General features: G+C 74.4%; 46 protein-coding genes (2 of these 46 only partly in view). 23 read left to right on the forward strand and 23 right to left on the reverse strand.

The annotated features are described in order from the left end of the window. The 6 genes from ACIP64_RS14170 to ACIP64_RS14195 form a co-directional block, all read right to left on the reverse strand. On the reverse strand, positions 1–74 hold the 5' end (the start) of the coding sequence (locus ACIP64_RS14170; RefSeq protein WP_401585474.1) for a hydrolase. Its footprint begins 1,348 nt before the window's first position; the window shows 74 of its 1,422 coding nt (coding positions 1–74); its start codon is at positions 72–74; its stop codon lies beyond the left edge, outside the window. Positions 75–249: 175 nt separating this feature from the next. Further along, positions 250–1,272 carry a saccharopine dehydrogenase family protein gene (locus ACIP64_RS14175; protein ID WP_401585646.1) on the reverse strand — a complete coding sequence of 341 codons (1,023 nt, stop codon included), beginning with the start codon at positions 1,270–1,272 and terminating at the stop codon, positions 250–252. 430 nt (positions 1,273–1,702) lie between these two features. Further along, entirely contained in the window at positions 1,703–2,164 is a 462-nt protein-coding gene (locus tag ACIP64_RS14180; protein WP_360899476.1) for a hypothetical protein, read from the reverse strand. 225 nt (positions 2,165–2,389) lie between these two features. Beyond that, complete coding sequence (locus tag ACIP64_RS14185; RefSeq protein WP_401585477.1) at positions 2,390–3,469, reverse strand: maleylacetate reductase; 1,080 nt, start codon at positions 3,467–3,469, stop codon at positions 2,390–2,392. Then, entirely contained in the window at positions 3,466–4,341 is an 876-nt protein-coding gene (locus tag ACIP64_RS14190) for an intradiol ring-cleavage dioxygenase (RefSeq protein ID WP_401585479.1), read from the reverse strand. Before ACIP64_RS14190 ends, ACIP64_RS14185 begins: the two co-directional genes overlap by 4 nt. 12 nt (positions 4,342–4,353) lie before the next feature. Continuing rightward, positions 4,354–6,111, reverse strand: coding sequence for an FAD-dependent oxidoreductase (locus ACIP64_RS14195; RefSeq protein ID WP_401585482.1), 1,758 nt, complete (start codon positions 6,109–6,111; stop codon positions 4,354–4,356). 70 nt (positions 6,112–6,181) lie between these two features. On the opposite strand from ACIP64_RS14195, the gene ACIP64_RS14200 reads away from it, so the two are divergent. Genes ACIP64_RS14200 through aroQ form a run of 3 tightly spaced genes read left to right on the forward strand, consistent with a single transcriptional unit; the run spans position 6,182 to position 8,634 of the window. Continuing rightward, positions 6,182–7,330 (forward strand): helix-turn-helix domain-containing protein, encoded by a 1,149-nt coding sequence (locus tag ACIP64_RS14200; RefSeq protein WP_401585485.1) that lies wholly within the window; start codon positions 6,182–6,184, stop codon positions 7,328–7,330. 58 nt (positions 7,331–7,388) lie between these two features. Beyond that, complete coding sequence (locus tag ACIP64_RS14205) at positions 7,389–8,150, forward strand: pirin family protein (RefSeq protein ID WP_401585487.1); 762 nt, start codon at positions 7,389–7,391, stop codon at positions 8,148–8,150. Positions 8,151–8,172: 22 nt separating this feature from the next. Then, positions 8,173–8,634 (forward strand): type II 3-dehydroquinate dehydratase, encoded by a 462-nt coding sequence (gene aroQ, locus ACIP64_RS14210; RefSeq protein WP_401585489.1) that lies wholly within the window; start codon positions 8,173–8,175, stop codon positions 8,632–8,634. Between the two features lie 11 nt (positions 8,635–8,645). Here aroQ and grpE read toward each other — a convergent pair whose 3' ends face one another. Both grpE and dnaK read right to left on the reverse strand, forming a co-directional pair. Then, entirely contained in the window at positions 8,646–9,344 is a 699-nt protein-coding gene (gene grpE / locus ACIP64_RS14215; protein ID WP_401585492.1) for a nucleotide exchange factor GrpE, read from the reverse strand. After that, entirely contained in the window at positions 9,341–11,221 is a 1,881-nt protein-coding gene (gene dnaK / locus ACIP64_RS14220; RefSeq protein ID WP_401585494.1) for a molecular chaperone DnaK, read from the reverse strand. The genes grpE and dnaK overlap by 4 nt, the downstream gene beginning before the upstream one ends. Positions 11,222–11,355: 134 nt before the next feature. Here dnaK and ACIP64_RS14225 point away from each other — a divergent pair, with 134 nt between their 5' ends. Together ACIP64_RS14225 and ACIP64_RS14230 are read left to right on the forward strand one after the other, a co-directional pair. Continuing rightward, positions 11,356–12,201 (forward strand): NUDIX domain-containing protein, encoded by an 846-nt coding sequence (locus tag ACIP64_RS14225; protein ID WP_401585497.1) that lies wholly within the window; start codon positions 11,356–11,358, stop codon positions 12,199–12,201. 55 nt (positions 12,202–12,256) lie between these two features. After that, a complete protein-coding gene (locus ACIP64_RS14230; protein WP_401585500.1) occupies positions 12,257–12,781 on the forward strand; it encodes an O-acetyl-ADP-ribose deacetylase in 525 nt (174 codons plus the stop codon). A gap of 525 nt (positions 12,782–13,306) precedes the next feature. Here the strand turns inward: ACIP64_RS14230 and ACIP64_RS14235 are convergent. Genes ACIP64_RS14235 through ACIP64_RS14245 form a run of 3 tightly spaced genes read right to left on the reverse strand, consistent with a single transcriptional unit; the run spans position 13,307 to position 17,012 of the window. Then, a complete protein-coding gene (locus ACIP64_RS14235) occupies positions 13,307–14,839 on the reverse strand; it encodes an ATP-dependent DNA ligase (RefSeq protein WP_401585503.1) in 1,533 nt (510 codons plus the stop codon). Positions 14,840–14,897: 58 nt separating this feature from the next. Continuing rightward, the gene (locus ACIP64_RS14240) at positions 14,898–16,034 is read right to left on the reverse strand and encodes a site-2 protease family protein (protein ID WP_401585506.1); all 1,137 of its coding nucleotides are present in this window, start codon (positions 16,032–16,034) and stop codon (positions 14,898–14,900) included. A gap of 33 nt (positions 16,035–16,067) precedes the next feature. Continuing rightward, on the reverse strand, positions 16,068–17,012 hold the full coding sequence (locus tag ACIP64_RS14245) for an AraC family transcriptional regulator (RefSeq protein ID WP_401585508.1): 945 nt from the start codon (positions 17,010–17,012) through the stop codon (positions 16,068–16,070). 82 nt (positions 17,013–17,094) lie between these two features. Between ACIP64_RS14245 and ACIP64_RS14250 the strand changes: the two genes are divergently transcribed. After that, positions 17,095–17,940 carry an NmrA family transcriptional regulator gene (locus ACIP64_RS14250; protein ID WP_401585510.1) on the forward strand — a complete coding sequence of 282 codons (846 nt, stop codon included), beginning with the start codon at positions 17,095–17,097 and terminating at the stop codon, positions 17,938–17,940. Between the two features lie 389 nt (positions 17,941–18,329). Beyond that, positions 18,330–18,980, forward strand: a complete 651-nt coding sequence (locus ACIP64_RS14255) for a DUF4360 domain-containing protein (RefSeq protein ID WP_401585512.1) — start codon at positions 18,330–18,332, stop codon at positions 18,978–18,980. Between the two features lie 58 nt (positions 18,981–19,038). Here the strand turns inward: ACIP64_RS14255 and ACIP64_RS14260 are convergent, their stop codons facing one another. Next, on the reverse strand, positions 19,039–20,022 hold the full coding sequence (locus ACIP64_RS14260; RefSeq protein ID WP_401585514.1) for a tetratricopeptide repeat protein: 984 nt from the start codon (positions 20,020–20,022) through the stop codon (positions 19,039–19,041). Positions 20,023–20,121: 99 nt separating this feature from the next. On the opposite strand from ACIP64_RS14260, the gene ACIP64_RS14265 reads away from it, so the two are divergent. Further along, a complete protein-coding gene (locus ACIP64_RS14265; protein WP_401585517.1) occupies positions 20,122–20,523 on the forward strand; it encodes a hypothetical protein in 402 nt (133 codons plus the stop codon). A 10-nt stretch (positions 20,524–20,533) separates the two neighbouring features. On the opposite strand, the gene ACIP64_RS14270 is transcribed toward ACIP64_RS14265, so the two are convergent. Beyond that, the gene (locus ACIP64_RS14270; RefSeq protein WP_401585520.1) at positions 20,534–21,388 is read right to left on the reverse strand and encodes an alpha/beta fold hydrolase; all 855 of its coding nucleotides are present in this window, start codon (positions 21,386–21,388) and stop codon (positions 20,534–20,536) included. A gap of 99 nt (positions 21,389–21,487) precedes the next feature. Between ACIP64_RS14270 and ACIP64_RS14275 the strand changes: the two genes are divergently transcribed. The 4 genes from ACIP64_RS14275 to ACIP64_RS14290 all read left to right on the forward strand — a co-directional run bounded on the left by ACIP64_RS14275 (position 21,488) and on the right by ACIP64_RS14290 (position 25,827). Next, the gene (locus ACIP64_RS14275) at positions 21,488–22,114 is read left to right on the forward strand and encodes a GNAT family N-acetyltransferase (protein WP_401585523.1); all 627 of its coding nucleotides are present in this window, start codon (positions 21,488–21,490) and stop codon (positions 22,112–22,114) included. 94 nt (positions 22,115–22,208) lie between these two features. Next, the gene (locus tag ACIP64_RS14280) at positions 22,209–24,065 is read left to right on the forward strand and encodes a DUF2264 domain-containing protein (protein WP_401585526.1); all 1,857 of its coding nucleotides are present in this window, start codon (positions 22,209–22,211) and stop codon (positions 24,063–24,065) included. 7 nt (positions 24,066–24,072) lie between these two features. Next, positions 24,073–24,504, forward strand: coding sequence for a PPOX class F420-dependent oxidoreductase (locus tag ACIP64_RS14285; protein WP_401585529.1), 432 nt, complete (start codon positions 24,073–24,075; stop codon positions 24,502–24,504). A 156-nt stretch (positions 24,505–24,660) separates the two neighbouring features. Further along, the gene (locus ACIP64_RS14290) at positions 24,661–25,827 is read left to right on the forward strand and encodes an MBL fold metallo-hydrolase (RefSeq protein ID WP_401585532.1); all 1,167 of its coding nucleotides are present in this window, start codon (positions 24,661–24,663) and stop codon (positions 25,825–25,827) included. Between the two features lie 75 nt (positions 25,828–25,902). Here ACIP64_RS14290 and merB read toward each other — a convergent pair whose 3' ends face one another. From merB to ACIP64_RS14305, 3 genes are all read right to left on the reverse strand, one after another. Beyond that, a complete protein-coding gene (merB, locus tag ACIP64_RS14295) occupies positions 25,903–26,604 on the reverse strand; it encodes an organomercurial lyase (protein ID WP_401585535.1) in 702 nt (233 codons plus the stop codon). Between the two features lie 97 nt (positions 26,605–26,701). Further along, positions 26,702–29,665: a glycoside hydrolase family 2 TIM barrel-domain containing protein gene (locus ACIP64_RS14300; RefSeq protein WP_401585537.1), complete on the reverse strand. Its 2,964-nt coding sequence runs from the start codon at positions 29,663–29,665 to the stop codon at positions 26,702–26,704. Between the two features lie 430 nt (positions 29,666–30,095). Next, on the reverse strand, positions 30,096–30,635 hold the full coding sequence (locus tag ACIP64_RS14305) for an AAA family ATPase (protein WP_401585540.1): 540 nt from the start codon (positions 30,633–30,635) through the stop codon (positions 30,096–30,098). A 138-nt stretch (positions 30,636–30,773) separates the two neighbouring features. Here ACIP64_RS14305 and ACIP64_RS14310 point away from each other — a divergent pair, with 138 nt between their 5' ends. Both ACIP64_RS14310 and ACIP64_RS14315 read left to right on the forward strand, forming a co-directional pair. Continuing rightward, positions 30,774–31,373 (forward strand): TetR/AcrR family transcriptional regulator, encoded by a 600-nt coding sequence (locus tag ACIP64_RS14310; RefSeq protein WP_401585543.1) that lies wholly within the window; start codon positions 30,774–30,776, stop codon positions 31,371–31,373. Position 31,374: 1 nt separating this feature from the next. Continuing rightward, positions 31,375–32,472, forward strand: a complete 1,098-nt coding sequence (locus ACIP64_RS14315; protein ID WP_401585545.1) for a glycosyltransferase — start codon at positions 31,375–31,377, stop codon at positions 32,470–32,472. Between the two features lie 74 nt (positions 32,473–32,546). On the opposite strand, the gene ACIP64_RS14320 is transcribed toward ACIP64_RS14315, so the two are convergent. Next, entirely contained in the window at positions 32,547–33,269 is a 723-nt protein-coding gene (locus ACIP64_RS14320; protein WP_401585548.1) for a transporter substrate-binding domain-containing protein, read from the reverse strand. A 191-nt stretch (positions 33,270–33,460) separates the two neighbouring features. On the opposite strand from ACIP64_RS14320, the gene ACIP64_RS14325 reads away from it, so the two are divergent. Beyond that, entirely contained in the window at positions 33,461–34,315 is an 855-nt protein-coding gene (locus ACIP64_RS14325) for a DUF4132 domain-containing protein (RefSeq protein ID WP_401585550.1), read from the forward strand. On the opposite strand, the gene ACIP64_RS14330 is transcribed toward ACIP64_RS14325, so the two are convergent. Together ACIP64_RS14330 and ACIP64_RS14335 are read right to left on the reverse strand one after the other, a co-directional pair. Next, on the reverse strand, positions 34,222–37,176 hold the full coding sequence (locus tag ACIP64_RS14330; RefSeq protein ID WP_401585552.1) for a hypothetical protein: 2,955 nt from the start codon (positions 37,174–37,176) through the stop codon (positions 34,222–34,224). The two genes, ACIP64_RS14325 and ACIP64_RS14330, sit on opposite strands and share 94 nt — an antisense overlap. Before the next feature lie 219 nt (positions 37,177–37,395). Beyond that, positions 37,396–38,844 carry a hypothetical protein gene (locus ACIP64_RS14335; RefSeq protein WP_401585555.1) on the reverse strand — a complete coding sequence of 483 codons (1,449 nt, stop codon included), beginning with the start codon at positions 38,842–38,844 and terminating at the stop codon, positions 37,396–37,398. Positions 38,845–38,864: 20 nt separating this feature from the next. On the opposite strand from ACIP64_RS14335, the gene ACIP64_RS14340 reads away from it, so the two are divergent. The 6 genes from ACIP64_RS14340 to ACIP64_RS14365 all read left to right on the forward strand — a co-directional run bounded on the left by ACIP64_RS14340 (position 38,865) and on the right by ACIP64_RS14365 (position 50,849). Then, positions 38,865–39,296 carry a hypothetical protein gene (locus ACIP64_RS14340; protein ID WP_401585558.1) on the forward strand — a complete coding sequence of 144 codons (432 nt, stop codon included), beginning with the start codon at positions 38,865–38,867 and terminating at the stop codon, positions 39,294–39,296. After that, positions 39,293–40,480 (forward strand): AAA family ATPase, encoded by a 1,188-nt coding sequence (locus ACIP64_RS14345; protein ID WP_401585560.1) that lies wholly within the window; start codon positions 39,293–39,295, stop codon positions 40,478–40,480. Before ACIP64_RS14340 ends, ACIP64_RS14345 begins: the two co-directional genes overlap by 4 nt. A 5-nt stretch (positions 40,481–40,485) precedes the next feature. Beyond that, positions 40,486–44,031: a DUF5682 family protein gene (locus tag ACIP64_RS14350; RefSeq protein ID WP_401585563.1), complete on the forward strand. Its 3,546-nt coding sequence runs from the start codon at positions 40,486–40,488 to the stop codon at positions 44,029–44,031. Continuing rightward, positions 44,028–45,797: a hypothetical protein gene (locus ACIP64_RS14355; RefSeq protein WP_401585566.1), complete on the forward strand. Its 1,770-nt coding sequence runs from the start codon at positions 44,028–44,030 to the stop codon at positions 45,795–45,797. Before ACIP64_RS14350 ends, ACIP64_RS14355 begins: the two co-directional genes overlap by 4 nt. Before the next feature lie 25 nt (positions 45,798–45,822). Beyond that, positions 45,823–47,181, forward strand: a complete 1,359-nt coding sequence (locus ACIP64_RS14360; protein WP_401585568.1) for a hypothetical protein — start codon at positions 45,823–45,825, stop codon at positions 47,179–47,181. Between the two features lie 239 nt (positions 47,182–47,420). Beyond that, positions 47,421–50,849, forward strand: coding sequence for a GH92 family glycosyl hydrolase (locus ACIP64_RS14365; RefSeq protein WP_401585571.1), 3,429 nt, complete (start codon positions 47,421–47,423; stop codon positions 50,847–50,849). Between the two features lie 61 nt (positions 50,850–50,910). Here the strand turns inward: ACIP64_RS14365 and ACIP64_RS14370 are convergent, their stop codons facing one another. Further along, a complete protein-coding gene (locus ACIP64_RS14370; protein WP_401585573.1) occupies positions 50,911–51,801 on the reverse strand; it encodes an ABC transporter permease in 891 nt (296 codons plus the stop codon). After that, entirely contained in the window at positions 51,798–54,473 is a 2,676-nt protein-coding gene (locus ACIP64_RS14375; protein ID WP_401585576.1) for an alpha/beta fold hydrolase, read from the reverse strand. Before ACIP64_RS14375 ends, ACIP64_RS14370 begins: the two co-directional genes overlap by 4 nt. Before the next feature lie 135 nt (positions 54,474–54,608). Here ACIP64_RS14375 and ACIP64_RS14380 point away from each other — a divergent pair, with 135 nt between their 5' ends. Then, entirely contained in the window at positions 54,609–55,574 is a 966-nt protein-coding gene (locus ACIP64_RS14380) for an aldo/keto reductase (protein ID WP_401585579.1), read from the forward strand. Positions 55,575–55,590: 16 nt separating this feature from the next. On the opposite strand, the gene ACIP64_RS14385 is transcribed toward ACIP64_RS14380, so the two are convergent. Together ACIP64_RS14385 and ACIP64_RS14390 are read right to left on the reverse strand one after the other, a co-directional pair. Then, on the reverse strand, positions 55,591–56,526 hold the full coding sequence (locus ACIP64_RS14385) for a transketolase family protein (RefSeq protein ID WP_401585582.1): 936 nt from the start codon (positions 56,524–56,526) through the stop codon (positions 55,591–55,593). A gap of 66 nt (positions 56,527–56,592) precedes the next feature. Next, positions 56,593–57,294 (reverse strand): transketolase, encoded by a 702-nt coding sequence (locus ACIP64_RS14390; RefSeq protein ID WP_401585585.1) that lies wholly within the window; start codon positions 57,292–57,294, stop codon positions 56,593–56,595. Positions 57,295–57,348: 54 nt separating this feature from the next. Here ACIP64_RS14390 and soxR point away from each other — a divergent pair, with 54 nt between their 5' ends. Then, positions 57,349–57,671 carry the 5' portion of a redox-sensitive transcriptional activator SoxR gene (gene soxR / locus ACIP64_RS14395; protein ID WP_401585588.1) on the forward strand. Its footprint extends 208 nt past the window's final position, so 323 of the gene's 531 nt are visible here — the first part of the coding sequence; the start codon lies at positions 57,349–57,351; the stop codon falls past the right edge of the window.

Genomic DNA, 57,671 nt, shown 5'->3' on the forward strand with positions numbered 1-57,671 from the left:
GCGGTGGCCGTGAGCAGCGCGCCGAGGACCGCGGCGGACGCGGTGAGCCGGCGGGTGGGGGCAGATCGGGGCATCCTGCAGAACCTCCTGTGTGGGGGTGTTCAGAGAGGCGGTGCGGACTGATTCTGCGCGCGTAGATCAAGGGGGGACGTGCGTCGCACATGACGAACTATTGAACGGTACATGGCAAGTTCGCCGCCGGGGTGGCGGACGGCAGGACGTTCGCCCGGCGGCGGAACCGGCTGTCGTTCAACCGATGTGCGGCCCGTTGCGCCGCACACCGTCCAGTTCCAGGACGAAATCGGCGCCCAGGGCGGAGGAGGGGGTGTGCGTGCCGCGCGGCAGATCCGGCAGCCGCGGCACGATCCGCAGCACCGAATCCACCGTCAGGGCATAACCGTTGGGCGTGGACAGCGCCGCCTGGGCCTCGCCGCCGCGCGGATCGCGGGCGCGCGCCCACACCTGAGAGCGGGTACGGGCCAGCGCCCGTTCGCCCGGGCCGCGCACGAAGCGGTCGATCCCGGCGCGGGCAGCACGCCGCACCGGCCCGACCGCCAGCAGCCGGTCCACCAGCGGAGCGGCCGGCAGCCACGTGTAGGTCGAGATGTTCGGGATGCCCGTCGAGTGGTACGCCGTGCTCACATCGCCCCACGCGACACTCGCCACCGGACGGTCGCCGGTGCGGAAGGAGGCCGTGACGCGGTGCCGGCCCAGCGGTACGTCGCGGATCACGCCGTCGATCCTGGCCCGGCCGCCCGCCCCGTTGTCCAGCGCCTCCAGTGCGGAGCGGGCGGTGCCGGGACTGGCCCCACCCCCGGCGAGGAACGCCAGGTCCAGGTGGGTCGCACCGGGCAGCGCGGCCGCCACGGTCGCCGCCAGGCAGTCGGTCGGCACGACGTCGAAGCCCGCGCCGGGCAGCAGCGTCACCCCGGCCGCGCGGGCGCGGTCGCCGAGCGCGTGCAGCCGCTCCAGCACGTCGATCTCGCCGGTGATGTCGAGATAGTGCGTCCCGGTGACCAGGCACGCCTCCACCATCGGCAGCGCCGTCGCCGAGAAGGGGCCGGCGCAGTGTGCGACCGATGCCATCCCGGTCAGGGCCTCGCGGAGACCGGCGGCGTCACCGAGGCCCACCACCCGGTACGGCAGCCCGAGTTCCGACGCCAGGGGCTCCAGCGCGGTGGCGCTGCGTCCGGCCAGCACCGGGCGTTCCCCCCGGGCCACGGCTTCCCGCGCGATCAGGCGTCCGGTGTACCCGGTGGCTCCGTACAGCATCCACGTCACGCGAGCGGCTCCCCTCGAATCGGTGGTCCGGAGCCGATGTTACCCGCCGGTCACCACGGGGCGCAGCGAGTGGCGCGGTGCCGGGGGAGGCGACGGAAGGGCGATCATCCGACCAGCCGCTGAAACGACAATGACACGCCCTCGAACGAGGGGGGCGTGCTCACCCGATCCAGTGGCGCGGCGGGGCTGGGACGTACCACCGGCGTATGCGCTGCGTTGCATGGGGACATGGAGAGCACATCCATCGCTGCCCGCGGGTGCCTGATCGCCGGCCACGCCGACCATCACCTCACCTACGCCGAACTCACCGGCGCGTACTGGCTGGACCCGCCGATCTACTCCGAACTCGTCGCCGACTGGCGGGGCGCGGGGCGGACGGTCCCGCGCCGCACGGGCGCGGACGAGCCGGAGCCGGACCCGCTCAGCGGTGACAGTCGGCCGCGACCGCGGCCTGGAACAGAGCCAGTTCCACCACGGTAGGGGTGTGCAGCGTCCCGTTGCCGTCCGGTGGCACGAGCCACCGCAGCGCCCCCGCCCCCGCCGCCCGGTACGGCGGCGGGACCGCGATCCACGCGCCCGCGCCGGCGTACCGGATGCCCGAGCCCACCCATCTGCTCACCGGATCCGGGGGCAGGAAGAAGCCCACCCGATGGGACGCCGCGTCCGCGAGCGTCGGGCCCGGCTCCGCCCCCGGCATGCGCAAGAGGGCGTCGAGGGCGAGCAGTCCGAGATCCTCGGGGACGCTCAGCACGTCCCAGAACCGTCCCGCGGGCAGCAGTGCGGTGCCGCTCTCCCCGTGCTCCCACTCGCGTTTGCACGCCCGCGGATCCGCCGCGGCGGCCGCCAGCCATTCCGTTGCCTGCTTCGGTGCCGTATTCCTCATGGGCCTTACCATGGTAGATATTTCTACCTGGCGGAAGGGGTGGCGGGGCATGGCGTTTGAGGGTCGAAAACACTTGTTTTCCGAATGCGCGTACGCCCCTGTGAGCTGCGGCGCATGGAGTGACGGCCCTTCCCAAGGGTGATTTCTCGCCAGCAATTCCGAATGGCCCCGACAGGCCCCGGCGGCTTTTGTTTCCGGATTCGCGGAGGGCCGCCGGGGCCGGGGTCAGAGGGCGGCGGGCGGGGCTCCCTCGAAGGCGGCGGTGAGGACCGCGCGGACGTCGTCCGCGAGGGCGGGGCGGGGGTTGGCGTACGGAGCGGCGGTGGCGATCTCCGCGGCGCGGTTGATGTCCGCCCGGCCGAGGCCGAGTTCGGCCAGGGAGCGGGGGGCGCCGAGCCGGCCGCCGAGGGAGTGCAGGGCGGCGGCCGGGTCGTCGGTGGCCATGGCGCGACCGAGCGCCGCCGAAGCCGCGGGCGCGGCGGGGGCGTTGAAGGCCAGCACGTACGGCAGCAGCACGGTGTGGGTCTCCGAGTGCGGGAGGCCGAAGGTGCCGCCGAGCACGTGGGCCAGCTTGTGATGCAGGCCCATGGTCGTCGCGCCGAGGCACGCGCCGCACAGCCACGCCCCGTACAGGGCGTCGCCGCGGGCCCCGGGACCGGCCGGGTCGGCGACGACACGGGGGAGCGCGCCGGCCAGGGCCCGCACCCCCTCCTCGGCCATCAGCGAGACGATGGGCGTGGAATCGGGCGCGTACAGTGCCTCGACGGCGTGGGCCATCGCGTTGACGCCGCTGGTGACGGAGAGCGCGGGCGGCATCGACACCGTCAGTTCCGGGTCGTAGACGACGCTGCGCGGCAGGACGCGGGGGTCGCGACCGGTGCGCTTGACGGCGTCCTCGGTCAGTCCCCACACCGACGTCATCTCCGAGCCGGAGTACGTCGTCGGCACGGCGATCAGCGGCAGTCCCGTACGCAGCGCGACCGCCTTGCCGAGGCCGACCGCCGAGCCGCCGCCGACCGCGACCAGGCCGTCCGCGTCCACGTCCCGGGCGGCCTCGACGGCCTCGTCGGCCGCCTTCACCGGGACGTGCATCACCGCGCCCGGGTGGACACCCGCGCAGGCCGCGCCGAGCGAGTCGGCGACGGCCCGCGCGGTGTCCAGGCCGTGCCGCCCGGACACCACCAGCACACGGGTCAGCCCGAGCCGGTCCGCCTCGCCGGCGACGGCGGTGGTGGCGGACCCGGCGCGGAAGACGACCCGCATCGGCAGGGACTCGTGGACGAAGTCCAGGCCGTCGGCGCTCATGACGGCCGCAGCACGATGTCGAAGCCGGCCAGCCGGAACGGGGCCTTCACCCCGTACTCCGCCGCGAGCGCGGCGTCGTCGACCTCGGTGAACGTCTGCACCAGGCTCTTCTTCACCGCGAACACCGCGTCCGAGTCCAGGTACGCGCTGTCCTCGACGAAGATGTGCGTGGTCACCGGCTGGAAGCCGGTGTGCGCCGCGATGAAGTGGATGTGCGCCGGCCGGTACGGATGGCGCTCGGTGGCGCCGAGCAGTTCGCCGACCGGGCCGTCCGTCGGGATCGGGTAGTGCGCCGGGACGACCGTGCTGAAGCGGAAGCGCCCCTCCTCGTCGGTGGTGAACAGCCCGCGCCCGTTGCCTTGCGGCTGCGCCCCCGGCTGCTGCACGTCGTAGAAGCCGTTGCCGTCGGCCTGCCACACGTCCACCATCGCGCCCGCCAGCGGGGTGCCGTCCACCGACAGCACCCGCCCGGTCACCACGCACGGCTGCCCGGTGCCCATCATGTCGATCGAGTCGCCGAAGCCGCGCTCGGGCGAGTCGACCATGTGGAACGGGCCGAGCACGGTGGAGTCGGTGACCGGCTCACCGGCCGTGCCCGCGGCCTTGCGCTGGTTGATCGTCTCGACCAGCATCGACACGCCGAGGACGTCGGAGAGCAGGATGAACTCCTGCCGTGTGTCGTCGCACTTCTGCCCGGTGCGGGTCAGGAAGTCGACTCCCCACTCCCACTCCTCCATCGTGGGCTCGACCTCGCGGATGAAGTCGTGCAGATGGCGTGTCAGGCTGCCCAGGATCTCGCGCAGCCGCGGATCGGGCGTGCCGGCGAAGCTCTCCACGACCGCCGGGGTCGCGCTCTCTTCGGTGAAGTCCATCGTGGCTCCTTGTCAGTCCCGTCCCAGGATGCGCCGCAGCGCCCCGCCGAGCACGGACCGTGCCTCGGCCTCGTCGCCCGCCCCGCCCGTCTGCCGGAAGGCGACGTACAGGTCCGGGCGGACCAGCAGCACGCCGGTGTCGCCGGTCTCGCGCAGCCGCGCCCAGTCGCCGTAGGGGTCCTCGTAGTCCTGCCCGGGGCCGATCACGGCGGTTCCGATGTCCAGCCCCAGCTCGGCGCCGACGGCGCGGGCGGCCGCCACCCAGGTTTCGCCGCCGATGCCCGTGAGCAGCGTGAAGCGTCCGCGGCCGCCCAGGTCCAGGGTGGACAGGGCGCGGGTGCCCGCGGTCAGCCAGGCGTGCGGCAGCTTGGCGCCGGGGCGGCTGCTGGGCTGGTGGTGGAGTTCGGGGTCCCGGTCGAAACCGGGGTCCGCGGTGCCGTCGGGGACGACCGCCGCCGAGGAGTAGCGCTGGTTGAGCTCGACGCCGTGGGCGTTGAACTCGTAGCGCTTGAAGTCGATCGCCTCGCGCAGCCGCTGCCGGCGCTTCTCGCCGGCGGGCGAGGCCTCCTTGCGCGCCTCCATGTTGGCGACGAGCTGCTCCGGGCTCTGCGGGGCGAGCAGGTCCAGCGCCTCGAAGACCGGGGCGGTCTCGCCGATGGACTTGTTGGCGCGGGTGACGATCTGCTTGCCGACCGGGGCGCGTTCGGCGGTGTAGCTGTCGAGCAGCGACGGCGCCGCGGTGCCGTCGAGCACCAGCTTCAGCTTCCACGCCAGGTTGTAGGAGTCCTGGACGGAGGTGTTGGATCCCAGTCCGTTGGACGGCGGGTGCCGGTGAGTGGCGTCGCCCGCGCAGAAGACCCGGCCGCTGGAGTACGTCGTGGCGTACATCTCGTTGACCGTCCAGGACGAGCTGGAGCGGATCGTCACCGGCAGGTCGTCGTCGCCGATCAGCCGGCGGACCACCGACAGGGCGTACTCCTCGGTGAGGTCCGGCGGGGCGGCCTCGACGTCGTAGCCCCACACGATCAGCCACTCGTTCCACGGCTTGACGTTGCGCACCAGGCCCGCGCCGATGCCGCCGACCGTCGCCCCGGGGGTCAGGACCCAGTAGAGGGTGCCCGGCCGGTGGGCGGTCCAGCGGGACAGGTCGGCGTCGAAGAGGATGTTGATGCTCCCCGCCACCCCCATCCTGCCGTCCATCGGCAGGCCCGCGTCCTCGGCGACCTGGCTGCGGCCGCCGTCGGCGCCGATGAGGTACTTGGCGCGGATGGTGTACTCGTCGCCGCGCAGGGTGTCCTGCACGGTCACGGTCACGCCGTCCGCGTCCTGCACGAAGGACTTGTAGACGGTGCCGTAGCGCAGCTTGGTCCCGCGGGCGACGGCGGCGTCGACGAGCACCGGCTCCATGAGATGCTGCGGCATGTCGCACATGCGGGTCGGGCTGGCGAGTTCGTGCGCGGCCTGGACCAGCGGGTCGTTGCCCCAGGAGCGCAGGCGGCCCAGCTCCTCGCCCGCGATGCTGGTGCAGAAGACCGTGTTGTCCATCAGCGGCTGGGGTGTCGCCTTGGCGATCACCTCCTGCTCGACGCCCAGGTCGCGCAGGACCTCCATGGTGCGCTGATTGGTGATGTGCGCCCGGGGGGTCGCCGACAGGCGGTCGTACCGGGTCACGACGACGTTGGGGACTCCGTACGTGCTGAGGGCGAGCGCGGCGGTCGCCCCGGCGGGCCCGCTCCCCACGATCAGCACATCGGTTTCGATGCTCTCCATCAAAGCGGCTCCCTGACGGATAATTGAAATGGCAACGAAACGAATGGTGATCCCGCGGGAGGTTTTCGGCGTGTCTCAATCCGATACACCGCACGAGGCACTGCTGCTCGGTGCCTACCTGCGCGAGCGGCCGGAGGCGCGTGCGGTCGTCGCCGCCGACGGCAGGTCGCGGCTCGTGAGTGCCGAGGCCGCCAGAAGGCTCTCCGAAGAAGCCCTGGACCTGCTGGAACGGCGGGCCGGGGGCATGGTGAGGGACGGCCGCGCGGAGGGCTGCGAGCTGCCTCTGCCGGGCGGCGGCTGGTCCGCCCGGCTGCGCGCCGTGCAGGACGCCGGCGAGGTCATCGGCGCCGTGGCGGTCCTCACGCCCACCGGCGACGCGGGCACCCCGCCGCCCGTCGTGCCGGACCCGCGGCTGCCGGGGCTCGTCGGCGCCTCGGGGTCCTGGCGCTCCGCGGCGGCCCGTGCCGTGCAGCTCGGGCACTCACCCGGCACGCTGCTGATCGCGGGTGAGCCCGGCACCGGCAAGACCGGCGTGGCCCGCGCCGTGCGCCCGGACGCCGTCGAGCTCGACGCGGCCCAGGCCACCGCGGGGGCCGCGCACGAGTGGGTGGAGCGGCTGGCCGCCATGGACGCCCCGGTGCCGGTGCTCGTCCGGCACCTGGAGGCGCTGGACGCGGGCGCCGCCGCACTGCTGGTGGCACTGCTGGACCGCTTCCCCCGGATGCCGCTGACCGCCACCTCCACGCCGGGGGACCCGGTGGGCGGCGCGTGCGTGGACCGGCTCCTGGGACGGCTGGCGGCCCGCTCCGTGACACTGCCGCCGCTGCGTGAGCGCCCCGAGGACCTGCCGGGCCTGCTGGCCGCGCTGAGCCCGCGCCCCGCGCCCGGTTATCCGCCGCTGACCTGGACGGTGGAGGCCAGGCGGGTCCTGGAGCGGCACAGCTGGCCGGGGAACGTGGCGGAGCTGCGGCTGGTCGTGCGCGAGCTGGCCGACCGGCGCCGGCTGACGGCGCCGGTCCGCCCCGACGAACTGCCGGACGCCGTGCGCGGCGCGGCCGGCGGGCGCCGGCTGGGCAGTCTGGAGCGGGCCGAGCGCGACGCGATCCTGGACGCGCTGCGCACCCACGGCGGCAACAAGGCGCGCGCCGCGCAGGCGCTCGGTATCGCCCGTGCGACGGTCTACCGCAAACTGCGGAGCTACGGCATCCAGGGAATATAGTTTAGAATTCAACATGTTAGCCCGGCTGTACGCACGCCCCCCGCAGGAGGAGACCCCCATGACCACCCAGCTGGATGTCCGCCGCGCAGGACAGCGGTTCCACACCCGTGCGGGCTGGCTCGACTCGCACCACTGCTTCTCCTTCAGCCACCACTACGACCCGAAGAACACCCACTTCGGCCTGCTGCTGGTCTCCAACGACGACGTCGTCGCGCCCGGCACCGGCTTCGACACCCACCCGCACCGCGACATGGAGATCGTCACCTGGGTGCTCGACGGCGGCCTCGTCCACCAGGACTCCGAGGGCCACAACGGCGTGATCTACCCGGGCCTCGCCCAGCGCATGAGCGCCGGCACCGGCATCCTGCACAGCGAGAAGAACGACTCCTGGAAGATCACCGGCGGCGCCGAGCACAAGGACCCCGTCCACTTCGTGCAGATGTGGGTCTTCCCCGACGAACAGGGCATCAAGCCCGGCTACGAGCAGCTGGACATCAACGACGAACTCGCCCGCGGCGGCTGGGTCACCGTCGCCTCCGGCATGGACCGCGACCGCGACCAGCGCGCCATCTCCATCGCGCAGAAGCACGCCGCCCTGCGGGCCTCCCGCATGACCGCGGACCAGAGCCTCGCGCTGCCGACCGCGCCCTTCGTCCACGTGTACGTCGCCAAGGGCGAGGTCGCGCTGGAAGGCGCCGGCCTGCTGTCGAAGGGCGACGCCGTACGCGTCACCGGGTCCGAGGGCCAGCGGCTGACCGCCGGCGCCGAGGGCGCGGAAGTCCTGGTGTGGGAAATGGACGCCGCCGTCACCTTCGGGTGACGACGTGGTAGACCTGAGGGCCATGACCCGCACTCTCGCCCACGCGCCGATCATGGTCCTCAACGGTCCCAACCTCAACCTGCTCGGGCAACGGCAGCCGGAGATCTACGGCCCCGAGACGCTCGCCGACGTCGAGGCCCTCTGCGCGACGACGGCCGCGCGCCACGGCGGCTCCGTCGACTGCCGCCAGAGCAACCACGAGGGGCAGCTCGTGGACTGGATCCACGAGGCGCGCGAAGGGCACTGCGGGATCGTCATCAACGGGGCCGCCTATACGCACACCTCGATCGCGCTGCTCGACGCGCTGAACGTCTGCGAAGGACTGCCGGTGGTGGAGGTGCACATCTCCAACATCCACCGGCGCGAGTCCTTCCGGCACCACAGCTACCTCTCGCAGCGCGCCGACGGTGTCATCGTCGGCTGCGGCATCCAGGGCTACGCCTTCGCCGTGGAACGCGTGGTGTCGCTGCTCGCGGCGGCCTGAGCCCCCGGCGGTCAGGCCTCGCCCGGCCGCCAGTCCGGCCACTCGCCCGGGTGGTCGGCCCAGTGCACCTGCTGGGGATCGGACACATCGATGTCCGGGAACGCGTCGCGCACCCGCAGCTCGAACTCCTCGCGCTCCAGCTGCTGCCAGCCACGGCCGCGGAGGTGCACCCGCCGGTAGCGGTGGTCCTCCGCGAGCGGGGCGACGTCCACCTTGTGGGTTGTCTCCATGCCTCCAGGGTGCACCTGAGCGCGCCGGGCCGCAGGTCTGGCCACCACCACCTCGGCCGGGCGCAGCAGATGCCCGCCGACCCGGTAACCCGGGCGCACGACCTCCGCGCACACCGGGCCCTCCCCCTCCGCCCCGCCCGCGGTGCCCACCGCCTCGTGCCGCACCGGGTCGAAGGGGTCGCCCGGCGTGCCGAAGGACCGCAGGCCCAGCTCGCCGAGCCGGGTCTCCAGCACCTCCACGACCGCACCGAACCCCTGCGTCACCTCGCCCAGCTCCCTGGCCCGGTCCACCGCGTCCAGGACCGGCAGCAGGCCGCGCAGCACATTGGCGACGGCGATCTCGCGCACCGCCAGGCGGTCCCGGTGCACGCGCTTGCGGTAGTTGTCGTACTCCGCCTTCAGCCGCTTGAGGTCCGCCGTGCGCTCGGCCAGGCGCGCACGCAGCTCACCCGTCCCCTCCGGCGGGGCGGCGCCGTTCATCCCGTGCCCCCCTCCCGCTTGTCGTCGTCGACGATCTCGGCGTCCACCACGTCGCCGTCGCCGTCGTCGCCCGCGGCGGACGGCGGGGGTTCGGCCCCCTGGCCGGCGCCCGCGGACTCGGCCTGGGCCCGGGCGTACATCGCCGTGCCGATCTTCTGCGCCGTCGCGCTCAGCCGCTCGGTCGAGGTGCGGATGGCCGCCGTGTCGTCGCCCTCGGCCGCGAGCTTCTCCTTCAGGTCCGCGACCGCCGCCTCCGTCTCGGACCGCAGATCGGCCGGGACCTTGTCGGGGTTGTCGCGCAGCAGCTTCTCGGTCGAGTAGACCAGGCCCTCCGCGGTGTTGCGGGTCTCGGCGGCCTCGCGGCGCCTGTGGTCCTCCTCGGCGTACTGCTCGGCCTCGCGCATCATGCGGTCGATGTCGGTCTTCGGCAGCCCGGAGCCGCCCGTGACCGTCATCTTCTGCGTGGTGCCGGTCCCCAGGTCCTTCGCCGCCACGTGCATGATGCCGTTCGCGTCGATGTCGAAGGAGACCTCGACCTGCGGCACCCCGCGCGGCGCGGGGGGCAGCCCGGTCAGCTCGAACACGCCCAGCTTCTTGTTGTACGCCGCGATCTCGCGCTCGCCCTGGAACACCTGGATCTGCACCGACGGCTGGTTGTCCTCGGCCGTGGTGAAGATCTCCGAGCGCTTGGTCGGGATGGTCGTGTTGCGCTCGATCAGCTTGGTCATAATGCCGCCCTTGGTCTCGATGCCCAGGGACAGCGGGGTGACGTCGAGCAGCAGCACGTCCTTGACCTCGCCCTTGAGGACACCGGCCTGGAGACTCGCGCCGATGGCCACGACCTCGTCCGGGTTCACGCCCTTGTGCGGGTCCTTGCCCGTCAGCGACTTGACCAGGTCCGTCACCGCCGGCATCCGGGTGGAACCGCCGACGAGGATCACGTGGTCCACGTCGGAGACGTCGATCCGGGCGTCCTGCACCGCCTGGTGGAAGGGCGACTTGCAGCGCTCCAGCAGATCCGCGGTCAGCTGCTGGAACTGGGCGCGGGTCAGCTTCTCGTCCAGGTGCAGCGGACCCTCGGCGGACGCCGTGATGTAGGGCAGGTTGACGGTCGTCTCGGTCGACGACGACAGCTCGATCTTCGCTCGCTCTGCGGCCTCGCGCAGGCGCTGCAACGCCATTTTGTCCTGGGACAGGTCCAGCCCGTAGCCGCTCTTGAAGCGCTCGACGAGATGGTCCACGATGCGCTGGTCCCAGTCGTCGCCGCCCAGCTGTGTGTCGCCGTTGGTGGCCTTGACCTCCACCACGCCCTCGCCGATGTCGAGCAGGGACACGTCGAAGGTGCCGCCGCCCAGGTCGAAGACGAGGATCGTCTGGTCGTTCTCCTTGTCCAGGCCGTAGGCCAGCGCCGCGGCGGTGGGCTCGTTGATGATGCGCAGGACCTTGAGCCCGGCGATCTCGCCGGCCTCCTTGGTCGCGGTGCGCTGCACGTCGTCGAAGTACGCCGGGACGGTGATCACCGCGTCCGTCACGTCCTCGCCGAGGTACGACTCCGCGTCCCGCTTCAGCTTCTGCAGCACCCGCGCCGAGATCTCCTGGGCGGTGAAGCGCTTGCCGTCGATCTCGCCGGAGTCCGGGAACCGCCAGTCGGGGTCACCCATGTGCCGCTTGGCCGAGCGCGCCGTGCGCTCCACATTGGTCACGGCCTGGCGCTTGGCGATCTCGCCGACGAGGACCTCGCCGCCCTTGCCGAAGGCCACCACGGAAGGCGTGGTCCGCGCTCCCTCGGTGTTGGTGATGACGGTGGGCTCACCGCCCTCCAGCGCGCAGACCACCGAATTGGTGGTGCCGAGGTCAATACCGACCGGACGTGTCATGTCAGTCGCCTCCTCCCCTCCAGGGTGCGACGACGCGGGGCCGATCACCAGACGGCGGGGCCGGGCGGAGGAGGCCGCCCCCTTCCGGAATATTCGCGCTGTCGGTGACGGCGGGCGCTGCTAGCGTCGGCCAGATGTCCTCACTGAGTGCAGGAGTGATCCTCTTCCACGACCAACACCTCGCCGTGCACGACGACTTGACCCTGCCCCTGGCACCCGTCCCGCCGCGCGGCAACCCCGCGGCGGCAGCCCGGGAGGCGGCCCGCAGCGCCCTCGGCGTGGACGCCCGCATCGACGCCTCACCCTGCCTGGAGGTGCGCGCGACCGCGGGCACCGAGCTGTACTTCCGCGCCGCGGCACCGCCCCTGCCCGCCCCCGCCCCGCCCCGGCTGCTCACCCGGCAGGAGGCACTGCACCTGCCGCTCGCGCCGTGGACCGCGTGGGAGGCCATCCTGCGCTCCTGGGACGGGCCGCCCTGGTGGCGGGGCCGGCTCGTCCTGGAGGAGCCCGTCGGCCGGCCGCCCAAGCGGACCCGCGCCGGGGCAGTGATCATCCGCGACGGGCACATGCTGCTGATCCGTTACCGGCACCGCCGCGGCGACTACTACGAGATACCCGGCGGCGGCGTCGAGCCCGGGGAGACCCCGCAGGCCGCGGTCGTGCGCGAGCTCGCCGAGGAGACCGGGCTCACCGGCACCGTCGGCCGCGAGATCGCCCGTGTCGACCGGGTCCACCGCGGCTCGCACCCGGGCCACTACTTCCTCGTCGAGGTCGCCGGCACCATCGGCCCGCGGTCCTCCCTCGACCTGGAGAAGGGCGCCGCCCCGGTCTGGGTCCCCGTCGCGGACCTGCGGCACCTGCCCCTGTGGCCCAAACGGCTCGGCTGGCGCATCGCCCACTGGCACGACGCGGGCTGGCCGCAGCAACCCGCCGAGTTCTGCGACTCGCTGCTCGACCTCGAGGTGCCCTGCGACTGGTGATCGCCCGGCGGAAAACGCGGGGCGCGGGGCCGCGCGCGGTGGCAGGATCACCGGCATGACACACATCGTCCTGGTCCAGGGGGACATCACCGAACAGGCTGTGGACGCCGTCGTCAATGCCGCCAACTCCTCGCTCCTGGGCGGTGGCGGCGTCGACGGCGCGATCCACCGCCGCGGCGGTCCGCAGATCCTGGAGGAGTGCCGCGCACTGCGCGCCTCCCACTACGGTCGCGGACTGCCGACCGGGCAGGCCGTCGCCACCACCGCGGGGCGGCTGCCCGCCCGCTGGGTCATCCACACCGTCGGCCCGGTGTGGTCGGCCACGGAGGACCGCTCGGCGCAGCTGGCCTCGTGCTACCGGGAGTCGCTGCGCGTGGCGGACGAGCTGGGCGCCCGTACGGTGGCGTTCCCGGCGGTCTCCACGGGGGTGTACGGCTGGCCGCTGGAGGGTGGGGCGCGGATTGCGCTGGAGACTGTGCGGGGGGTGCGGGGGGCGCGGGGCGCCCTGGAGGAGGTGCGGTTCGTGCTCTTCGACGAGCGTGCCTACGCGGTCTTCGAGGCCGTCCTCTCGGCAGGCTGATCCTGCCAGGTTTTTCCCCCGCCCTCCCGCCCGTGTGCCCTGTGAAGTCTGGGCGCCCCGACGCGCGTTGTTGGGGGGCCGGGTTCGGGGCCTCCGGGGCTGCCATTCTGGACAGCACATTTAGGTGCCTCAGGCACTCGGATTGATCGCTCCGGGTTGTGCACCCAAATATGCTCCACAGTCCAGAACGCCACCCCTACGACCCCGCCCCCTCCGTAGTTGCATGCGCCTGATCCCCGGTGGGTGGGCGAGGAGGCGGTCCGGGGTCGCTGCAAGTGCTCATTTGAACCCCCACCGGCCGAAAGTCGCCCCAACGACCCCGGGAGGGGGTGCGCCGGGGTCCGCCCGCAGGGGACGAGCGGAGACCGCGGTGCGCAACACGTTGGCGTAGACCGCGAGCCCCGAGGACGGACTCCGGAGCGGCGCCGACCTCCACAACGCACGCAGCGCAGGGCCCGCACTTACCGCGCCGGGCACACGGGCGGGAGGGCGGGGAAAAACCCAGGCAGCCAGCGCAGCGCGGCGTTACCGGAGGGCCAGGACGGAGTCCACCGTGTCCGCCTCCGCGGCGGACTTGTCCTCGCGATACCGCAGCACACGGGCGAACCGGAGCGTGACCCCCGCGGGATAGCGGGAGGACCGCTGCAGCCCGTCGAAGGCGATCTCGACGACGAGCTCGGGGCGGACGCGGACGATCCAGCCGTCGTCGCTGACGGCGAGCTCCTGCAGGCGTTCGGTCTGCCACGCGAGCATCGCGTCCGTGAGGCCCTTGAAGGTCTTGCCGAGCATCGCGAACGTGCCGTTGGGGCGCCGGGCGCCGAGGTGGAGGTTGGAGAGCTTGCCGGTGCGGCGGCCGTGGCCCCATTCGGCGGCGAGGACCACCAGGTCCAGGGTGTGCACAGGTTTCACCTTGAGCCACGCGGCGCCGCGCCGCCCCGCGCTGTAGGGGGCGTCGAGGGCTTTGACGACGACGCCTTCGTGGCCGCGTTCCAGGACCTGCGTGGCGAACTCCCGTGCCGCCTCGCGGGTGGCGGGGTCGGCCGGGTCGGCCGCGACCAGGCGCCGGACGCGGCGGGGGCCGGGGGCGATGCGGGCCAGTTCGGCGTGGCGTTCCGCGGTGGTCAGGTCCAGCAGGTCGCGGCCGTCGACGGACAGGAGGTCGAAGAAGACGGGTGCCACCGGCAGGGCGGCCCGGGCGGTGGCGACGTCGAGGCGTGAGCCGACGCGGGAGGAGGTCTCCTGGAAGGGGCGCGGGCGGCCGTCGTCGCCGAAGGAGATGACCTCGCCGTCGAGGACGGCCTCGTCCACCGCCAATTCCAGGGCGGCGGTGACGACTTCGGGCAGCCGGTCGGTGATCTCGTCCAGGGTGCGGGTGTAGACGCGGACGCCGGGGCCGGTGCGGTGCACCTGGACGCGGATCCCGTCGAGTTTCTCCTCCAGCGCGCAGGGGCCGAGGCGGTCCAGGGCCTCGTCCACGTCCTTGGCGGTCTGGGCGAGCATCGGCTGCACCGGGCGCCCGACCTCCAGACGGAACGCGGCCAGGGCGTCCGGCCCGTCCGCCAGGACCGAGCGCGCGACCGCGCCCAGCGAGCCGCCGAGCATGACCGCCCGCCGTACGTCCTCCGCGGGTGCTCCGGCGGCGGCCGCGAGCCCTTCGACGGCCAGGGCGTCGAGTGCCCCCTGCCGCAGTTCCCCGCCGATCAGCCCGAGCAGGAACGCCTGCTCCTCGCGCGTGGCCGCGCCCATCAGCTCCGCCACGAGGCGTTTGCGCTCCGCGGTGGCGCCCTTGCCGGTCACCGCGGCGATCCGGTCCAGGGTGCCGTGCACCTCGGCGACGGTCAGACGGGGCTCGGCGGCCGGCTCGTGGCGTTCGCGCAGGGTGCTCCAGCCGACGCCCGTGCGGCGCTGCGGAAGCCGCCCCGCGATGTACGTGATGACCACGGGCGCCTCGTCGGGGTCGGCGGCCGTCAGCAGGCGGGCGAGCGCCGCGACCTTCTCCGACCGGGCGGACGTGGCCGCGATCTCCTGGGACGTACGCGCGATCTCCGCGAGCAGCATGGCTCCATGGTCGCCCAGAGGCGGCCCCGGCGCAGCGGTCCCCGCGGTTCCCGCGCGGTCACGCGGCCCGGCTGCCGTCCGCCATCTGCCGGCGCTGCACCAGCCGTGAGATGTCGCCGCCGGTGACGATGCCGACCGGGCGGCCGCCGTCCACGACCACCACGCGCACGCCCGCGGCGCCGGACCGCAGGTGCTCCAGGGCGTCGCTGACGAGCTCGTCCGGGGAGCCGGTGGTGACCTGGGACAGCGGGACGGCGACGTCGCGGACCCGCACCTCGGCGCGGCGCTCGGCCGGCACGGAGGTCAGGCGCCGCACCGAGACCAGCCCGGACAGCCGGCCGTCGAAGTCGAGCAGCGGCAGCACCGAGTGCCGGGAGCGCAGGGCGACCTCGTCGATGAAGCGGTCCACGGCCAGCCAGTCGGAGCCGGTGGCCACCGGGGAGGACATCGCGTCCCCGAGGCGTACGCCGCGCAGGGCGGAGCCGATGACGGCGCGCTGCCGTTCGGCGCCCGCGGTGAGGGCCATGAACAGCCCGACGAGCGCCAGCCACAGGCCGCCGGGGACGCCGCGGGCGAACGCCAGCCAGCCGCCGAGGACCAGCAGCACCCCGACGACCTGCCCGCCGCGGCCCGCGGCGCGGTCGGCGCGGTCGCGGTCCCCGGTCCGCCACCACAGCAGTGCCTGGAACACCCGTCCGCCGTCCAGCGGCGCCGCGGGCAGCAGGTTGAAGACGCCGAGGAGCAGGTTGGCCCAGCCCAGCCAGACCAGCAGCGCCCCGGGGACGGAGCGGTGGGTCGCCTCCGCCACGCCGATGCCCGCGCCGAGCGCGACGCCTCCGATGACGAGACTGGCCAGCGGCCCGCTGACCGCGACCAGGAAGGCCGTGCCCGCCGAGGTGGGCCGGTCCATGCGCGTCATGCCGCCCATCGCCCACAAGGTGACGTCCTGCACGGAGATGTGCTTGCGCAGGGCCGTCCTCGCGTGCGCGATCTCGTGCACGAGCAGGCTCGCCATCAGCAGGACCGCGCCCACGGCGGCCGCCAGGGTGTAGACGCCGGCGGACAGCCCGGGGATCCACGCGGGCAGGGTGTCACGGCCGAGCCCGTACGCGAGCAGCACGACGAGTACGGGGACGCTCCAGTGCATCCGCAGCGGTACCCCGTAGACCTGTCCCATCCGGATCGAGCCGTTCATGACACATGACCCCTTCGGGAGCCCCTTCCAGTGTCACTCCGTACGGGCCGCGGTGGCGCGGTGTTCCTGGGGGCTGATCCCGCGCACCCGCTTGAAGGCGGCGCTCAGCGCGAAGGGGCTGCCGTAGCCGACCCGGCGGGCGACCGCGCCGAGGGTGGCGTCCGGTTCGCGCAGCAGGTCCGCGGCGAGCGTGAGACGCCAGCCGGTCAGATAGGCCATCGGGGGTTCGCCGACGAGTTCGCCGAAGCGGCGGGCGAGTGCCGCCCGGGAGACACCGGCCTCGGCGGCCAGCCCGGCCACCGTCCAGGGGTGCGCGGGGTTGTTCTGGAGCAGGCGCAGCGCCCGGCCCACCACGGGGTCGGCGAAGGCCCGGTACCAGGCGGGGGCCGACGGCCCGCGCCGGGCGAACCAGGTGCGCAGCACCGAGATCAGCAGGAGGTCCAGCAGCCGGTCCAGGACCGCCTCCTGCCCCGGTTCGTCCTTGACGATCTCCTCGGACAGCAGCGCGGGCAGCGGGCTCTCCCAGTCGCCGGCGGGGAGCACGAGCAGCGGGGGCAGGGCGTCGAGCAGGCGGCGGCCGACCTCGCCGCGCAGCTGGTACGTGCCGACAAGCATGACGTCCGCACCGTCGGCCTGGTTGCCCCAGGTCCGTACGCCCAGCGCCATGGTGTCGGCCAGGTCGTGCCCGTCCGCGGTGCGGCACACCTCGCCGGGCAGGATCCACGCCAGCGGTGCGGTCGTGGGCCGGTCGGCGACGGTGTACGGGGCCGGGCCGCGCGCGACGGCGACGTCACCGGGGCCGAGCCGTACCGCTTCGCCCTGCTCGGGCACGATCCACGCCCCGCCCCGTGCGACCGTCATGACGCACAGCGGGGTGCGGTCCTCGATCCGTACCGACCACGGCGGTTCCATGACCATGCGCAGCAGGAACGCGCCCCGCGCGCGGGGTCCGTCCAGCAGACCCGTCAGTGCGTCCATACGGGTCAGCGTAGACGCTCGCGCATGGAGAGGAGCGGATCGGCCATGGTGCGTCTCACTGGGCGGCCGCTTCACTGAGGGCATGACGCAGAATTCCGTATCGGACCTCGCACCCACCGCCCTCGTCCTCGGCGGCGCTGGCAAGACCGGCCGCCACGTCGCCCGGGCGCTGACCGCCCGCGGCCTCGCGGTGCGCACCGCCTCCCGCTCCGGCGAACCGCCCTTCGACTGGGCGGACCGCGCCGGCTGGGAGGCCGTGCTCGACGGCGCGAGCCTCGCCTACCTCGCCTACCACCCCGACATCGGCGACCCGGGAGCCGCCGCCGCGCTCGGCGACTTCGCCGCGCTCGCCGCCGCGAGCGGAGTGCGCCGCCTCGTCCTCCTGTCCGCCCGCGGCGAGGACCTCGCCCGGCCGGCCGAGGACGCCGTGCGCGGCGGCGGCGTCGACTGCACGGTGATCCGGGCCAGTTGGTTCTCCCAGAACTTCACCGAGGGCCTGTTCCTCGACGGTGTCCGCGACGGCGAGATCGTCTTCCCGGCCGGCGCGGTCGGCGAACCCTTCGTCGACGCACGGGACATCGCCGACGTCGCGGTGGCCGCGCTCACCGGCGACGGGCACACCGGCCGCACCTACGAGGTGACCGGCCCGCGCCTGCTCACCTTCGCCGAAGCCGCGGCGGAGATCGCTGCCGCCACCGGCCGCGCCGTCCGCTACACCGCCGTCGCGCCCCGCGCGTACGGTCCGCGACTCGCCGCCCTCGGGCTGCCGGACGAGACGGTCGGCTTCCTCACCCAGCTCTTCGGCGAACTGCTCGACGGGCGCAACGCCCACCTCACCGACGACGTCGCGCGGGTCCTCGGCCGCGCCCCGCGCGACTTCCGGGACTTTGCCCGCGAGGCCGCCGCCGCGGGGGTGTGGGACCGCTGACGTCACGGTGTCGTCCGCCGGTCAGGGCCGCACCGCCGTACCTGGCGGGAAGCGCGCGGCCCGCCGGCCGGCGGGGGAGCGGCCCGGAGCCGGCCGGTGCGGGCGAGTGGTACCGCTTGCTGTGCGGCGGACCTGGTGCGGTCGTGACGCGGGGGAACGGTGGGGCGGCCGTGAACCCGCCCTGAGCCGGGGCGAGTTCCGGCCGCCGGGGCCCGGCCGGATGCGGACGTGTTCCTTCCGGCCAGAGGCACGGGGGCTCGGCCATTCCTGTGGGAATTCCATGGGGATTCTGTACGCGTCCTGTGACGCATGGTGTCGTGTACGCGACACCGGACGGGGAGCAGGACCCGGTGTCGGCCATCCTTCGACGACCGGAAGGAAACCCCTCAATGACGTTACGTGCGATCACCCTCAGCGGTGTCGCCGCCGCATCGCTTCTCAGCCCCCTGGCCTGGGAGCCGAACGGTGCGACACCGCCCCCGCCCGACCGCATCGTCATCGACGTCGCCACCGTGAACGGCTCGGGATGCCCCGCGGGCACGGCCGCCGTGGCCGTCTCGCCGGACAACGAGGCGTTCACCGTCACGTACAGCCAGTACGTGGCCCAGGTGGGCGTCGGCTCCAAGCCGACCGACTTCCGCAAGAACTGCCAGCTCAACCTGAACGTGCACGTGCCGCAGGGCTTCACCTACGCGATCGCCGCGGCCGACTACCGGGGCTTCGCACACCTGGAACGGGGCGCCTCCGGCGTGGAGAAGGCCAGTTACTACTTCCAGGGCTCGCCCGACACCAGCGCCATCAGCCACACCTTCCGCGGCTCCCTGGACGACAACTGGCAGGCCACCGACAGCGTCGACGTCGCGGCCCTGGTCTGGGCGCCCTGCGGCGAACTCCGCAACTTCAACATCAACACCGAACTGCGGGTCGCCGCCGGCACGTCCGACCCCTCCCGCACCACGAGCTTCATGACGATGGACTCGACGGACGGCAGCATCAGGACCACCTACCACCTCGCGTGGAAGGTGTGCCCCGCAAGCTGACGGACCGGGCCCCGGCGCACTCCCGGCCGGGGCCCGACCCGGCTGCCCGGCAGCCGGGTCAGCTCCCGCGGACGCGGCGGGCCTCGGCCACGAGCGGCGGGGGCAACTCCGGCCCCGCGCACGCGTAGTCGATCAGCAGGTTCCGGTAGGCGGTGTTCACGAGCTCCGGCGCCAGGGCGATCAGGGCCCTCAGGTCGTCGGACGAGCCGGACAGACGCGTGCGGTAGGCGGCGCCGGCCGCACGCAGGGAGATTTCGTGGGGCTCGTGTTCCAGGCCCCGTTCGACGAGGGCCGCGGCCGCGGCGAAGTCGCCCTGCTCGGCGCGTACGTCCGCCAGGTCGAGGTGGAGCGACCAGTTGGCGGGCTCCAGGGCCAAGGCGCTCTCGAAGGCGGCCGCGGCCCGGTCCAGGTCGCCCATCGCGCGCCAGGTGGCCGCCCGGGCGACCTCGGTCCACATGACCCGCTCGACGGCATCGGCGCGGTCGCACAGGGCGAAGGCCAGGTCGTGGCGGCCGCAGGCCCGGGGCAGCCGGGCCATGGCCGCCAGCGACTCCGGGACGGGATGCCGTTCGGACACCACGTCGAGGGCGTGGAACCAGGGCGCGAACCGTTCCCGCATCGCGTCGGTGTCCAGGTCGGGGCCGTGGTCCAGGCTTCGCAGGCACGCCTCGGCCAGCGCCTCGGCGCTCACCGCGCCGAGGAAACGCGCGTCGCCGAACCAGGGCGCGGCACCCCACGCCACGTCGGGCCGCACACCTGTGACCGAGCCGAGGGCCATCGCGGCGTCGTCCATCTCCCCGTCGAGGAAGAAGAAGTACGCCCGCGCCGGCACGGAGCGCAGGGAACCGTCCCCTTCGAGGCGCTCCTTCAGCTCCGGGCGCCGGTCCCGCCACAACTCCGCGAGGGCCGCATAGGGCTCCGGCGCCGCCGGTGCGGAGGCCATGGCCCCCACCAGTAGCGCCACGGCGGCGACCGGGTCTCCGCCGCAGTGCGCCATCACTCCGGCGAGACCGACTCCCGCCGCCACTGACCGATTCGACATCGCCCGAGAATATCCATGGCCAAAGGCTCCGCGACCCGGGTGGGTTCCTTCCCGGCGCACTCGCGCGGGTGCGGGCTGCCACAATCCGGAGGCGCAGGAATGAACGTGGTGTGGGCGGCAACGGCGTGGGAATCACGGCGGTTCGACGCGGCGGAGAGGAACTCGCATGCGACCGAGCTGGAGGACCGGTTCGACGCGCTGCGTTCCCGAGGCGAGGGGTACCTCGAAGTCCGTCGTCCGGGCAGCGGATTTCCCTTGCTGGCCCTGGGCTTTCGGGGTGAGCACGCGGTCGTCCATCTGTTCCGTGACGCCGAGGAGACGTTCCTGCTCGCCGGGGACGGCACGGTGGGGGGCGATGCCGTGGTGGAGGTCCCCGTCATGGACGACCTGGCCGCCTTCGGCGGCGACTTCGTCCTCGCCGTCGATCGCGCGTGGGCCGTCGTGCGTGACTTCGTGCGGACCGGGGCGGTGGGGGATCCGGGCGAGTGGTGCGAGCTGTGAGGAGTTCCTTTCAGGCGGCCGTGATCGCGCCCGCCACCAGGGCCGGTTCGTCGATCTGGACGTAGTGGCCGGCCCGCAGGAGGAGCCGCAGTTCGCTGTGCGGGAAGAGGACGGCGAACTGGCGGGCCACGCGGGCGTTCAGCCAGCGGTCCCGGGCGCCGAAGACGACGCGGACGCGCGGCTGGAAGTCCTGGAGTTCCGGGATGCGCCGGCGGCGGCTCAGCATCGCCCGCGGCAGTTCGGCGTTCAGGCGCCAGAAGGCCGGTCGGGCGGCCGGGAACTCCTCGTACAGGAGCGCCACGCTGGCCTCGCGCACCACGGGGTCGCGGATGAACGAGCCGACCTGCCAGGCGAACAGGCGCCGGTCCAGGTCGGGGCGGCGCCGGGCGACGGCGCGGGCCCCGGCGCGCAGCAGCGGCGTCGAGTAGAGCGCGATCGCCGGCGGCCGCCGTAGGGAGGGCGTCCAGTGGTAGTAGGTGTTGAGCAGGACGAGCCGGGCGACGCGGCCGGGGTGGGCGAGTGCCCAGTCGATCGCGGGCGGGCCCGAGGCGTCGTGCGCCACGAGGATCAGCCGGCGGTCGCGGAGCCCGGTGGCCGGGGAGTCCGCGACGGCGGCGAGGTCGGCCTCCTGCTCGGCGACGCAGTAGGGGTGGCCGGGCGGCTTGTCGGAGCGTCCCCAGCCGAGGAAGTCGAAGCGGACGACGGGCGCGTGGTCCCTGAGGTGCGGCATGAGCCGGTCGTAGAGACGGCAGCTGTCGGGGAAGCCGTGCATCAGGACGACGGGGGTGCCCGTGCCGCGGGAGACCTCGGCGTAGAGCAGGTGGGGGCCGCGGGAGACGGCGGGTGTCTCGGTGCCAGGGGCCATGGCGATCTCCCCTCGGCCGCGTCGGTGGGCCCTTTGTTCAGCTTAGCGCTCCGCGCCCAGGGGGTTGTGGGAGCGCTCCCAAAGGGCCATGATGCCCGCATGACCTCACCGGTGGCCATTCGCCCCTACCGCCCGGAGGACCGGGACGACCTCTACGACATCTGCGTGCGCACCGGCCATGAGGGCGGCGACGCCCGCGCCCTGTACGCGGACCAGGACCTGCTGCCCGACATCTTCGCCGGCCCGTACGCGCACCTGGAGCCGGACCTCGCCTTCGTCGTGGACGACGGGACGCGCGTGGTCGGCTACATCGTCGGCGCCGCCGACACCGTGGCCTTCGTGCGGCGCTTCCGCGACGCCTGGCTGCCGGTCGTCGCCGACCGCCACCCGCGGCCGAAGGGCGTGCCGGTGACCGCGGACGAGGAGATGGCCCGGCTGCTGCACTGGCCCGAGCGGATGGTCGTGCCCGAACTCTCCGAGTACCCGGCGCATCTGCACATCGACCTGCTGCCGGAGTACCAGCGGGCGGGCTTCGGCAGGAAGCTGATGGCGCGTCTGCTCGCCGCGCTCGCGGCGCGGGGCGCGGATGCCGTGCACCTGGGCATGGTCACGGCGAACACCCCGGCGCGCGCCTTCTACGACCGCCTCGGATTCCACGAGATCCCCGTCGTCGACCCCGGTCCGCTGACCTACCTGGGGCGGAGGACGGACGACCCGGTGCGCTGAGGTGCGGGGGCGTTCCGTACGCGGTCTAGAAAGCGCTTGCACCCGCGGGTAGGGTCCACGACGGCCCACCAGCGGCCGGAGAGGAGCCACCCCCGTGACGCGTTCCGCGCCCCCGCACCCCTTCGCCCTGCCGCCCGAGGACCGGGACCTGAGCCCGCACACCGGATGGACCCGGGCCCACTGGGAGGCCGTCGCCGACGGGCTGCTCGCGGCCGTCGCCCCGCACGCCACCCCGGGCCGCGCGCTGTACCACCTGCCCGGCGGCCGCCCCAGCAGCTCCGGCATGCGCTCGGACGGACTGGAGGGCTACGCCCGGACCTTCCTGCTCGCCGCGATCCGCGTCGCGGGAGCCGGCGGCGCCGACCCCGCCGGGCTCCTGGACCGCTACGCCGACGGCCTGGCCGCGGGCACCGCCCGCCCCGGCGGCGACGGACCCGAGGACTGGCCGGTCGTCACCGACCGCAGCCAGCCCCTGGTCGAGGCCGCGTCGATCGCCCTCGCCCTGCGCCTGACCCGCGCCCACCTGTGGGACCGCCTCGACGACGCGGTGCGCGAGCGCGCCACCGCGTGGCTGTCCCGCGCGGTCACCGCCGAACCCTGGGCCTGCAACTGGGAGCTGTTCCCCGTCACCGTCGCCGGATTCCTCGGCGACAAGGACGCCGTCACCCGGGGCCTGGACGGCATCGAGCGCTGGTACGTCGGCGACGGCTGGTACACCGACGGCGACCGCCGCGCTTTTGACTACTACAACGGCTGGGCCCTGCACCTGTACCCCGTGCTGGAGGCCTGGCTCTCCGGCGACGCCGACCGCCTCGACCGCTACGGCGAGCGGCTGCGCGTCCACCTCGCCGACTACGCCCGGCTCTTCGGCGCCGACGGCTCGCCCGTGCACCAGGGCCGCTCCCTCACCTACCGCATGGCCACCGCCTGCCCCCTGTGGCTCGGCGCCCTCACCGGCCACACCCCGCTCGCCCCGGGGACCACGCGGCGGCTGGCGTCCGGCGCCCTGCGCCACTTCCTCGACCGCGGCGCGGCCGGCCCCGGCGGGCTGCTGTCGCTGGGCTGGCACGGCCCGTACGCGCCCGTGCTCCAGGGCTACTCCGGCCCGGCGTCCCCGTACTGGGCGAGCAAGGGCTTCCTCGGGCTGCTGCTCCCCGCGGACCACGAGGTGTGGACGGCCGGCGAGGAGCCCGCGCCCGCCGAGCGCTCCGACGCCCTGACCGCGCTGCCCGCGCCCAACTGGCTGCTGCAGTCCACCGTCGCGGACGGCGTGGTGCGCCTGCACAACCACGGCAGCGAGGACGTCCGCTGGGACCCGCACTACACCCGCCTCGCGTACTCCAGCGCGACGGCCCCGGTGTCCGCCGCGGACCCGCCCGACAACCACTTCGGCCTCGTCCGCCCCGACGGGTCGGTCACCGCGCGGACCGGGATCGTCCCGCTCGGCGCGGGCCGGGGCTGGGCCGCCTCGCGCTCCGTCGCCGGTGAGGAGGGCGACGCGCACGGGCGTGTCGTCGCCGTCGTCCTGGCGCGCGGCGCCGCCGAGGTCCGCGTCCACCTGGTCACCGGTGCCGGTCCGGGCACGGCCGTACGGCAGACCGGCTGGGCGGCGGGAGAGGGGCTGCGCTCGGAGCTGCTGCCGCTGCACGGGCTCGCCGACGCCCCCGCGCTGCCGCCCGCCGCCACCGCGTGCACCCCGCACGCCGTCGTCCCGGCCGCCGCCGGGGTCACCACCGGGGACGGACGGTCGCGCGGCGACCTCTTCGTCTGCGCCGCGCGGCTGACCGGCGCGCCGGAGCCGGAACCGCTCTCCGCGCTGGTCCGGACCGAGGTGCGCGCCGGCTCCGCTGGGCACGAGGTGGCCGTCGTCTGGGCGGACGGGGCGACGCACCGCGCGCGCCTCACCCCGGACGGCGCGATCGTGGAATCCTCGCTCCCGGACGGTCGTTGAGGCGGGCATGAGCGATACGGAACTGCTGCGACTGCTCGCCGAGACCAACGGGGGCGTCCTGGTGACGATCAAGCGGGACGGCCGTCCCCAGCTGTCCAACGTCAACCACCACTACGACCCGGCGACCCGCGTGCTGCGGGTCTCCCTCACCGACGACCGCGCCAAGACCCGCAACCTGCGGCACGACGCCCGGGCGAGCTACCACGTGACCACCCCCGACCGCTGGGCGTGGACCGTCGCCGAGGGCACGGCCGAACTCACCCCCGTCGCCGCGGACCGGAATGACGCGACCGTCGAGGAACTCATCGACCTCTTCCGGGCCGTGCAGGGCGAGCACCCCGACTGGGACGACTACCGCCGCGCCATGGTCGAGGACAAACGCCTGGTCCTGAAGCTGCATGTGGAGCGCGCCTACGGCCAGCCCCGCGCCGCGGGATAGCCACACCGGGTCCGCGCCCCGTGACAGGACGTGTACGCAACGGAGAACGGGGCGCGGAACTGGAATGACCGATGTAGGAGTTGTCGCTGTACATACTGGTGCTGCCGGGACCCACGGTCACGGCGCGACCGTGACCGCCGACTACAGGGAGGTGCCGTGACCGGCTCCAGTCCGAAGCGTTCTCCGCTCGCCCGTCTCATCCCCGCTTTCGGAGACAATCCCTACGGGGAAAGGATGGAGCGCATCCAGCGGTCGCCCCACTTCGCCGACGGCGTCTTCACGAACCCGGTGAGCGCCAGGACGGCGCCCTCGGGTTCCATGCTGCGTTTCGCCCGTTCGTACTTCCGCAAGGAGGACCGGGTGCGCCGCGCCCCGGCCGGCGACATCCCGCTGTACGGGTCCACCCTGGCGGACCTGGCGGCACCGCCCGCGTCCGGCCTGCGGCTCACCTGGATGGGCCACTCCACGGTCTGGACCGAGATCGACGGGCACCGCGTCCTTTTCGACCCCGTCTGGGGTGAGCGCTGCTCCCCCTTCTCCTTCATCGGGCCGAAGCGGCTGCACCGGCCCCCGGTCGCGCTGCGGGAACTGGGCGAGGCCGACGCCATCGTGATCTCGCACGACCACTACGACCACCTCGACATGCCCACGATCAAAGCACTGGCCGGTACGGGCACGCGCTTCGTGGTCCCGCTCGGCGTCGGGGCGCACCTGGAGCGCTGGGGCGTCCCCGCGGACCGGATGACGGAGCTGGACTGGCACGAGTCCACGCAGGTCGGCGGCCTCACCCTGACCGCGACGCCCGCCCGGCACTTCTGCGGCCGGGCCATCCGCAACACCCAGCACACCCTGTGGGCCTCCTGGGTCGTGGCCGGACCCGAGCACCGGGTCTACCACAGCGGCGACACCGGCTACTTCCCCGGATTCGCCGAGATCGGCGCCTCCTACGGCCCCTTCGACGCCACGATGGTCCAGATCGGCGCGTACAGCGAGTTCTGGCCCGACATCCACATGACGCCGGAGGAGGGGATCCGCGCCCACGGCGACCTGCGCGGCGAGCTCATGCTGCCGATCCACTGGGGCACCTTCAACCTGGCGCCGCACCCGTGGGAGGCACCCGCGGAGGGCACGGTCGCCGCTGCTCGCGCCGCCGGCGCGCGCGTCGCGGTGCCCCGCCCCGGCGAGCCCTTCGAGCCCGCCGCCGGACTGCCCCTTGACCCCTGGTGGCGGGCGGTCGCCACGGGCGGCGCGGGCCGCGCCTGGCCCGCGCTCGCCGAGGGGCCCGGTACGGCGGCCCCGCACGCGGACACCGCCACGGCGTAGCCGGCCCGGCGCCGCGACCGCCGGCCGGGGCCGTGGTGACCGCCCCGGCCGCGGCGGTCCCGGGGCCGGGGCGGGTCAGTTGCCGAGGCCCCAGAACGGCCCGCGCAGACCCACGTCCGCGAAGTAGGAAGCGGCCGAGGCGGGGTCGCGCCGGACGTACCCCGGCTCCATGCGGCCCGCGTACCAGCCGCGGGCGAGCCGCCACAGGGTGGGCAGGTCCATGAGGTAACCGGGTGTCAGCCCGGTGTCCTCCAGCCAGTCGTGGACACATGCGGCGGAGCAGAAGAGGCGCTGGTGGGCGCAGGCGTGCACCACGTCGTCCCAGATGTGCCGCACCGGCGTGAGGAAGTGGGCCACCTGGTCGCCCGGGGGCGGGGCCTGCCGCCCGACCACCCAGGCGTGCGGAGTGCCGCACGCCGGGCAGCGGGTGGCGACCAGGACGTCCGGCTCGTCGGTGAGCAGGTGCGGGACGGCGAAGGAGTCCCAGGCGCAGCCGCCCCACCACAGCGTGCCGCGGCCCATGACCGAGAAGCCGAGCGGTACGGACGCGAAGGGGTGCGCCATGACGATGCGTTCGGGCTCCCGCGGGTCGAGGACCAGGTCGCGGTGGTCGTGCAGGGCGTCCAGCGCACTTCGTACGCCGGAGGACGGCAGGCCGGTCCGGGCCGCGAGGTCCGCCACGGTGGGGGCGCCGCCCGTGGCGGCGAAATGGGCGTAGACCGCCGTGCGGACGCTCTCGGTCCGCGCCGCCCGTGACGCGGTGGCGGGTGCGTTCATGGCTGCTCCTGACGTCGACGGGGCCGGCCCGTCCAGCCTGCACCCGCGGGGACGCCGCCGGACGGCCGTTCGGTTGTCCGGCGGCGCCCCGCAGCCGTCAGTGGCCGCCGGTGAGAGAGGAGAAGGTGAACGAGAACGACGCGGGGGCGGCGTCCAGGCGGTACTGCGGGAGCACGCCGGGACCGCAGGACTGGCTGCCGATGCCCTGCTGGCCGTGGTCGAGGTTGACCCACAAGGTGTCGCCCGGCACGAGTGCGGTCGTGTGCGCGGCGGCGTCCAGCTGCTCGGTCGTCCAGTGCCGGGCCGTGAACCAGAAGGGCGGCGCGCCCTCGACGGCCAGCCCCGTGCCGTCCTCGCGGCGCAGCCGCAGCCACCGCACGTCGGCGCGGGCGCCGTTCTCCTGCGGGCGGACGTAGGGCGTCTGCAGTGCGTCGACCGACGCGGTGTGGCGGCCGATGCGGGACGCGGCGCGCGTGTCGGGGTAGGCCTCGCCGGGGCCGCCGCCGTACCACTCGGCCGACGTCAGCGTGGAGCAGAGGCCGAGGCGCACGCCGAGCCGGGGCAGCGGCAGCGGCCACACGCCCTCGGGGGTGACGTCGACCTCCAGGCGCAGCCGGTCGCCGTCGGCGGTCCAGCGGTAGACGGTGCGCAGCCCGAACGCCTTGGCGGCCGGGGCGACCCGGGTCCGCACGGTCAGTCCGCCGTCCTCCACGGCGACCTCGTCGACGCGGTGCCGCATGCGGTGCAGTCCGGCCTCGCGCCACAACTGCCCGTAGCGCTCGTCGGGCTGCCAGGGGGCGCCCTCGTCGTTGTCGGTCGGGGCCCGCCACACGTCGAGCCGGGGACCGGAGACCGCGTAGCCGTCGATCAGCCGCAGCTCCCCGCCCGCCGCGTCGAAGGTGCCGGGACCGAGCAGTACGACGCCTCCCTCCGCGGCCCGCGGTGTGTGCCGCGCGGAGGGCCGCGCGGCGGCGGGCGCGGTGGACGGGACGAGCGCGGGCCACTGCCCCCAGGCCACCTCGTGCCCGGCCGGCGCCCACGGCGTGTCCCGGTCCAGGACCGCCCGCACCTGCCAGAACGCCTCCCCGGCCAGATCGGACGCGGCCGGCTCGGGCAGCTTCAGCTCGGTCGACTCGCCGGGCGCCAGGGGCGGCACGGTCAGGCAGTCCTGCGCGGCGGTGACCCCGTCGACCTCGTACGTCCAGGTGAAGCGGAGATGCGAAAGGTCCGCGACGTCATGGGTGTTGGTGACGCGCACGGTGCCCGCGGCGGCGTCGCCCTCGATGCGGACCGGTTCGATCACCTTCTTGTACTCGACGAGGCCGGGGGAGGGCGTGCGGTCGGGGAAGAGCAGTCCGTCGCACACGAAGTTGCCGTCGTGCAGCTCCTCGCCGAAGTCGCCCCCGTACGCGTACCACCGGCGGCCGTCGGCGGTGCGGCGGGCGATGCCGTGGTCGATCCACTCCCACACGAAGCCGCCCTGGAGGCGCTCATGGCTCTCGAACAGCCGCTGGTACTCGGCGAGTCCGCCCGGCCCGTTGCCCATCGCGTGCGCGTACTCGCACAGGACGAAGGGCATCGCGCGGCGCCTGGCGTCCAGGTCCGGGTCGCCCCACGGGAGTTCCTCGCGCCGGCCGATCAACTCGACCTCGGCGTGGTCGGCGTACATCCGCGAGTACAGGTCGGTGTCGGCGCAGGACAGGTCGCCCTCGTAGTGGATCGGCCGGTCCGGGTCGCGCTCGCGGATCCGGCGGGCCATGGCGGACAGGCCCCGGCCGGTGCCGCACTCGTTGCCGAGCGACCAGATCACCACGGAGGGGTGGTTCTTGTCGCGCTCGACCATGCGGTCGGCGCGGTCCAGCAGCGCCGGCGTCCAGCGTTCGTCGTCCACGGGGTTGCCGGCCCAGCCGACCTCGCCGAATCCGTGGGTCTCCAGGTCGCACTCGTCGACGACCCACAGGCCCAGCTCGTCGCACATCTCCAGGAAGGCGGGGTGCGGCGGGTAGTGGCTGGTGCGGACGGCGTTGATGTTGTGGCGCTTCATCAGGAGCACGTCCTCGCGCATGGTCGCGAGGTCCAGGGCCCGCCCCTGCGAGGGATGGAACTCGTGCCGGTTGACGCCCCGGAAGAGGACGCGCCTGCCGTTGACCGTGAGCACGCCGTCCTCGACGGCGACGGTGCGGAAGCCGATCCGGAACGGCACGCGTTCGCCCTCGCCGGCCAGTTCGGCCGCGTACAGGCGCGGGACCTCCGCGCTCCACGGCTCCACGGGCAGCGTGACGGACTCGCCGGCGGCGATGTCGACGCCGAGTTCGGGCACGGTGACCCGGCACGCGGACGGGGCGTCGACCCGCAGCGTCCCCGCACCGCGGGTGTGGTCGTACGCGGCGTGCGCGAAGAAGTCGGGCACGCAGCCCTCCGGCCGGTGCAGCAGCGTGACATCACGGAACACGCCCGGCAGCCACCACATGTCCTGGTCCTCCAGGTAACTGCCGGAGGACCACTGGTGGACGCGGACGGCCAGCACATTGCCGACCGGGCGCAGCAGATGCCCCACCGCGTACTCGGCGGGCAGCCGGCTGCCCTTGAAGACGCCCAGTTCCTCGCCGTTGAGCCAGATCCGCGCGCAGGACTCGATGCCCTCGAAGCGCAGCACGCACGCGCCGTCCGCGGGCCAGGTGTCCGGCAGCGCGAAGGCGAGGCGGTGGTCGCCGGTCGGGTTCTCGGTGGGGACGCGCGGCGGGTCGACGGGGAAGGGGTAGCGCGCGTTGGTGTACCAGGGCGCGCCGTGGCCGTGCAGCGGCCAGTGCGAGGGCACCGGCAGCGCGTCCCAGCGCGAGGCGTCGAAGTCCTGGCGGGTGAAGGCGGTGTCCTCCGCCTCCGCGGCGGGGGAGAGCCGGAAGCGCCATCTGCCGTTCAGGCTCAGCCGGGCGGCGTCGGAGGCGGGCGTCCAGGCGCGCGGCGGCAGGGCGCCGCGGCCGGGGGAGAAGTCCTCGTAGTACGGGAGTTCCTGCGCCCCGGACGTCCGGGCGGACGCCTGCCGGGGCTGGGGCATGCTCATACGGCTCCTCGGTCGGCCCGGCGCGCCGGCCGGCGCACCGGACTCGTGGACGGTGAGGGTGCGGGCCACCCGCTGACGAAGGTGATCATGGGGAGGGGTGCGGCGCCAGGAGGCGCCCCGGTGTGCCGGGAGGGACGACGCCGGACGCCGTACGCTCGCGGCGCGTGCCGGGGCAGGCCGGAGCGGGCGGGGCGGGTCGGGAATTCGGCCGGGACGGCACCGGCGGACCCCGAAAACGATGGTGTGCGACTGCGGGCGGTGGCGGTCCGCCGTGCGGACGCCCCGGGAGATGCCCTTCAACGCGGCCCCCGGAGCCCCCTCGCGGACCGGCCTTCGCACGGGAAGGCTACGGTGGCGCGCCGCCCTCGCGCAGCCCCTTGCGTCAACCGGGCGGGAACGCGCGGGGCGCGCGGGCGCGTGCCCGCGGTCCTCACGCGCCGGTGATCGCGCGGGCCAGCGCCGGCACGTCCACCGGGCGCGTGGTGTCCACCCGGTGCACCCTGCCGAGGGCCAGCGGCCGCGCGTCCTCCGCCCACGACCGCCAGTCCTCCTCGGAGAAACCCGCCCCGTCGATGTGCACTGGGTGCCGCAGCGACGCCCGTTCACGGAACCTGCGCCGCGCGGTCTCCTCGGGCACCGCGCACCACACTTCGTGCACCTCGCCGATCCCGGCACGGGCGAGGCCCGCGGCCACCAACGGCCGGGTGCGCGCCGGCCACGGGCTCTCCAGGACCGCCCCCGCCGGTGATTCCGCCAGCAGCGTCCACAACGTCTCGGCAGCCGCGGCCCCGAGCGACCGGCTCCACTCGCGTGCCGGCCAGTCCGCCGGGCGCAGGGCCCCGAGGTGGTCGGCCAGGGTCTCCTTGACGGAGTCCTTGCTCAGCAGGGGGAGGTGCAGTTCGCGGGCGAGTGCTCGCGCGAGTGTCGTCTTCCCGGCGCCGGGCAGACCGTTGACCAACACGGCTGGCATGCCGCGACCTTAGCCGTGTCGCGCGGCCGGGGCCGTGCGACAGGCGGTGCGCGCCCCCGGACTTCGGCCGGAAGCCGCCCGCAATTTGGTGTCACGTCGATTGACACGAAATTTCTCCGGTGGTCCACTGGAAGCCGGATGGACAACAAACGGACCTATGAGATGAAGGCCCGGGCCGAGAGCACGGCGCAGACGCGCCGCCGGATCATGCGGTCGGCCTTCGAGCTGGCGAACGAGACCAAGTCGCTCGAGATCGTCGTCGCCGACGTCGCGGCCCGCGCCGGCGTCAGCGTGCGCACCGTGCTGCGGCACTTCGGCAGCCGGGACGGGCTGTTCGAAGCCGTCACGGCGTATGTCAAGGACGAGGTCCGCGAGGAGCGGGCGGCGCCCGTGGGGGACGTCGCGACCGCGGTCGAGGTCCTCTTCGACCACTACGAGCTGCGCGGGGAGATGGTGCTGCGGCTGCTCGGCGAGGAGGCGGCGGACCCACGGGTCCGGTCGGTGACCGACCAGGGCCGCCTGCTCCACCGGGCCTGGGTGGAGCAGGTCTTCGCCCCCCAGCTCGCCCGCCGCGGCGACGCGGACCGTGAACTGGTGACGGACCTGCTGACCGTCGCCACCGATGTCTACACATGGAAGCTGCTCTGCCGCGACCGGGGACTGGACCGGCAACAGGCGCAGCAGCGGGTCAGGTTCATGATCGACGCGGTCCTGGGGACCGTGGGGGAGGAGCGTTGAGATGGCCCGCATCCTGTTCGTCACCTGGGAGGGCGGGGGCAATGTCCCGCCGGCCCTCGGCATCGCCGCCGAGCTCACCCGGCGCGGCGACACCGTCCGCTTCCTGGGCCACCCGCAGCAGCGGGAGCAGATCGAGGCGGCGGGGTTCCGCTTCGAGGCCTTCACCACGGCCCGGCCCTGGTCGGCCACGGCGCGCACCGGCCCCGTGGGGTACCTGGCCATGTTCACCGACGCCGGACCCGGCCGGGACCTGACCGCGTCCGTGGCCCGCGAGCCGGTCGACCTGGCGGTGATCGACTGCCTGAGCCTCGGCCCGTTGCGGGCCGCCCGGGAGGCCGGTCTCCGCCATGTGGTGCTGGCGCACACCTTCTACGCGTACCTGGTCAGATGCTGGAGCCGCGGACCGCTCGCCCTGGCCGCCGCGTTCAGGGGGTACCGCGCGGTGCGCCTGTGGGAGTCCGCGGAGGAGGTCCTCGTGACCACCCTGCCCGAACTCGACCCGGCCCGGCAGCGCCCGCTGCCGCCGAACGTCCACTGGACCGGGCCGGTCCTCCCCACCGGGGCGCGGCCCGCCGCGACCGAGGAGCCGCGGATCCTGGTGAGTCTGAGCACCATCCACTACCCGCCGCAGGCCCGCGCCCTCCAGGCGATCCTGGACGCCGTCGCCGACCTGCCCGTCCACGCCGTGGTGGCCACCGGTCACGCCGTCGACCCGGCGACGCTGCGCGCGCCGGGCAACGCCGAACTCCACCGGTTCCTCCCGCACGCCGAGGTGATGCCGGGGGTCTCGCTCGTGGTCGGCCACGGCGGGCACGGCACCACCCTGCAGGCGCTCGCGCACGACCTGCCGCTGGTGGTCATGCCGATGCACCCCATGCTCGACCAGCCGGTGATCGGGAAGGTGGTCGAGGAGCACGGCGCCGCCCGTGTCGTCCGGGCGAACGCCTCCCCCGGGACGATCCGCTCCGCCGTCACGGATCTGCTCACCTCCGCGTCGCACCGGGAGGCCGCCGCGAAACTCGGCGACCGCATCCGGTCCGGCAACGGCGCCGAGGCCGCCGCCGACCGGATCGTGGCGCTCGCCGCGACGCCGGTCTGACGACCCCTCCGCCCGGCCGCCGCGTCGCAGGCGGCCGGGTGGTCGGTCGGCGGTCGGTTGTCAGCAGTCGGTTGTCAGGCCGGCGGTGCCACCAGCGTCTCCGACTGCCCCGCGGCACGCAGTGCTTCGGCGACAAAGCCGCCGGCCTTCAGCTCCTCCACCACCTCGCGCAGGAACCTGACCGTCTCCGGCCGCCGGGTCCTGGTCGTGCCCACCGCCTGGCGGATCTCCATGAAGCGCTCGTCGACCAGCCGTATGCCGGGACGGTCCGCGACGAACGCGGTCATCGGCTGCCGGATGCCCGCCGCGACCTCCAACTGCTGGGCCACGAACACCTCCACCCCCTCGTCCCCGGGGACCACGGTCGCGTGGCGCAGGGTGCGGGAGAGGAAGAGGTCGTACGCGGAGCCGCGCTTGACGCCGACGCGCACACCCGGGCGGTCCACGTCGGCGGGTGCGGCGATCGCGGAGTCCCGAGGGACCGCGTAGACGCCCTCGATCACCATGTAGGGCGCGGTGAACGCCACGTCGGCCTCGCGCGCCGGCTCGACGGCCAGGAAGCACAGGTCGGCCCGGCCGGTCGCCATCGCCTCGTACGACTTGCGCGCCGCGTCGAAGCACAGGAGCTCCACCGGCACGCCCAGCCGCGCCGCGACCTCCCGCGCGATGTCCACCGTCACGCCGCCCGGCTCGCGCCCGGTGCCGTGCGCCAGCACAGGGTTGCCCAGGTTGATCGAGGCCCGCAGGACTCCGCCGGGGGCCAGGTCCTCGATGACGGAGGCTGTCGCGATGGTCATGTGACGGAGTCTAGGCGCGCCCACCGACAGCGCGCCGGGCAACCGGGTGCGTGGCGCACGTACTTCGGCCGGCCTGTCGGCAGCCGGCCGCGCGGGACCGTTTCCCGCTGTCCACAGGGTTGCGAGGGCGTTGTCAGTGGCCCCGCCTACAGTTCCGGTCACTTGATCAACCCGGTGCAGGGAGGCACACGATGGGGTGGGTGACGGCGGGCGACTACGAGGTCTCCCTCGACGACGGAAAGGTCGTGTGCCGCAACGCGGCGGGCCGCCGGCTGAAGTCCGTGCCGGGCAAACTGGCCGACGACCCGGTGGTGGTGGGGCTGCGTCAGCTCACCGAGTGGCTGGAGCGGCACGAACGGCAGTGCCTGGCCGACGTGGAGCGGTGGATGGTGCGCTCGCTGCCCGTGCCGATCGCGGTCGTCGCGGCCGTGTGGCCGGACCCGGCGTGGCAGGCGGCCCTGCGGGACGTCGTTGTGACCAGCGCCGACGGGGAGGTCGCCGGCTTCCTGCGGGACGCCGGGCAGGAGCGCGGGCTCGGCCTGGTCGACCTGGACGGGGACACGGTGCGTATCGCCCCCGAGCTCGTCCGCATCCCGCACCCCGTCCTGCTGGACGACCTGGAGGACCTGCGCGAGTTCGCGGTCGAACTGGGCGTGGAGCAGCGGGCGCAGCAGCTCTTCCGCGAGGTCTGGCACCGCCCCGCGGACCTGGACCACGAAGGCACCGCCGTCCAGGACTACGCGGGCGGCACGTTCAAGGAGCTGCGCTTCCTGCACGGCCGTGCCACCTCGCTCGGCTACCGCGTACGCGGAGGGCACGCGGTCTGCCCCGTCCTCGAGGACGGCCGGTCCGTCGAGGCCCGGATCTGGATCGGCGACTACGACGGCTGGAGCGAGACCGAGACCGGCCCCCTGTCCTGGACCGACGGTGCGGGACGCGCCCTGAGGCTCGGTCAGGTCGGCCCCGTCGCCTGGTCGGAAGGCATGCGCATGGCGGCCGCGTTGTATGCGGGCCGCGACATCGAGGACGAGGAGCAGGCGGCATGACCACCGAAGACCGGAACACCGCCACCGCCCTGCTGGACGCCGGCGCGATCCTGCCCCTCGGCACCACCGCGGGCGAGGACGCCGACACCCTCACCGTGCGCGGCTACACGCACCCCGTGCTCGAAGGACGCCTCGTCGTCCGCCTCGTCCCGGGCACCCTCGGCGAGGCGGAGGACCTGGCGCTGGACTTCCTCGGCCTGACCCGCGAACCGGAGACGCCGGAGGTCGGCCAGGTGCGCCGCGAGACGCTCGGCTTCCCCGCCTGGGCCCTGGTCAACGACCCGGCCAACGGCCACCACGCGCTGGCCCTGGTCAAGGACATCGAAAGGCTCGCCCGGACGGCCAAGTCCCGTGCCGGCGCCGCCAAGGACGGCTTCGAGGCCCTGGCCGAACGCCTCGGCCGCGCCGTGCCGCACTTCCTGCCCACCTTCTACGAGCAGGCCGCGCGGGTCTTCCTCCAGCACGAGAACACCACGTATGCCGCCGCCTTCTTCGGCAAGGCCCGTGCGGCCGAGCGCGTCCACGGCCTCGCCGTCGACGAGGACCGCCAGCGCTCCGTGTTCCTGGAGTTCGCCTTCGCTGGCGCCCTCACCGTCAAGGCGCTCAAGGAGCACGTCAAGGACCTCGCCCGGCGCCTCGACCCGTCCGAGGCCTGGCGGCAGTTCCGCCAGCTCACCGTGGAGCGCTGCGCGGCCGGGATGCCGCCGTACGCCTCGCTGCCGCAGGACGCCCGCGGACTGCTCAAGGCCGCCGGGCTCAACCGGGTCACCGAGGAGTGCGCCCTCGTCGCCGACCTGCTGGCCTCGCCCGCCGTCGTCCGCGCGCCCGGCTCCTTCTGGACCGCCTACCGGCCCACCCTCGTCGTGCTCGCCGAACGGCAGCCGTCCGTACGGGCACGGCTGCTGGAGATCATGCCGACCGGACTCGGCCGCGGCCCCGAGCACGACGAGTTCTGGCTCGCGCTGCTCGCCGAGACCGGCGCCGACACCCTGCTGACCGGGGAGGCGGGTGACGCCGCCGCGGACGTCGACGCGGCGGACTGGCTGACCCGCTGGGCCACGCACCGCAAGCACGGCTCGCCCAGCTCCGAACGCTCCGCGTCCACCCTCGCCCTCGTCGCCCGCATGGCACCCAGGCTGCGCGCCGACGCACGCCCCGTCGACCTCTTCGCGGCCCGCTGGCGCGCCGGCGCCGAACTCGACCTGCTGGACCTGTGCGCGGCAGAGGGCGTCCCGCTGACCGTCCCCGACAACCCGGCCGAGGTCCACCTGCCGCTCGGCCCGTGGCTGCTCGACCGCGGAACCGGACGCCGAGACCTCGTGGCCACCGGCGCCGACCCGCGCCTGCGGCTCCTGCTGCACCACGGGATCGGCCAACTCGGCGACAACCGCACGCAGACAGCGGTGCTGGAGGCCCTGGCCGCGCACCCCGTGCTCAGCACCGTCCTGCACGACTGGCTGGACGAGGCGGCGGAACAGTTCACCCGCGCCCACGGCCTGCCCGCCTCCCGGACGGCCCTCACCCGCATGCGGCCCTTCCGGTCCGTCGCCGAGCGCGTCAACCCCGGTGCCGTCGCCCGGGTCGCCGGTCACGACATCGCGCCGCTGCTCGGTCGCACCCTGCGCGAGGGCGTCCTCGACGAACTGGGCTGGCCGGCCCTGGAGGAGGCCATGGCACTCCTCGACGCCGCCGCCGGCAAGTCCCCCGGGGAGCACTCCCTCTCGATCACCGAGGCCTGGCCCGCCCTCGTGCTCGCCCGCAAGCACAAGGTCGTGGTGGTCGGACCCGAGAAGATCCTCCTCGAACACGACCTGAGGATCCCGATCCGGCTCGACCGCTGGCAGAAGCCGTCCTTCCGCTACACCGACGGCGAACTCCTCGTCATCTGGCGGGAGGGCGACCAGCAGCGCGGCTACTGGTCCGCCCGGCCGGCCGACGTCCTCACCCTCGGCGGGGACACCGTTCCGACGTGGTGGGACACGAGCGTCGGCGCACCCTCGATCCCCCTCCCCGGCGGCGGCCGCGCCACCGGCGGCCGGACCCTGCACGCCGGTGACACGGTGGTGCCGCCCGGCCGGCCCGTCCTCGGCGACGGCACCTCCTTCTGGCGCCAGGGCAAGCAGGGCCGCGAGCAGGTCTGGGTGGAGTACGACCCGGCCACCGGCACCCACGGCCGTGCCTCGCTGCCCGCCTTCCTCCGCTCCGGCATCCGCGAGGACTCCCGGCTGCGGCAGGAGGACTGCGAGGTGCTGCCGCTGCAACCCGGCCTGGAGGACACGCCGTTCGGCACCGACGGAACCGTCCTCGGCCGATGGGTCCGGGTCGAGGGCACCGGCCCGGAGGCACGCTGCACCGCCGGCACGCCCGACGGACGCACCGTCGGTTTCCCCGTGCGGAAGAGGAACAGTTGGTCCCGGACGATCCCGCTCGGCGCGTTGCGGCTTCCCGGCGGAGCCGAGCCGATCGTGGCGCTCACCCACCAGACGGTGTCGCTCCACGCGGCCGGCGACACGACCGGCACGGACGAACTCGCCGACCTCTCGGTCTGCGGCAGTGGTGCCGAGTTCGCCGCCGGCACGCGCCTTGTTCCGCCGCTCCCCTTCTGGCACGCCCTGCGCCCGCGCGACGAGAAGGGCTCGCACGCGCTGCGCGCCTTCACCGACGCGCAGGCCGCCGAGGTGCTGACGGCCACCGCGAGCGCGCTGGCCGAACGGCGCGCGGAGGCGGCCCGCACCAAGGAGTACACCGGCCCCTCCGCGACCGCCGTGGCACGCGCCGCCGTGGCACAGGCCCTTCCGGCCCTCGCCGACGGCCCGCTCCTCACCGGCGTGACCGCGCTCGTGCAGAACGTCGTGCGCCACCTGGAGGGGGTGGTCGGCTTCGTCACCCCGCAGGAGCAGCCGACGCCGCGGTCCCGCAACCGCACGGAGGGCATGTTCGCCGACCACAGCCCCGAGCACGGCGACGACCAGACCCTGCGCGGCGCCCTGGCGGGCATCGCCGACCAGGCCTACTCGTGGTGGTCCGGCGACGTGCAGTGGAGCACGCTCCGGCAGATCCGCTCCGTCAACCACGTCCTGTCAGGCAAGCCGGCCGAGGGCAAACCGCTGCCCGGCCGGGACAGGATCGGCACGCCCGGCGGCGGCTGGGCCAGCGACGAGTACATCGTCCCCGCCATGGGCCTGGCGTGGCCGGCCGTCCTCGGCGGGCTGCGCCCGCTGGCCCTCCGCGCGGCGTCCCCCGCCGTCCCCGCGACGGAGCGCGAGGCGCTGTGCCTGCTGTTCGACGCGATCGGCGAGGGACTGCTGGCGGCGCCCGGCGGCGGGCTCCGCGAGGTCGTCCTCGGCGAGAAGCACGACAAGCAGCAGCGAGCGGGACAGGTCCTGCGCCGCGGCGACCGCACCGTGGTGATTCTGGCCTGCAAGAACGTCGACGGCCAGCGCAAGCACGTCCGTTGGGTCGCCCTGGACCACGACCCGTCCGGAGCGTTCGGCGCCGTCGCCCACTTCACCCTGGAGGAGGAGACCGGCCGAGCCCCGGACCTGCCCGCCGGGCGGCTGGACGAACTCACCCGGCTCCTGCGGGACAAGGGCGCGGCGCCCTGGCGCGAGGACGGGCCGGAGGCGCTCGTCGCGGCGACCGGCGGCGGCCTCGGCGCCGCGCAGGCGGCGGTGCTGCTCGCCGGACTGCCCAACGACCCGGACGGCGCGGCGCTCGCGGCCATCGGCCTGAAACCGCGTCAGAAGGACTTCGCCGAGGCGCTGCTGTCCTCCCTCGACCGGGACGACCGGGCGGCCCTGACCGGCGCCCTGCTGCCGGAGGACCCGGCCGCACTGTGGACCACCGGGCCCGACATCGCGGCGGCCGGCCGCGTCTGGGCGGAACGGCTCGGCGCCGTCGTCCGCCTGCCGGAGGAGGTGGCCGGCGAACTCACCGGCGTTCCCGCCCCGGCGGCCGAGGCGGTCCTCAACCCCGCGCGGACCCCGTGGCTCAGCCGGACCACCGTGCAACGGCCCGGCAAGGACGGCGACCTCGTTCCCGAGGACCCCTCCGCGCTGCCCCGGCGGCACGACATCGCGCACTCCGTCGCCGCACTGGCGGGGCTCGCCTACGGCCTGCCGTACGGGCATCCGCTGCGCGCCGCCCTCCCCGGGGGCCTGGCCGCGCTGCGCCGCCGGCTCGCCGACCCCGGACTTCTCATCGACGCCGACATCGAGTGGACGGACAAGGGCGGCCCCACCGCCGTGCCGCTCCGCAAGGCGTACGGGCTGCCCGCCACCGGCGGTGCCGACGCCCACGGCCTGACCCGCGTCGGCGAGGCCCTGGTGCTGCGCCCCTGGTACGGCGACACCGAGACCGTGCTCCTCCGCCCGGCCGGGCTGACGGGCCCCGACGACTCCGTCTTCGGCCTCGTCGAGGGCCTCGTCGGACCGCGGCACGGCGGCCTGAGCGGCCTGCGTGCCGCGCTCGGGGACGGACTGGAGCGCGCGCTCGCCGCGGGCGCCGGCCCGGACGCCCGGGCCGGCCACGCCCAGGCCCCACCCTCACCGTGCCGGACCTCGTCGCCGAGGTCGCCGCCGCCCACGGCCTCGGTGAGGACGCCGCCGTGCTCTACCTGCAACTGCTCGCCCTGCCCGACCCCACGGACCGCAACTGCGCCCGCTGGACCGGCTGGAAGCCCGCCCGTACGAAGAAGGCCCGCACGGAACTCGCCGCGAGCGGCCTGGTCGTCGAGGCCCGCCGCCCGCGCGCCGGGCGCACCCTCTTCCTGCCGTGCGGCTGGCGCGACCTCAAGGCACCCGCCCTGCCGGTGGAGACCTGGAAGGAACGCCTCTACCCCGTCCGCGACCACGTCCGCACCGTGCCCCTGGTCCCGGTGCCCGAACTGTTCACCGCCGCCTGGGAGCGTGTCCGCGACGGCGACGCCCCCGCCTTCGAAGAACTCACCACCCGCGCCACCCGGAAGGGCCGCCGCCGATGACCACCACCGCACCCCTCGCCGCCGCCGCACCCGCAGCCGCCCGGCGGCAGATCACCCCGCCCGAGGACCGGTACGCCACCGAGCTGGCCTTCCTCGCCGCCCACGACACCGGACCCCGGCCGCCGGCCTGGCGGCTCACCCCGCGCGCCGTCGTCACCTTCGTCATGGGCAGCGACGGACAGCCGCTGAAGCTGCCGGAGGACACCGGCGCCCCCGAGGACGTCCCGCGCCGCCTCGTCGTCGAGGGGAAGTTCGTCGGCGACCGCGCCCTGGTCGAACGCTGCGTCGTGACGCTCGCCGGGGAACGGGGCCTGCTGCTCGTCGGCGAGCCCGGCACCGCCAAGTCCATGCTCTCCGAGCTGCTGTCCGCCGCCGTCTGCGGCACCAGCGGGCTGGTCGTCCAGGGCACCGCGGGCACGACGGAGGACCAGCTCAAGTACGGCTGGAACTACGCCCTGCTGCTCGCCCAGGGACCCAGCCGGCAGGCGCTCGTGCCCTCGCCGGTCCTCACCGCCATGTCGCGCGGCGCCGTCGCCCGCGTCGAGGAGGTCACGCGCTGCCTGCCCGAGGTGCAGGACTCCCTGGTCTCCCTGCTGTCCGAGCGGCGCATCGCCATCCCCGAACTCGCCGGCGGCGAGGATGCCTTGGCGCACGCCGCACCCGGCTTCACCCTCATCGCCACCGCCAACCTCCGCGACAAGGGCGTCTCGGAGATGTCCGCCGCCCTCAAGCGCCGCTTCAACTTCGAGACCGTCGGCCCCATCGGCGACCTCGACGCCGAGACCGCGCTCGTGCGCAGCCAGTCCCGTGCCGCCGTGGAACGCGCGGGGGCGCCCTACCAGGTGGACGACGCCGTCCTGGAAGCCCTCGTCACCGCCTTCCGCGACCTGAGGGAAGGGCGTTCGGCGGAGGGCTGGGAGGTCGAGCGCCCCTCCACGGTCATGAGCACCGCCGAGGCCGTCTCGGTGGCGGGCGCGCTGGCCCTCGCGGCCGCGTACTTCCCCGGCGACCGCGACGTGCTCGGCCTGCTGCCCGGGCATCTGCTCGGCGTCGTGCGCAAGGACGACCCGGCCGACGCGGCACGGCTGCTCGGCTACTGGGACGGGCCGGTCCGGCGCCGTGCCGAGCAGGGCTCCCCGACCTGGCGCACCCTCTGGGAACTGCGCACCGTGCTGGAGGGCTGACGACCGTGTCCCGCACCCCCGACGCGGCTCTCGCGGCGTTCACGGACGCGGCGGCGCCGTACCTCATCGGCGTGCGCCACCACGCGCCGTCGCTCGCCGCCGCCCTGCCCGCCCTGCTGGACGCGGCCGAGCCGGACGTCGTGCTCGTCGAACTCCCCGGTGAGATGCAGGAATGGCTGCCGTGGCTCGCCCACGAGGAGACCCGGGCACCCGTCGCCCTTGCCGCCGCCCCCGGCGACGCGGCGGGCGGCGGCCCCGCCTTCTACCCGTTCGCCGACTTCTCGCCCGAACTGGCCGCCGTGCGCTGGGCGTCCCGGCACGGCGTCCCGGCCCTCGCCTGCGACCTGCCGCTCGCGGACCGCGCGTGGGCGGCGGGCCGGGGGGCACCGGGAGCGACGGCAGGGGAGCGGGGGCCGGGTCTCCACGCGGCCCTGCGCGACCGCGTCACCGGGCGCCCCGGGGACGACCTGTGGGACCGCCTCGTCGAGGCCACCGCCCCCGGGTCGCCGCCCGAGGCCCTGCGGCGGGCCGCGCTGCTGACGGGCTGGGCCCTGCGCGAGGACGCGGCCGCCTCCGGCGGCGTCCCCGCACTCGACTTGCGGCGCGAGGCGTGGATGCGGTCCCGGCTCGCCGAGGCCATGGCCGGCGGGGCCCGCGCGGCCGTGGTCGTCGGCGCCTTCCACGCCCCGGCGCTGCTGCCGGGGGCGGCACCCGAAGACGTGTCCGCGGCGGGCGAGGACACCGGGACCGCGGCGCGCGAGGACGCCCGCGCCTGGACGACCTCCCTCATCCCGTACACCTATGCGCTGCTGGACGAGCGGTCCGGCTACCCCGCGGGTATCCGCGACCCGGAGTGGCAGCACCTCGTCCTCGACGCGGCGGGCGACCCCGACGCCCTCGAGGCCGCGCTGATCCGCACCGCCGTACGGATCTGCGCCGAACTGCGCGCCCTGGGCCATCCGTCGGGCCCGGCCGACGCCCGGGAGATCGGCCGGCTCGCGGGCGACCTCGCCCGGCTGCGCGGACTGCCGGCCGCAGGGCGGGGAGAACTCGTCGAGGCCGTGCAGACCGTGCTCGCCCAGGGCGAGCCGTACGGGCGGGGCCGGGCGGTCGCGCGGGCCATGGAAAACGTCCTCGTTGGGACCCGGAGTGGGCGGCCCGCCCCCAGGGCCCCGCGCAGCGGCCTCGGCCCCGCGGTGGAGGCCGAGGCCGCCGCGCTCGGACTGCCCGGACCGGAGCCGGGAACGGCCGCGACCGACGCGCGGGACCTGCGGCTCGACCCGCTGCGCTCCGACCTCGACCGCCGCCGCGAACTGCTCCTGCGGCGCCTGGCGGTGTGCGGTGTGCCGTACGCCGAGCCGAAGGACGTCACCGGCGCCGGCGGGGCCGACGCCCTCACCACCCGCTGGGAGGTGCGCTGGACACCCGCGACCGCCGCGATGCTCACGGCCGCGGGCACCCGCGGGGTCACCGCCGCCCAGGCCGCCGAGGGCGTGCTCCGTGAACGCCGCAGGTCGGAGACGGACGACGGCGGTCCCACCGCGGCCCAGACGCTGCGCGGGCTCGCCGAGGCCGCCGAGTGCGGGCTGCCCGCGCTCACCGACGAACGCCTCGCCGAGGCGGCGGACGTGCTGCCCGGCAGCGGCTCCCTGCCCGAACTCCTCGGCGGCCTGGCGCTGCTGGACCGCGTACGGAGCGGGCACATCGCCGGCCTCGGCGCCGACGACGACCGCACGGCCCGCGCGGAGGCCGTCGCCGGCCTGCTGACGTCTGCCGCCGTGCGCCAGGTCGACGGGCTCACCGGCTCCGAGGAACCCGCCGACGCCCACGCGCTGCTCGAACTCGCCCACCGCGCCGACCGGTTCGGCGGCATCCGGCTCGCCGACGCCCTCACCCGCCTCGCGGCCGACGGCTCGCCGCTGATGCGCGGCGCCGCCGGTGCCGTCCGCGTCCTGCTGGGCCACGAGCCCGCGCAGGACCTCGGCGCCCGCGTCGCCTCCTGGGTCGACGCCGCGACCGACCCGCCCTCGCGCGCCGCCCTCGGCGCCCGCCTCACCGGCCTGCTCACCGCGGCCGGCCCGCTCCTCGAAGCCGCCGCCCCGGCGCTGGAACCCCTGCTCGACCGGGTCGCCGGCCTCTCCGACCGCGCCTTCCTCGACCGGCTCCCCGCGCTCCGCGGCGGCTTCGACACCCTGAGCCCCGCCGCGCGGGACCGGCTCCTCACAACGGTCGAGGAACGTCTCGACGTCAGCGGCATCGCCGACACCGCGGGAGCCGACCCCCTGGCCCTCGCGGCGTGGACCCGCGCCGACCTCACCGCCCGCACCGCACTCCACCGCCTCGGCCTGCTGCTCCCGGACCACACCCCGGCGCCGGAGGAGACGGACGACGCGGTACCGGGCGAACCCGCGTTCCCGCCCCGCGCGGCGGACGGCCCGCCCGGCCGCACCCTTGGCGCCGCGGACCGCTGGCGGCTCGTGCTCGGCCGCCGGACGGAGCAACTGCCGCGTCGTGCCTCGGCCTTGGCCGCCGCGCTCGACGAGCTGTACGGCCGCGGCCGCGGCGAGGGCAGCCGCGGCGACATGGCGGGCGGCAGCGGCGGGGGCCGCGAGGCGGCGTACCCCGGGGTGCGCGAGTGGTCGGAGGAACTGGCCGCGCTGTTCGGGCCCGGCATCCGCGAGGAAGTCCTCGCCGCGGCGGCCGCCTCGGGCCGCGACGACGCCCTCACGGAACTCGACCCGGACAGCGTCCGCCCCTCGGTGGACCTGCTGCGCACGGTGCTCGCGCACGCCGGAGGCCTGCCCGAGGCACGGCTGGCGGCCCTCCGGCCCCTGGTCCGCCGCCTCGTCGAGGCCCTGACGCGACAGCTCGCCACCCGCCTGCGCCCCGCGCTGCACGGCAGCGTCGTCCCGCGCCCCAGCCGGCGTCCCGGCGGCGGCCTCGACCTGCCGCGCACGCTGCGGGCGAACCTCGCCACCGCCCGCCGCACGCCCGACGGCACCGTCCAGGTCGTCCCCGAACGCCCGGTGTTCCGCACGCGGGCGCAACGCGCCGCCGACTGGCGGCTGATCCTCGTCACCGACGTGTCCGGCTCGATGGAGGCGTCCACGATCTGGGCGGCGCTGACGGCGTCCGTGCTGGCCGGGGTGCGGACCCTGTCGACGCACTTCCTGGCGTTCTCCACCGAGGTCATCGACCTCACCGACCACGTCACCGACCCGCTGTCGCTGCTCCTGGAGGTCAGCGTCGGCGGCGGCACCCACATCGCGGCCGGCCTGCGCCACGCGCGCGAGCTGGTGACCGTCCCGTCGCGCACGCTCGTCGTGGTCGTCAGCGACTTCGAGGAGGGCTACCCGGTGGGTGGGCTCCTCGCCGAGGTCCGCGCCCTCGTCGGCGCCGGGTGCCACGTCCTGGGCTGCGCCAGCCTCGACGACGCGGGACGCCCCCGCTACTCCACCGGCGTGGCCGGACAGCTCGTCGCCGCGGGCATGCCCGTGGCCGCCCTCAGCCCCCTCGAACTCGCCCGCTGGGTGGGGGAGAAGATCGCATGAACCCGAACCTGCCCCCGGTCGCGCCCGCCGTCACCGCCGAACTCGTCGCGGCCCTGTCGCCCCGGCTGCGCAAACGTCTCGACGCGGGCGCGGCCAAGCTGGCCGACCGCCCGGTCGTCCGCGACGGCGACGGCGACACACTGCGTATCGCGATCGACGACGACACCGACCTCGAACTGCACGCCCCCGGCGGCACGGTGACGAGCGCCGAGGCGATCCGCTGCGGATGCCTGCTCGCCCCGGACTGCGTCCACCGCGCCGCCGCGGCCTCGGCCGCGCCGGTCGCCGAACCCGGTGCCGGCGACACGCGGCCGGAAGGCGCCGCGGCGGCCGGGGACGCCGGGCCGCCGGAGGCACCGGACACCGCCACCCCGGAGCAGTGCGCCGCCGCCGTTGCTGTGCGCGGCGCGGCCGCCGCCGTCCTGGAGGCGGGCATCGACGGCGCCGGCGCCGTGCCCCAGGCGGAACTGCTGCGGGCGGCGCACACCGCCCGCATCGCCGGACTGCCCAGGATCGCCGCGGCCGCCGTCTCGGTCGTCACGAGGCTGCGCGCCGCCCGCTCCGGCGACCCGGCCCACCGCCTGGCCGAACTCGTCGAGGCGCTGCGCGAACTGCTCGGCCCGGCGCACCGCGTGCCGCACGCGACGGGCCCCGAACTGGCCGCCGTGCGCGGCACCGCACGCCAGCCCTACACCCCGGACGGCTCGCTGCGGCTCTACGGCCTGTTCTCCGAACCCGTGCTCACCGCGAGCGGTCACGCGGGCGCCGTCACATGGACCGCCGACGCGGAGGGCCGCCTGTACACCGTCTCCGACGTCCTCCCGGGCGGCCCCGGAAGGGCCACCGGCGCCGCCGACCGCAGCGTCCGCATCGGCGACACCGCGCTGACCCACCGCGAGCTGTCCCGCGCCGGACTCGCCGTCTCCGGTGCCACCGTCTCGCCCACCGGCCGGCTCGGCGCGGGCGCGGGTGTCCGGGCGGTACGGGCCTCCGGCGCGGCCTGGACCGCTGAGCCGTTGGCGCGCCTGTGGGCCGTGCCCCCGGCCGAGCAGGCCGCCCGCGCCCTGGCGACGGGCGACGGCCTGCTCTTCCTCGACGTCACCCTCACCGGCACCGTGCGCGAGACCGGCGGGGACTGCCTGCTCGCCGACTGCGCCGGCCTGACGCTCCGTCTGACCGCCGCCCACGACCACCCGGCCCTCCCGTACCGGGACAACCTGCGGCTCCTCGCGGACGCCCCCGGCCTGCGCCTGCGCGTCGTCGCCCGCCTCGACCCGGCGCCGCACGCCCGCGCCCGGCTCCTCGCCCTGAGCCACCCCTCGGACCCCGAGGCCCGGCTCGACGCCGGACTCGACCGCCTCCAACGGGCCGACCTCCCCCCGTTGTCCACCGCCCCGGCCCCGGTCTCCGCCGCGGCCCTCGACGACGCGCCCCTGCACCTGCTGCACCGCCGTGTCCACCAGGCCGTGTCCGGCGGCCGCCGCGTTCTCGCCCTCCCCTCCACGGTCCCCGCCGACGCCCACCGCCTGCGCCGTGCGGGCCTGGCCACCGGAGCAGACCTGCTCACCCGCCTCCACGCCCGCGCGGCCACCCGCGACCGCGACGCCTTCGGCCGCCTCCTCCCCACCGACCCCACCCACTTCGCCGACGCCTGGCTCGCCGCCGCCACCTACACAGCGGAAGTCGACTGCGCCCTGTGCGCCGCGGCGTGGGGTGCCGACGGCCCCGCAGCAACGTTTGCGCCAGAAGCGGACGTGGGCACGTAGGGGGCACGGGGGAGGGGGAACGCGCATGACGGCGGAATCCGAGGGTGGGACGACGGCCGGGGCGGTGACCACGACCGACGGGGGCACTCGTGCCCGGATACCCGAAACGGTGTCCCGGTGGGCGCGATGGGTGGTCACGACGTATGCCGTACTGCTGGGCGCGGTCGGCCTGCTGGATCTCTTCACGGCGAACGGCTTCGACGCGCGGACGACAGGAGGGGCGCTGGCCGTTGCCTGTCTGTCGGCCGCGGCTGCCATAGCCCATTGCTTTCGGCCGCATGGCGCCTTGCGCTGGGCGGCAGCCGTCGTCGCGGCGTGTGTTCTGCTCCTCGTGGACGGTTGGCTGCTGGCGTCGATCACGTCGGACCTGGTGGCTCAGTGGCACCTGGTGACGATGCTCGTGATCGTCATGGTCTCCTTCGCGGCGACGTGCGTTGTACTGGTCCATGACATGGACGTCGCCCGGACTCGCGCGCGTCGGATGTCGGTCCGCCTACGCAGGGCCGCGGGGCCCTCCAATGAGCACGGAGCCACGTTGGCGGCAGCGGTCATCGCGGCCCTCAGCGGACTTGTGGCCGCTGCCTTGTCCTTTCCGCAATTCTGGTACTCGGCGCGCTATGAGCCGTCGATGGAGCCCACCGTGGTGAGCGTCCACCAGTCGTTCGACCAGATACGACGCCGTGACGGGCGGCTGGAGATCACTGCCTCCGTGACGTTGGAGAACAAGGGAAAATCGAGCGCCGACGTCATCGCGTCCCTTTACGAGATCACGGGAGTGACGACGGAAAAGATCTCTGCCCCACCGCGCGGGCGCCTTGACGACGATGCCTGGCGTTCGACGGTCGTGGACGGCCCCGGCCCCGCGGCCAGATACAACTCCGTTGCTCCGCCATTGCCGCCGGAATTGATCCAGGCCGGGCCCCTCACTTGGGACAATGTTGTGCTCGAGCCCGGTGAATCGACACAGGCCACCCTGGTGGCGTTCGCGCCGGCCGACCGTTTCGACCTTCTCCGTATCACGACGGACTTCGCCGCGGCGCCGCTTGAGCGTGTGTCGACGGACGGGGGGCGCACAGAGGCCGTCCGACCCGGTTCGTGCGCGGGGGCGACCGGCCAGCGCACGACGTGGCCTCTTGAGCGGCAGAGCCTGATGGAACGTCTGACGACCAGTGACCAGGACCTGGTGGCGACGTGGATCACGCATCAGGAGCACGATGCCGCGGATGCCGGGCAGTGGTGGCCCGCATATCCCACGTTCAACGTGCAGATAACCCATCGGAATGCTCGGTGCGATCAGGTCATCGTGCCGCGCACGGACCTTGAGGATCGGGCCAAGCTGGCCAAGTTCGGCGCATTGACCGAGGCTGTGCCGCCTCGCGGGTAATGCCCGGGATAAGGCGTGGCTGATTTCGGCCGCGCGGTCCCGGAACTCCGTTTGGCGCGATCCGTTCGCCCGCACGTGTGGTTCACGTGAGCATCGCGGGCCCGGTGTTGACAGGTATTCAGGCGAGGCGTTTCACTCATGCCCGCTGGCAACGTTGTCAGGAGCCGGACAACGTGGTCGTGCGTAGTGCGACGCACGTTCAGTCATCCGTGAAGGCGATCCGGTTGTGGAGGCACGTGATGGCAAGACCCTGGCGCGACCTGTTGACTCGCAGCCCTCATCTTCCCCAGTTCCCTGAGCTTCTTCCTCTCCCGCGCGCACGGCGCCTGCGCGTCCCGCTGGCGGCGCTTGCCGTCCTGAGCCTCGCGGCCGGACCGCTGCAGGCGGCCGCGGCCGCGGCGCCCGCCGCCGACGTTCCCTGGGTCGACGACCCGGCCTCGTTGGTCAATCCGATCATCGGAACGTCGGGTGCCGTGGACACCTTCCCCGGCCCCGACGTGCCGTTCGGCATGCTCCAGTGGGGGCCCGACACCACGCCGAACCGCCCCTCCGGCGGCGGTTACGAGTACAACGACAAGAAGATCTCCGGCTACAGCCTCACGCACATCTCGGGCCCCGGCTGCCCCGCCGCCGGCGATGTGCCCGTGCTGCCCTTCGCCGGATCCCTCACCGGTGACCTGAGCGCCACCTCGACCGGCTTCAGCCACGCCAACGAGCAGTCGGAGGCGGGCTACTACCGGCTGACCGACGACGCGGGCATCACCACGGAGCTGACCAGCACCACCCGTGCCGGCCTCGCCACCTTCACCTTCCCGGGCAGCACGGACTCGCACCTGCTGCTCAAGCTCAGCGGCGGCGCCACGCAGATCGACAACACCCGCGCCCAGGTCGTCAACGACCACGAGGTGTCGGGCGCGGTGTCCAGCGGTCACTTCTGCGGCGCCGACAACACCTACACGCTGCACTTCCGTATGACCTTCGACCGCCCCTTCACCAGCAGCGGCACCTGGGTCGGCGGCACGGTCAACCCGCAGGCGAAGTCCCTGCGCCTCGGCGCCCCCGAGCAGTCGCTCGCGTCCCCGGCGACGCGCGGCCCGCAGAAGGAGCGGCACTTCACCGTGCCGGGCCGCCCCGGCCCTCGCGCCGGCCACGGCCCCGCCGCCTCGGCCGCGAAGGGCTCGGAGACCGCCGCCCCGAGTGCCGCCCCCGGCTCCGGCACCCGCGCGAAGCCGCCCGTCACCGGCGCCAACGGCATGTACCTGACCTTCGACACCACCACGCGGAAGGCCGTGACGGCCAAGGTCGCCATCTCGTACACCAGTGACGCCAACGCCGCCAAGAACCTGACCTCCGAGATCCCGGGCTGGAACTTCGCGAAGGTCCGGCAGGCCGGGCACGACGCGTGGAACAAGGTGCTGGGCCGCGTGAGGATCGGCGGCGGCAGCCACGACCAGCAGGTGCAGTTCTACACCGCGCTGTACCACTCGTTGCTGCACCCCAACGTCTTCTCGGACGTCAACGGCGAGTACGCCGGCATGGACGGCGAGATCCACACCGTCCGCAAGGGCCACGCCCAGTACGCCAACTACTCCGGCTGGGACACCTACCGCTCCCAGACGCAGCTGATGGCCGTGGTCGCGCCCGACGCCACCAGCGACGTCGTCACCTCCATGGTCAACGGCTTCGACCAGACCGGCCTGTTCCCCAAGTGGGCGCAGAACAACGGCGAGAGCTACGTCATGGTCGGCGACCCGGCCGCCGGGATCATCGCGGGTGCGTACGCCTTCGGGGCCCGCGACTTCGACGCCAAGGACGCGCTGGACGACCTCGTCCACCAGGCCACCACCCCCAACAACGACCGGCCGGGCCAGGCGGTCCGCGACGCCAAGGGCTATCTGCCGATCGACGGCGCGAACTGGGGCTGCTGCAACTTCTACGGCCCGGTGTCGACGCAGCTCGAGTACGACAGCGCCGACTACGCCATCGCCGCGCTCGCCAAGTCCCTCGGCAGGGACGGCGTCCACCGCACCTTCGCCACCCGCGCCCAGGACTGGCAGAACGTCTTCAACGTGCGCACCGGCTACGTCCAGGCCCGCAACGTCTCCGGCGCCTACGCCACCGGCTTCTCGCCGGGCACCTCCAACGGCTTCGTCGAGGGCACCTCGGCGCAGTACACCCCGATGATCCCGTTCAACCTCAAGGCGCTGATCGCCGCCCGCGGCGGCGCGGACGCCTACGACGCCTACCTCGACAGCCTCCTGTCGGACATCGCCCACCCCGGCGGCACCAACGCCGACCTCAGCAACGAGCCGAGCGTGGAGATCCCCTGGGAGTACTCCTACCTCGGCAAGCCCTGGAAGACGCAGGCCGCCGTCCGCGAGGCCCAGCAGAAGCTGTACTTCAACGCTCCCGTCGGGCAGTTCGGCAACGACGACCTGGGCGCCATGAGCTCCTGGTACGTCTGGTCCGAGCTGGGGATGTACCCGCAGACGCCGGGCACCGACACCCTGGTGCTGGGCAGCCCGGTCTTCCCCAAGGCCCAGATCCGCCTCGGCGGCGGCAGGACGGTGCGGATCAACGCGCCGCAGGCCGCCACGGACGCGCCGTACGTGCAGTCGCTGCGCGTCGACGGCAGCGCGCACGACGCCGCCTGGCTGCCCTTCTCCGACCTGAGCGACGGGGCGACCCTGGACTTCACCCTGGGCACCAGCCCCAACACCGCCTGGGCCTCGGCTCCCTCGGCGGCCCCGCCGTCCGACGCCACCGGCCAGCGCACCGTGCTCGCGGGCTCCGGCCCGTCCGGCGCGGGACTGGTGCTCGCCCCCGGCGGCAGCGGCAGCGGCACGCTCGACCTGGCCAACATCGGCGCCAAGGAGGAGGTCGTGCGCTGGACCGCCCAGGTCCCGTCCGGGGTCTCCATGGACACCACGTCCGGCTCGCTCACCCTGGGCGCGGGCGCGAAGGAGGCCCACCCGGTGACGGTGACCGGCGGCGGCGCGGAGGGCACGTACGACATCGTGTTCTCGCTGAGCACCGCGTCCGGCACCGACCTGGGCACCACCGTGCTGCACGTCGCCGTCGCGGAACCGGGCGCGCTGTGGCCGTACTACACCAACGAGGGCGTCCACCCCGACGGCAGCCAGTACAACGGCGGCTTCGACGGCGGCGGCTGGGCGTACTCGAAGGAGGCGCTGGCGGCGGCCGGGATCGAGGGCGGCAGCACGGTGACCGCCGACGGCATCACCTACACCTGGCCCAGCACCACCGCCGGGCAGCCCGACAACATCGAGGCCTCGGGGCAGACCGTCCCGCTGGCCGCGCCCGCGGGGACGGCGTCCGTCGGCCTCCTGGGTTCGGCGACCAACGCCTCGTCGGCCGGCGCGACCGGCACCTTCACCGTCACCTACGCCGACGGCAGCACGGCGCAGATCCGCTCCGGCTTCTCCGACTGGACGCTGGGCGGCGGCGGGGGCAAGCCCATCCCGGGCAACACCACGGCCGTCACGACGGCCTACCGCAACACCGGGAGCGGCAAGCAGGACAAGGTGGCCACCTATGTGTTCGCCGTGAAGCTGCCCGTGGACGCCGCCAAGCGCGTCGCGAGCATCACCCTGCCGGCGACCGCCGACGGCACGGCGCACGTGTTCGCCTTCGGGTACGGGAGCTGACACCGCGGCCGGGTGGCGGCGCCTCGCACGGCGCCGCCACCCGGCCGCGTGCCCCGGACGCTCAGGACACGACGTCCTTGCCCCGGAATCCCCGGTAGGCCAGGGCGAAGAAGACCACCGCGAACGACACCGACACCGAGATGCCCTTGATCATCCCGGCCCATTCCAGCTTGGGCTGCAGGGCGTCGAACCAGGCGTACTGCCAGTGCGTCGGCAGGACGCTGCGCAGCGAGCCCAGGGCCGTGATGGCGTCCAGGATGTTCGACAGGATCGCGACGCCGACCGCCCCGCCGACCGCTCCCAGCGGGGCGTCGGTGACCGTCGACAGCCAGAAGGCGAAGCCGGCTACGGCCAGTTGGCAGCCGAAGACGTACAGTGCCGCGATCGCCAGCCGTCCGGCCGCGGTGCCCGGCGGCAGCGAGCCGGCCGAGGTGAGCTCCATGTCGTGCCAGCCATAGGCGAGGGTGCCCACCCCCAGGGAGACCGCCGGCAGGGCGAGCACCGCGACCGCGCTGAAGACCAGCGAGACCAGCAGCTTGCTGGTGAGCAGCTGGGCCCGGGGCACGGGCGCCGCCAGCAGGTAGCGCAGCGAGGACCAGCTCGCCTCGGAGGCGATGGTGTCCCCGAAGAAGAGCGCGACGGGGATCGTCACCAGGAAGCCGGACGAGACGAAGAGCACCGCCAGCGCGAAGTTGACGCCGGAGGCCGTGGCCACGTCGATCATCGTCGGCACCGAGTCCCGGCCGCTGGGCGTGCCGCCGATGGCGAACGCGGCCCACACGACGACGGGCAGGCCCAGGACGACGGCCAGCGCGACGAGGGTGCGCCGCCGCAGGAGCTGCCGCACCGCCTCGACCCGGAAGGGCAGGGTGCGGCCCGGCCGGTACCCCGGCGCGACCTCCGCAGGGGCCTCCGTGCTCGTGGCGTCCACGGTCTCCAAGGGGCCGGTCATGCGGACTCTCCGATCAGGGTCAGGAACGCGTCCTCCAGGCGCCGGTGCGGCCCGACCCGCTCCACCGGCACGTCCAGCCGCAGCAGTTCGGTCAGCAGCTCGGGCACCGTCATCGTGCCGGGCCGCACCAGCAGCCCGTCCTCCACGGACTCGGCCGCCGCGATCCCCGGCAGCGCCGCCAGCTTTGCGGCGACGGCCTCGCGCGCGTCGTCCGGCATCCCGGGGGCGCCGACGAGCAGCGCCTCCCCGCCGCCGGAGATCTCGCCGACCGGGCCGGCCGCGATCAGCCGTCCCTTGTCCATCACGACGAGGTGCGTGCAGCTCTGCTCGACCTCCGACAGCAGGTGGCTGGAGACGATGACGGTGCGCCCGGCGGCCGCGTAGCGCCGTACGACATCGCGCATCTCGCGGATCTGCGGCGGGTCCAGGCCGTTGGTCGGTTCGTCGAGGATCAGCAGGTCGGGCAGGCCCAGCATGGCCTGCGCGATGGCGAGCCGCTGCCGCATGCCCTGCGAGTACGTCCGCACGGCGCGCTCCAGGGCCTCGCCCAGGCCGGCGATCTCCAGCGCCTCCTCCACGTGGGCGTCGGCGGCCGGGCGGCCGGTGGCCCGCCAGTACAGCTCCAGGTTGGCCCGCCCGGTCAGGTGCGGCAGGAAGCCCGCGCCCTCCACGAACGCGCCGACCCGCGACAGGACGGGCGCGCCGGGCCGGACCGCCTGCCCGAAGACGCGGATGCCGCCCTCGTCGGGCCGGATCAGGCCCATCATCATGCGCATCGTCGTGGTCTTGCCGGCGCCGTTGGGGCCGAGCAGGCCCAGCACCTGGCCGCGCTCCACCCGGAACGACAGCTCGCGCACCGCGTAGCGGTCGGCCGCGCCCTTGTACCGCTTGGACAGCCCGGAGATCTCCAACGGCACGTCCGCGAGCGCGGGTTCGGGGGCCTGCCGCACGGTGCCCGCCCGCCGCCGCCCGGTCAGCAGCAGCGCCGCGGCCAGCGCGGCCGCCGCCAGGGGCAGCACCCACACCCACGCGGGCAGCGCGCCCTGGTCGGTGGTCAGCGCAGGGTCCACGGGCACGGTCAGCGCCGCGCCCGCGGGCAGCGACACGCGGTAGGTGGCGGGCAGGGCGGGGGAGGAGTACCCGAGGTCGGTGCTGGACAGGACGAGCCGCAGCCGGTGCCCCGCGGCGAACTCGTGGTCCACGGCGGGCAGCGTGACCGGCACGGTGCCCTTCCCGTCCGCGCGCAGCGGCGCGACGAGCTGGTGCGGCAGCGACTCCGATCCGCCCGGCGAAACGTCGTACAGCTTCGCGAAGAGCACCGCGCCGTCCGGGGCGTCGGTGCGCACGTCCACCCGGACGTGCGCCGCGCCCGTCAACCGCAGCGGGGAGCGCAGCGGCGCGGAGTCGAACGCGGCGCGCTGGCCGGGGAAGTCCAGCGACAGGGACAGCCCCTGGCCGAGGTCGGAGAGCTGCGACAGCGCGCCGACACCGGGCACCGCCGAGATGGCGGGCGGGTTGCCGCCGGCCGGGTTGGCCACCGGCTGGGCGCCGCCGGTCAGGGCGATCTCGCGGGTTTGCGTACCGCCGAGCCCGGGATAGGCGGGCGCGTCGGCGCCGCGCTTGATCGCCCGGCCGTCGGTGGTGTCGACGCCCCCGGCACGGGTGACGCGGAAGGCGGGGCCGGTGTCGGCGCCCTTGTCCTTCTTCAGGTAGCGGTCGAACCAGGCCGTGATCCGGCCCTGCACCCGGTCGGTCTCCTGGTCGCCGCCGTCGTGTCCGCCGGAGAACCAGTCGACGGCGACCGGCGCGCCGCCCGCCTCGACCGCGCGGGCGATGGCGTCGCCCTGGTCGAGCGGGAAGAGCGAGTCGTTCTGGCCCTGGACTACCAGGGTGGGCACCTTGATGCGCGCGGCCACCGACGAGGGGCTGGAGCGCTCCAGCAGCTGCCGGGTCGCGTCGTCCTCGCGCCCCGAGACCGCCGAACGGTCGTACATCGCGCACAGTTGGGCCGTGAAGCCGCAGGACGCCCCGTCCGCGCCCGTGGAGAAGAAGATCCCGGCCCACAGCTTCTTGAACACGCCGCCCGGGAACAGGGCGTCGGACAGGTTCCACCAGGTGATGGCGGGCGCGATCGCGTCGACCCGCCGGTCGTGGCCGGCGGCGAGCAGCGAGATCGCACCGCCGTACGAGGCGCCGGTGACGCCGACCCGCGGGTCGTCGGGACCGTCGCGCAGCACCTCGGGCCGCTTGCCCAGCCAGTCGATCAGCCGCGAGACGTCGGCTACCTCCGCGTCCGGGGAGTTGAGCCCGATCCGGCCGCCCGACCGGCCGAAGCCGCGCGCCGACCAGGTCAGCACCGCGTAGCCGTGCCGGGCCAGGTCCTCGGCCTGCGGCCGGACGTCGGCCTTGCCGCCGCCGAAGCCGTGCGCGAGCAGCACGGCGGGCCGCGGCGCGCCGCTCCCGGAGGTGAAGTACGACGCGTCGATCCGCACCGTACGGCTGCTGCCGGGGGACTCCGGTACGGAGAACACCCGGTCCTGGCGGTGGACGGCCGCCGGACCGTCCGCCGCGGCCAGGGTCACCGCCCCGCCGCCGGCCAGCAGGGCGAGCGCGGCCACCCCGGCGGCGAGACGCCGCCGGGTACGCAGGGGCCTGGGCAGGGCCAATCGCATGCGGTGATCCTCGGGTGGGAAGGGCACGTGCGCCGGCGGAGTTCCGGTGCCTCCCACTATGCATTCCGGTGATCACCCGCGACGTCCGTCTCAGGCACCGGATCGCCGTACTCCACCGGGAGTACGGTGGCGACCGTGCCCTTCGACCGCCTCGCCGCCGCCCCCCTGCCCCGCCTCGGACTCGGACTCGCCGCCGTCGGCCGCCCCGGCTACATCAACCTGCACCGGGACGCCGACCTGCCCGCCGACCGCACCGTCGACGCGATGCGCGACCGGGCCCACCACGTGCTCGACACCGCGTACGCCGCCGGGATGCGCTACTTCGACGCGGCCCGCTCCTACGGCCGCGCGGAGGAGTTCCTCGCCGGGTGGCTGGCCGCCCGGCCCGCGGCCACCGACGTCGTGATCGGCAGCAAGTGGGGCTACACCTACACCGCGGACTGGCGCGCCGACGCGAAGGTGCACGAGGTCAAGGACCACGGAACGGCCACCTACGACCGGCAGATCGGCGAGACCCGGGCCCTGCTCGGCGACCGGCTCGGCCTCTACCAGATCCACTCCGTCACCCCGGACAGCCCGGCGCTCACCGACCGCGCCCTGCACGCGCGCCTGGCCGCTCTCGCCGCCGAGGGTGTCGCCGTCGGCTTCTCGACCAGCGGCGCGCTGCAGGCGGAGGCCATCCGCGCCGCCATGGGGGTGACGGTCGACGGGCAGCGCCTGTTCACCGCCGTCCAGGCGACGTACAACCTCCTCGAACCCTCCGCGGGGGCCGCCCTCGCCGAGGCCCACGCCGCGGGGATGGCCGTCATCGTCAAGGAGGGCATGGCGAACGGCCGTCTCGCGCAGGCCGCGCCCGGCTCGGTCCTCGCCGAGATCGCCGCCGCGACGGGCGCCGCCCCCGACGCCGTCGCCCTCGCCGCGATCCTGCACCGCCCCTGGGCCGGCGTCGTCCTGTCCGGCGCCGCCACCACCGCCCAGGTGGAGGCCAACGCGGCCGCCGCCGGCCTCCACCTGAGCGCGGAACGCCTCGCCCGGCTCACCGCCCTCGCCGAACCGGCCCCGCTCTACTGGCGGGAGCGATCCGCCCTGCCCTGGACCTGATCCCGCCGGGGGCCGCTCAGCGCACCCCGGCCGTCGCGGCGCCCGCCCGCGCCGCCGAGAGGAAGGACCCGATGCGGCGGCGCAGGCCCGCCGCGTCCAGGCCGTGCGCCCGCGCGTGCTCGCGCGAGGTGCCGTAGCGGCGCAGTTCCTCCCTGGCGGTGCCCAGCGCCAGGACGCGGTGCGGCAGATCCATCAGCGCGTCGTTGGCGAACGGCGCCGAGGTGCCGGTCAGATACGGCTCGACCAGGACGACGTCCGCCCGCTCCGCGGCCCCGGCGGCGGCGCGCAGCCCGGCCGCGTCGAAGGGCCGCACCGTCGAGGCGTACAGCACGGTGACGTCGAGTCCGGCCACCGCCTCCAGCGTCGCGTCCAGCAGCGGACCCACGGCCACCACGACTCCGCAGCGGCCGTCCCGGACGGTGCGGAACCGCCCCGGTGAGACCGGCAGCGGGGCGCGGTTGGACTGCTCGCTGAGCCGGACGTAGACCCGGCGGTCCCCATCGCCGGCCGCGTGCCGGACCAGCGCCTCGGCCTCGTCGGGGTGGCCGGGGACGTGGACGGTCCACCCCGGGAGGGTGTCGAGCAGCGCCACGTCGCCGGGCGACTGGTGGGTACGCCCGCCGGCCGCGATGTCGTAGGAGGCGCCGGAACTGACCAGGACCGCTCCCACCTCCTGGTGCACCAGGTCCAGCTTGACCTGCTCGAACGGCCGCTCCACCAGGAAGCTGCCGAAGGTGTGGACGATGGGCCGCAGCCCGGTCAGGGCCAGCCCGCCCGCCGCCCCGACGAGCAACTGCTCGCGGATGCCGACGTCGATCACGCGGTCGGGATGGGCCCGGGCCGCGTCCGTGAAGCGGTCGCCGGAGATGACGGCCAGCACCACGGCCAGCCGCGGGTCCTCGTCGAGCAGGGCGGTGGCGACGGCGGTGAAGCGCTCGCGCATGGTGTCCATCGTGGGGAGACTCCTCGGTCCGTGGTCTTCGGTGACGTGCGGTCTTCGGTGACGTGGGGACGGCGGTCAGTACTTGGACTCGACGCGTGCCACGACCGCGCGCGGCACACCCGGGTGCGGCGCGGTGAACGCCTCGTACAGCGCCTCGTGGTCGCGGCCGTCCACGGTCTCCGCGAACCAGCCCTCGGCGGCGAAGCGCGAGGCGAGTCCGCCCCTCCAGCCGTACGTGGCGGAGGAGTTGTCGATCGCCACGACGTGCAGGGACTCCAGGCCGATCGCGCCGGCGAAGGCGATCGCCTCGTGGTTGCTGCCCTCGTCCATCTCGGCGTCGCCGACCAGCGCCCACACCTTGGCGCAGGTCAGCCCCTGGGCCCGCAGCCCCAGGGCGCTGCCCACCGCGAGCGCCAGTCCGTGCCCGAGGGATCCGGAGCCGATCTCCACACCGGGCACCAGCGTCCGGTCCGGGTGGTGGCCGAGCCGCGAGTCCCAGGAGCCGAAGGAGGGCAGCCACTCCTCCGGGATGAAGCCCTTGGCCGCGAGCACGGCGTAGTACGCCATCGGGCCGTGGCCCTTGGACAGCAGGAAGCGGTCGCGGTCCTCGTCGTCCGCGGTGTCCCGGCGCACGCGCAGCACGCGGTCGTAGAGCACCCAGAGCACGTCGAGCGTGGAGGTGGCGGCCGGGCCGTGCTTCTCGTCGCCCGTCATCAGCGACATCAGGCGCTGCAGGTCCCGGTAGCCGTACGCGGGGGTGATGCTTGTCGGGGTCATGAATCGAGCGTGCAACTTCAAGCCGACTTGAGGTCAAGCGTAGGCTCGGAGGACATGAGCCCGCATGTACCGCAGTCCCCGGACCCGGTCCGTCCCACCCCCCAGGACCGCATCGCCATCGGCGAGCTCGCCGCCCGCAGCGGCCTGGCCGCCTCGTGCCTGCGCTACTACGAGGAGATCGGCCTCATCCGCTCCGAACGCACCGCCGGCGGCCGACGCCGCTACCCGCGGTCCACGCTGCGCCGTGTCGCCTTCATCCGTGCCGCGCAGCGCGTCGGCCTCTCCCTGGACGAGGCGCGCGGCGCCCTGGACCGGCTGCCCGCGGACCGCGCGCCCAGTGCCACCGAGTGGAACCGCGTCGCCCGGACCTGGACCCG

Origin of the sequence: Streptomyces sp. NPDC088733, from assembly GCF_044751185.1 — a bacterium.
In the GTDB taxonomy this organism is placed as follows: Bacteria; Actinomycetota; Actinomycetes; order Streptomycetales; family Streptomycetaceae; genus Actinacidiphila.

Coding starts and splice junctions, on each gene's coding strand:
- ACIP64_RS14175 (WP_401585646.1), bottom strand. CDS start 1,272: ATGCTGTACGGAGCCACCGGGTACACCGGACGCCTGATCGCGCGGGAA.
- ACIP64_RS14180 (WP_360899476.1), bottom strand. CDS start 2,164: ATGAGGAATACGGCACCGAAGCAGGCAACGGAATGGCTGGCGGCCGCC.
- ACIP64_RS14185 (WP_401585477.1), bottom strand. CDS start 3,469: ATGAGCGCCGACGGCCTGGACTTCGTCCACGAGTCCCTGCCGATGCGG.
- ACIP64_RS14190 (WP_401585479.1), bottom strand. CDS start 4,341: ATGGACTTCACCGAAGAGAGCGCGACCCCGGCGGTCGTGGAGAGCTTC.
- ACIP64_RS14195 (WP_401585482.1), bottom strand. CDS start 6,111: ATGGAGAGCATCGAAACCGATGTGCTGATCGTGGGGAGCGGGCCCGCC.
- ACIP64_RS14205 (WP_401585487.1), top strand. CDS start 7,389: ATGACCACCCAGCTGGATGTCCGCCGCGCAGGACAGCGGTTCCACACC.
- aroQ (WP_401585489.1), top strand. CDS start 8,173: ATGACCCGCACTCTCGCCCACGCGCCGATCATGGTCCTCAACGGTCCC.
- grpE (WP_401585492.1), bottom strand. CDS start 9,344: ATGAACGGCGCCGCCCCGCCGGAGGGGACGGGTGAGCTGCGTGCGCGC.
- dnaK (WP_401585494.1), bottom strand. CDS start 11,221: ATGACACGTCCGGTCGGTATTGACCTCGGCACCACCAATTCGGTGGTC.
- ACIP64_RS14225 (WP_401585497.1), top strand. CDS start 11,356: ATGTCCTCACTGAGTGCAGGAGTGATCCTCTTCCACGACCAACACCTC.
- ACIP64_RS14230 (WP_401585500.1), top strand. CDS start 12,257: ATGACACACATCGTCCTGGTCCAGGGGGACATCACCGAACAGGCTGTG.
- ACIP64_RS14235 (WP_401585503.1), bottom strand. CDS start 14,839: ATGCTGCTCGCGGAGATCGCGCGTACGTCCCAGGAGATCGCGGCCACG.
- ACIP64_RS14240 (WP_401585506.1), bottom strand. CDS start 16,034: ATGAACGGCTCGATCCGGATGGGACAGGTCTACGGGGTACCGCTGCGG.
- ACIP64_RS14245 (WP_401585508.1), bottom strand. CDS start 17,012: ATGGACGCACTGACGGGTCTGCTGGACGGACCCCGCGCGCGGGGCGCG.
- ACIP64_RS14250 (WP_401585510.1), top strand. CDS start 17,095: ATGACGCAGAATTCCGTATCGGACCTCGCACCCACCGCCCTCGTCCTC.
- ACIP64_RS14255 (WP_401585512.1), top strand. CDS start 18,330: ATGACGTTACGTGCGATCACCCTCAGCGGTGTCGCCGCCGCATCGCTT.
- ACIP64_RS14260 (WP_401585514.1), bottom strand. CDS start 20,022: ATGTCGAATCGGTCAGTGGCGGCGGGAGTCGGTCTCGCCGGAGTGATG.
- ACIP64_RS14265 (WP_401585517.1), top strand. CDS start 20,122: ATGAACGTGGTGTGGGCGGCAACGGCGTGGGAATCACGGCGGTTCGAC.
- ACIP64_RS14270 (WP_401585520.1), bottom strand. CDS start 21,388: ATGGCCCCTGGCACCGAGACACCCGCCGTCTCCCGCGGCCCCCACCTG.
- ACIP64_RS14275 (WP_401585523.1), top strand. CDS start 21,488: ATGACCTCACCGGTGGCCATTCGCCCCTACCGCCCGGAGGACCGGGAC.
- ACIP64_RS14285 (WP_401585529.1), top strand. CDS start 24,073: ATGAGCGATACGGAACTGCTGCGACTGCTCGCCGAGACCAACGGGGGC.
- merB (WP_401585535.1), bottom strand. CDS start 26,604: ATGAACGCACCCGCCACCGCGTCACGGGCGGCGCGGACCGAGAGCGTC.
- ACIP64_RS14300 (WP_401585537.1), bottom strand. CDS start 29,665: ATGAGCATGCCCCAGCCCCGGCAGGCGTCCGCCCGGACGTCCGGGGCG.
- ACIP64_RS14305 (WP_401585540.1), bottom strand. CDS start 30,635: ATGCCAGCCGTGTTGGTCAACGGTCTGCCCGGCGCCGGGAAGACGACA.
- ACIP64_RS14310 (WP_401585543.1), top strand. CDS start 30,774: ATGGACAACAAACGGACCTATGAGATGAAGGCCCGGGCCGAGAGCACG.
- ACIP64_RS14315 (WP_401585545.1), top strand. CDS start 31,375: ATGGCCCGCATCCTGTTCGTCACCTGGGAGGGCGGGGGCAATGTCCCG.
- ACIP64_RS14320 (WP_401585548.1), bottom strand. CDS start 33,269: ATGACCATCGCGACAGCCTCCGTCATCGAGGACCTGGCCCCCGGCGGA.
- ACIP64_RS14325 (WP_401585550.1), top strand. CDS start 33,461: ATGGGGTGGGTGACGGCGGGCGACTACGAGGTCTCCCTCGACGACGGA.
- ACIP64_RS14345 (WP_401585560.1), top strand. CDS start 39,293: ATGACCACCACCGCACCCCTCGCCGCCGCCGCACCCGCAGCCGCCCGG.
- ACIP64_RS14355 (WP_401585566.1), top strand. CDS start 44,028: ATGAACCCGAACCTGCCCCCGGTCGCGCCCGCCGTCACCGCCGAACTC.
- ACIP64_RS14360 (WP_401585568.1), top strand. CDS start 45,823: ATGACGGCGGAATCCGAGGGTGGGACGACGGCCGGGGCGGTGACCACG.
- ACIP64_RS14365 (WP_401585571.1), top strand. CDS start 47,421: ATGGCAAGACCCTGGCGCGACCTGTTGACTCGCAGCCCTCATCTTCCC.
- ACIP64_RS14370 (WP_401585573.1), bottom strand. CDS start 51,801: ATGACCGGCCCCTTGGAGACCGTGGACGCCACGAGCACGGAGGCCCCT.
- ACIP64_RS14375 (WP_401585576.1), bottom strand. CDS start 54,473: ATGCGATTGGCCCTGCCCAGGCCCCTGCGTACCCGGCGGCGTCTCGCC.
- ACIP64_RS14385 (WP_401585582.1), bottom strand. CDS start 56,526: ATGGACACCATGCGCGAGCGCTTCACCGCCGTCGCCACCGCCCTGCTC.
- ACIP64_RS14390 (WP_401585585.1), bottom strand. CDS start 57,294: ATGACCCCGACAAGCATCACCCCCGCGTACGGCTACCGGGACCTGCAG.